Origin of the sequence: Kingella sp. SNUBH-2017 (assembly GCF_028680565.1) — a bacterium.
Taxonomy (GTDB): domain Bacteria; phylum Pseudomonadota; class Gammaproteobacteria; order Burkholderiales; family Neisseriaceae; genus Kingella_D; species Kingella_D pumchi.
Map to the genome: position 1 here is coordinate 115,344 of NZ_JAPHVK010000002.1, position 55,287 is coordinate 170,630.

56 protein-coding genes (2 of these 56 running past the window's edge) are annotated in these 55,287 nt (G+C 60.8%); 17 read left to right on the forward strand and 39 right to left on the reverse strand.

The features are described from left to right. Positions 1-380: the beginning of a chromosome segregation protein SMC gene (smc, locus tag OP500_RS02840; RefSeq protein WP_238747309.1), read on the reverse strand. 3,124 nt of this gene lie to the left of the window's left edge; 380 of the gene's 3,504 nt are visible here — the first part of the coding sequence; the start codon lies at positions 378-380; its stop codon lies off the left edge, out of view. A 188-nt stretch (positions 381-568) separates the two neighbouring features. Between smc and recO the strand changes: the two genes are divergently transcribed. After that, entirely contained in the window at positions 569-1,309 is a 741-nt protein-coding gene (gene recO / locus OP500_RS02845) for a DNA repair protein RecO (protein WP_238747280.1), read from the forward strand. 80 nt (positions 1,310-1,389) lie between these two features. Here the strand turns inward: recO and OP500_RS02850 are convergent, their stop codons facing one another. Beyond that, positions 1,390-1,962 (reverse strand): hypothetical protein, encoded by a 573-nt coding sequence (locus tag OP500_RS02850; RefSeq protein WP_274070118.1) that lies wholly within the window; start codon positions 1,960-1,962, stop codon positions 1,390-1,392. A gap of 81 nt (positions 1,963-2,043) precedes the next feature. Beyond that, the gene (gene gcvT / locus OP500_RS02855; RefSeq protein ID WP_238747241.1) at positions 2,044-3,141 is read right to left on the reverse strand and encodes a glycine cleavage system aminomethyltransferase GcvT; all 1,098 of its coding nucleotides are present in this window, start codon (positions 3,139-3,141) and stop codon (positions 2,044-2,046) included. 359 nt (positions 3,142-3,500) lie between these two features. On the opposite strand from gcvT, the gene pheA reads away from it, so the two are divergent. The 4 genes from pheA to ribBA all read left to right on the forward strand — a co-directional run bounded on the left by pheA (position 3,501) and on the right by ribBA (position 7,471). Further along, positions 3,501-4,574 (forward strand): prephenate dehydratase, encoded by a 1,074-nt coding sequence (gene pheA, locus OP500_RS02860; RefSeq protein WP_238747516.1) that lies wholly within the window; start codon positions 3,501-3,503, stop codon positions 4,572-4,574. Positions 4,575-4,710: 136 nt separating this feature from the next. Next, positions 4,711-5,418, forward strand: a complete 708-nt coding sequence (locus OP500_RS02865) for a TIGR00266 family protein (protein WP_238747239.1) — start codon at positions 4,711-4,713, stop codon at positions 5,416-5,418. A gap of 105 nt (positions 5,419-5,523) precedes the next feature. Then, complete coding sequence (lgt, locus tag OP500_RS02870; RefSeq protein ID WP_238747237.1) at positions 5,524-6,384, forward strand: prolipoprotein diacylglyceryl transferase; 861 nt, start codon at positions 5,524-5,526, stop codon at positions 6,382-6,384. Between the two features lie 4 nt (positions 6,385-6,388). Continuing rightward, positions 6,389-7,471: a bifunctional 3,4-dihydroxy-2-butanone-4-phosphate synthase/GTP cyclohydrolase II gene (gene ribBA, locus OP500_RS02875; protein ID WP_238747220.1), complete on the forward strand. Its 1,083-nt coding sequence runs from the start codon at positions 6,389-6,391 to the stop codon at positions 7,469-7,471. Positions 7,472-7,529: 58 nt separating this feature from the next. Here the strand turns inward: ribBA and OP500_RS02880 are convergent, their stop codons facing one another. Then, positions 7,530-8,324 carry a hypothetical protein gene (locus tag OP500_RS02880; protein ID WP_274070119.1) on the reverse strand — a complete coding sequence of 265 codons (795 nt, stop codon included), beginning with the start codon at positions 8,322-8,324 and terminating at the stop codon, positions 7,530-7,532. A 90-nt stretch (positions 8,325-8,414) separates the two neighbouring features. Next, on the reverse strand, positions 8,415-8,903 hold the full coding sequence (gene greB, locus OP500_RS02885; protein WP_238747197.1) for a transcription elongation factor GreB: 489 nt from the start codon (positions 8,901-8,903) through the stop codon (positions 8,415-8,417). 196 nt (positions 8,904-9,099) lie between these two features. Between greB and OP500_RS02890 the strand changes: the two genes are divergently transcribed. Continuing rightward, the gene (locus tag OP500_RS02890) at positions 9,100-9,558 is read left to right on the forward strand and encodes a hypothetical protein (RefSeq protein WP_238747195.1); all 459 of its coding nucleotides are present in this window, start codon (positions 9,100-9,102) and stop codon (positions 9,556-9,558) included. A 117-nt stretch (positions 9,559-9,675) separates the two neighbouring features. On the opposite strand, the gene OP500_RS02895 is transcribed toward OP500_RS02890, so the two are convergent. From OP500_RS02895 to pdxH, 3 genes are all read right to left on the reverse strand, one after another. Next, the gene (locus tag OP500_RS02895) at positions 9,676-10,113 is read right to left on the reverse strand and encodes an META domain-containing protein (protein ID WP_274070120.1); all 438 of its coding nucleotides are present in this window, start codon (positions 10,111-10,113) and stop codon (positions 9,676-9,678) included. 102 nt (positions 10,114-10,215) lie between these two features. Beyond that, positions 10,216-10,500, reverse strand: a complete 285-nt coding sequence (locus OP500_RS02900; RefSeq protein ID WP_274070121.1) for a DUF3079 domain-containing protein — start codon at positions 10,498-10,500, stop codon at positions 10,216-10,218. Between the two features lie 58 nt (positions 10,501-10,558). Next, complete coding sequence (gene pdxH / locus OP500_RS02905) at positions 10,559-11,191, reverse strand: pyridoxamine 5'-phosphate oxidase (RefSeq protein ID WP_274070122.1); 633 nt, start codon at positions 11,189-11,191, stop codon at positions 10,559-10,561. Between pdxH and OP500_RS02910 the strand changes: the two genes are divergently transcribed. Then, complete coding sequence (locus OP500_RS02910) at positions 11,190-11,366, forward strand: hypothetical protein (RefSeq protein ID WP_274070123.1); 177 nt, start codon at positions 11,190-11,192, stop codon at positions 11,364-11,366. The two genes, pdxH and OP500_RS02910, sit on opposite strands and share 2 nt — an antisense overlap. A gap of 82 nt (positions 11,367-11,448) precedes the next feature. Beyond that, a complete protein-coding gene (gene hemA, locus OP500_RS02915; protein ID WP_274070124.1) occupies positions 11,449-12,714 on the forward strand; it encodes a glutamyl-tRNA reductase in 1,266 nt (421 codons plus the stop codon). Between the two features lie 174 nt (positions 12,715-12,888). Here hemA and OP500_RS02920 read toward each other — a convergent pair whose 3' ends face one another. From OP500_RS02920 to OP500_RS02970, 11 genes are all read right to left on the reverse strand, one after another. Then, positions 12,889-13,434, reverse strand: coding sequence for an RNA pyrophosphohydrolase (locus OP500_RS02920; RefSeq protein WP_274070125.1), 546 nt, complete (start codon positions 13,432-13,434; stop codon positions 12,889-12,891). A 158-nt stretch (positions 13,435-13,592) separates the two neighbouring features. Next, on the reverse strand, positions 13,593-14,819 hold the full coding sequence (locus OP500_RS02925; protein ID WP_274070126.1) for a DUF711 family protein: 1,227 nt from the start codon (positions 14,817-14,819) through the stop codon (positions 13,593-13,595). Between the two features lie 324 nt (positions 14,820-15,143). Continuing rightward, complete coding sequence (locus tag OP500_RS02930) at positions 15,144-15,713, reverse strand: DJ-1/PfpI family protein (protein ID WP_274070127.1); 570 nt, start codon at positions 15,711-15,713, stop codon at positions 15,144-15,146. Between the two features lie 55 nt (positions 15,714-15,768). Further along, positions 15,769-17,199: an Asp-tRNA(Asn)/Glu-tRNA(Gln) amidotransferase subunit GatB gene (gene gatB, locus OP500_RS02935; RefSeq protein ID WP_274070128.1), complete on the reverse strand. Its 1,431-nt coding sequence runs from the start codon at positions 17,197-17,199 to the stop codon at positions 15,769-15,771. A 164-nt stretch (positions 17,200-17,363) separates the two neighbouring features. Next, complete coding sequence (locus OP500_RS02940) at positions 17,364-18,014, reverse strand: trimeric intracellular cation channel family protein (RefSeq protein WP_274070129.1); 651 nt, start codon at positions 18,012-18,014, stop codon at positions 17,364-17,366. A gap of 100 nt (positions 18,015-18,114) precedes the next feature. Continuing rightward, the gene (locus tag OP500_RS02945; RefSeq protein WP_443135138.1) at positions 18,115-18,663 is read right to left on the reverse strand and encodes a hypothetical protein; all 549 of its coding nucleotides are present in this window, start codon (positions 18,661-18,663) and stop codon (positions 18,115-18,117) included. A gap of 47 nt (positions 18,664-18,710) precedes the next feature. Next, positions 18,711-19,607, reverse strand: coding sequence for a VirK/YbjX family protein (locus OP500_RS02950; protein ID WP_274070130.1), 897 nt, complete (start codon positions 19,605-19,607; stop codon positions 18,711-18,713). A gap of 195 nt (positions 19,608-19,802) precedes the next feature. Then, positions 19,803-20,570, reverse strand: a complete 768-nt coding sequence (locus OP500_RS02955; protein WP_274070131.1) for a tetratricopeptide repeat protein — start codon at positions 20,568-20,570, stop codon at positions 19,803-19,805. Between the two features lie 96 nt (positions 20,571-20,666). Then, positions 20,667-21,335: a class I SAM-dependent methyltransferase gene (locus OP500_RS02960; protein ID WP_274070132.1), complete on the reverse strand. Its 669-nt coding sequence runs from the start codon at positions 21,333-21,335 to the stop codon at positions 20,667-20,669. A 22-nt stretch (positions 21,336-21,357) separates the two neighbouring features. Then, positions 21,358-21,546: a DUF3460 family protein gene (locus OP500_RS02965; RefSeq protein WP_238747113.1), complete on the reverse strand. Its 189-nt coding sequence runs from the start codon at positions 21,544-21,546 to the stop codon at positions 21,358-21,360. Between the two features lie 66 nt (positions 21,547-21,612). Beyond that, the gene (locus OP500_RS02970; protein ID WP_238747111.1) at positions 21,613-22,488 is read right to left on the reverse strand and encodes a lysophospholipid acyltransferase family protein; all 876 of its coding nucleotides are present in this window, start codon (positions 22,486-22,488) and stop codon (positions 21,613-21,615) included. Between the two features lie 156 nt (positions 22,489-22,644). Here OP500_RS02970 and OP500_RS02975 point away from each other — a divergent pair, with 156 nt between their 5' ends. After that, positions 22,645-25,962: a DUF2339 domain-containing protein gene (locus tag OP500_RS02975; RefSeq protein WP_274070133.1), complete on the forward strand. Its 3,318-nt coding sequence runs from the start codon at positions 22,645-22,647 to the stop codon at positions 25,960-25,962. Between the two features lie 300 nt (positions 25,963-26,262). Further along, positions 26,263-26,997 (forward strand): transferrin-binding protein-like solute binding protein, encoded by a 735-nt coding sequence (locus OP500_RS02980; RefSeq protein ID WP_238747102.1) that lies wholly within the window; start codon positions 26,263-26,265, stop codon positions 26,995-26,997. A gap of 223 nt (positions 26,998-27,220) precedes the next feature. Here the strand turns inward: OP500_RS02980 and OP500_RS02985 are convergent, their stop codons facing one another. Then, a complete protein-coding gene (locus OP500_RS02985; RefSeq protein WP_274070134.1) occupies positions 27,221-27,946 on the reverse strand; it encodes a CPBP family intramembrane glutamic endopeptidase in 726 nt (241 codons plus the stop codon). Further along, positions 27,939-28,892, reverse strand: coding sequence for a tRNA 2-thiocytidine(32) synthetase TtcA (gene ttcA / locus OP500_RS02990; RefSeq protein ID WP_238747093.1), 954 nt, complete (start codon positions 28,890-28,892; stop codon positions 27,939-27,941). Before ttcA ends, OP500_RS02985 begins: the two co-directional genes overlap by 8 nt. 133 nt (positions 28,893-29,025) lie before the next feature. Here ttcA and pseF point away from each other — a divergent pair, with 133 nt between their 5' ends. Both pseF and OP500_RS03000 read left to right on the forward strand, forming a co-directional pair. Then, positions 29,026-29,760, forward strand: coding sequence for a pseudaminic acid cytidylyltransferase (gene pseF, locus OP500_RS02995; protein WP_274070135.1), 735 nt, complete (start codon positions 29,026-29,028; stop codon positions 29,758-29,760). A gap of 185 nt (positions 29,761-29,945) precedes the next feature. Beyond that, complete coding sequence (locus tag OP500_RS03000; protein ID WP_255778448.1) at positions 29,946-30,080, forward strand: hypothetical protein; 135 nt, start codon at positions 29,946-29,948, stop codon at positions 30,078-30,080. 695 nt (positions 30,081-30,775) lie between these two features. On the opposite strand, the gene OP500_RS03005 is transcribed toward OP500_RS03000, so the two are convergent. From OP500_RS03005 to prfA, 13 genes are all read right to left on the reverse strand, one after another. Then, complete coding sequence (locus OP500_RS03005) at positions 30,776-31,537, reverse strand: amino acid ABC transporter ATP-binding protein (RefSeq protein WP_238747086.1); 762 nt, start codon at positions 31,535-31,537, stop codon at positions 30,776-30,778. Beyond that, positions 31,538-32,254 carry an amino acid ABC transporter permease gene (locus tag OP500_RS03010; RefSeq protein WP_238747084.1) on the reverse strand — a complete coding sequence of 239 codons (717 nt, stop codon included), beginning with the start codon at positions 32,252-32,254 and terminating at the stop codon, positions 31,538-31,540. A gap of 2 nt (positions 32,255-32,256) precedes the next feature. After that, the gene (locus OP500_RS03015; RefSeq protein WP_238747082.1) at positions 32,257-33,087 is read right to left on the reverse strand and encodes an amino acid ABC transporter substrate-binding protein; all 831 of its coding nucleotides are present in this window, start codon (positions 33,085-33,087) and stop codon (positions 32,257-32,259) included. Between the two features lie 169 nt (positions 33,088-33,256). After that, complete coding sequence (locus tag OP500_RS03020) at positions 33,257-33,448, reverse strand: hypothetical protein (protein ID WP_274070136.1); 192 nt, start codon at positions 33,446-33,448, stop codon at positions 33,257-33,259. A 108-nt stretch (positions 33,449-33,556) separates the two neighbouring features. Then, positions 33,557-34,117: a hypoxanthine-guanine phosphoribosyltransferase gene (locus OP500_RS03025; RefSeq protein ID WP_274070137.1), complete on the reverse strand. Its 561-nt coding sequence runs from the start codon at positions 34,115-34,117 to the stop codon at positions 33,557-33,559. A gap of 72 nt (positions 34,118-34,189) precedes the next feature. Beyond that, entirely contained in the window at positions 34,190-36,091 is a 1,902-nt protein-coding gene (gene speA / locus OP500_RS03030; protein ID WP_274070138.1) for an arginine decarboxylase, read from the reverse strand. Between the two features lie 190 nt (positions 36,092-36,281). Further along, on the reverse strand, positions 36,282-37,256 hold the full coding sequence (locus OP500_RS03035; protein WP_274070139.1) for a class 1 fructose-bisphosphatase: 975 nt from the start codon (positions 37,254-37,256) through the stop codon (positions 36,282-36,284). Positions 37,257-37,395: 139 nt separating this feature from the next. Then, positions 37,396-39,012: a glycosyltransferase family 39 protein gene (locus OP500_RS03040; protein ID WP_274070140.1), complete on the reverse strand. Its 1,617-nt coding sequence runs from the start codon at positions 39,010-39,012 to the stop codon at positions 37,396-37,398. A gap of 224 nt (positions 39,013-39,236) precedes the next feature. Continuing rightward, positions 39,237-40,013 carry a type I methionyl aminopeptidase gene (gene map, locus OP500_RS03045; RefSeq protein WP_274070141.1) on the reverse strand — a complete coding sequence of 259 codons (777 nt, stop codon included), beginning with the start codon at positions 40,011-40,013 and terminating at the stop codon, positions 39,237-39,239. Between the two features lie 51 nt (positions 40,014-40,064). Next, a complete protein-coding gene (locus OP500_RS03050; RefSeq protein WP_274070142.1) occupies positions 40,065-40,433 on the reverse strand; it encodes a hypothetical protein in 369 nt (122 codons plus the stop codon). Between the two features lie 55 nt (positions 40,434-40,488). Next, on the reverse strand, positions 40,489-40,992 hold the full coding sequence (locus OP500_RS03055; RefSeq protein WP_274070143.1) for a hypothetical protein: 504 nt from the start codon (positions 40,990-40,992) through the stop codon (positions 40,489-40,491). Between the two features lie 43 nt (positions 40,993-41,035). Then, entirely contained in the window at positions 41,036-41,992 is a 957-nt protein-coding gene (locus tag OP500_RS03060; protein WP_274070144.1) for a tetratricopeptide repeat protein, read from the reverse strand. A 68-nt stretch (positions 41,993-42,060) separates the two neighbouring features. Continuing rightward, entirely contained in the window at positions 42,061-43,137 is a 1,077-nt protein-coding gene (gene prfA, locus OP500_RS03065; RefSeq protein ID WP_274070145.1) for a peptide chain release factor 1, read from the reverse strand. 176 nt (positions 43,138-43,313) lie between these two features. Here prfA and yaaA point away from each other — a divergent pair, with 176 nt between their 5' ends. The 4 genes from yaaA to OP500_RS03085 all read left to right on the forward strand — a co-directional run bounded on the left by yaaA (position 43,314) and on the right by OP500_RS03085 (position 47,235). Further along, positions 43,314-44,087, forward strand: a complete 774-nt coding sequence (yaaA, locus tag OP500_RS03070) for a peroxide stress protein YaaA (RefSeq protein WP_274070189.1) — start codon at positions 43,314-43,316, stop codon at positions 44,085-44,087. A gap of 15 nt (positions 44,088-44,102) precedes the next feature. Further along, positions 44,103-44,786: a pseudouridine synthase gene (locus tag OP500_RS03075; RefSeq protein WP_274070146.1), complete on the forward strand. Its 684-nt coding sequence runs from the start codon at positions 44,103-44,105 to the stop codon at positions 44,784-44,786. Between the two features lie 141 nt (positions 44,787-44,927). Next, a complete protein-coding gene (locus OP500_RS03080; RefSeq protein WP_274070147.1) occupies positions 44,928-46,463 on the forward strand; it encodes a DUF4178 domain-containing protein in 1,536 nt (511 codons plus the stop codon). A 334-nt stretch (positions 46,464-46,797) separates the two neighbouring features. Next, positions 46,798-47,235 (forward strand): YiiD C-terminal domain-containing protein, encoded by a 438-nt coding sequence (locus tag OP500_RS03085; protein WP_274070148.1) that lies wholly within the window; start codon positions 46,798-46,800, stop codon positions 47,233-47,235. 134 nt (positions 47,236-47,369) lie between these two features. On the opposite strand, the gene fhuB is transcribed toward OP500_RS03085, so the two are convergent. From fhuB to OP500_RS03110, 5 genes are all read right to left on the reverse strand, one after another. Further along, the gene (gene fhuB, locus OP500_RS03090; RefSeq protein WP_274070149.1) at positions 47,370-49,340 is read right to left on the reverse strand and encodes a Fe(3+)-hydroxamate ABC transporter permease FhuB; all 1,971 of its coding nucleotides are present in this window, start codon (positions 49,338-49,340) and stop codon (positions 47,370-47,372) included. Continuing rightward, positions 49,334-50,245, reverse strand: coding sequence for an iron-siderophore ABC transporter substrate-binding protein (locus tag OP500_RS03095; protein WP_274070150.1), 912 nt, complete (start codon positions 50,243-50,245; stop codon positions 49,334-49,336). The genes fhuB and OP500_RS03095 overlap by 7 nt, the downstream gene beginning before the upstream one ends. A 9-nt stretch (positions 50,246-50,254) precedes the next feature. Beyond that, positions 50,255-51,019 carry an ABC transporter ATP-binding protein gene (locus OP500_RS03100; RefSeq protein WP_274070151.1) on the reverse strand — a complete coding sequence of 255 codons (765 nt, stop codon included), beginning with the start codon at positions 51,017-51,019 and terminating at the stop codon, positions 50,255-50,257. Positions 51,020-51,196: 177 nt separating this feature from the next. Further along, a complete protein-coding gene (locus OP500_RS03105) occupies positions 51,197-53,419 on the reverse strand; it encodes a TonB-dependent receptor (protein WP_274070152.1) in 2,223 nt (740 codons plus the stop codon). A 209-nt stretch (positions 53,420-53,628) separates the two neighbouring features. Next, a complete protein-coding gene (locus tag OP500_RS03110; RefSeq protein ID WP_274070153.1) occupies positions 53,629-54,201 on the reverse strand; it encodes a LemA family protein in 573 nt (190 codons plus the stop codon). A gap of 111 nt (positions 54,202-54,312) precedes the next feature. On the opposite strand from OP500_RS03110, the gene OP500_RS03115 reads away from it, so the two are divergent. Beyond that, positions 54,313-55,287, forward strand: partial view of an ATP-binding cassette domain-containing protein gene (locus OP500_RS03115; RefSeq protein ID WP_274070154.1) — the 5' portion only. The gene runs 966 nt beyond the window's last position; 975 of the gene's 1,941 nt are visible here — the first part of the coding sequence; its start codon is at positions 54,313-54,315; the stop codon falls past the right edge of the window.

The following is a 55,287-nucleotide window of genomic DNA, read 5'->3' on the forward strand; positions in this document are numbered from 1 at the left end:
ATGTCGCGGCGGCGCACCGGCTGGCCGTTGATGTAGTAGCTCGATTCGCCCTGGCGGGTGAGCTGGCGGCGGATGCTGACTTCGGCATACTGCCCCCACGCGCCCTGCAGGCTGTGGTCGCCGTTGTCGAATACCAGTTCCACCGACGCCCTGGGCGCCGGCCGGCGGGTGGCGGCACCGTTGAAAATCACGTCCTGCATGCTCTCGCCGCGCAGCTGCTTGGCCGAAGCCTCGCCCAGCACCCAGCGCACCGCGTCGATCACATTCGATTTGCCGCAGCCGTTGGGGCCGATCACCGCCACCAGCTGCCCGGGCACGTGGATGGTGGTGGGGTCGGTAAAGGATTTGAAACCGGCAAGTTTGATGTGGGTGAGACGCATAGGGGAAACGGGCAGGCAGCCTGAAAAAAAGGCGCGATTATAGCGCAAACGGCGCCGCTGTCCCGCGCGGCAAAACGGCTTTCAGGCTGCTTTGAATCATCCGTTTTCAGGCTGCCGCCGGGAAAACGGTGTCCGCCCGCGCCGCCGCATCCGCTATAATCCGCACTTTTTTCCAACAGGCATCAGCCATGGCGCAAACCCAGCGGGTCAATCATCAGCAAGTGTTTCTGCTCTCGTCCAAACCGTGGCGGGAAAACAGCCTGTGGCTGGAAGTGTTTTCGCGCGAACACGGCCGCCTTGCCCTGCTCGCCCGCAGCGCCCGCACCCGCGGTTCCGAGCTGCGCGGCATACTGGTGCCCTTCGTGCCGCTGTCGGCCTCGTGGTTCGGCCGCGAAGAGTTGAAAACCCTGCACCGCGCCGAATGGCTGGGCGGCTGGCCGCAGCCGCACGGCCGCGCCCTATTCAGCGCCCTGTACGCCAACGAGCTGCTGCTCAAACTCACCGCCCGCGAAGACCCGCATCCACTGCTGTTTGACGAGCTGGCCGCGCTGATGCGCCGCATCTGCCAAAACGAAAATCCCGTTGCCGCGCTGCGCCGCTTTGAATGGACGCTGCTGCGCGAAACGGGCTACGCCCCCGATCTGACGCGCGACGCCGCCGGCCGGCCGCTGGCAGACGACGCCCATTACCGCCTGCATCCCGAGCGCATGCTGGAAGAAACCGCCACCGACGCGCCCGAACAGGGCGGCATCATCGTGCCGGGCAGCCTGCTGCGCCAGCTGGTCGCGGGCGAATTTGCCGACGGCGACGCCCTGCAGCAGGCAGTCAGGCTCACAAGGCTGCTGATCGATTTCAGGCTGCCCGAAGGCGTTGCCAGCCGCCGCGTGCTGCAGCAGCTGCAGGATATGCGCCGCACCGTCGGCGCTTGAGCGGCACAAAGCAAACTCCGCCGCCCAAGCAAAAAGCAGCCTGAAAACTTTCAGGCTGCTTTTTTTCACGCACAAACGCGCTATTGGGACGTCTTGGCGCCGCAGGTGAACACCACGCGGTACTCGCGTTTCACATCGGCTTTCAGCTCCACCTTCTCGTCCATGGTATCGACGCCTTCGGGCAGGTAGGAAAACAGACATTCGCTGCCGCCTTCGACAAACGAACCGGCATCGCTGACATCGCCATCGCCAATCAGGCCGATATCGCGATCGCCAAACAGTTTTTTGACGATATCGCGGCCCGGATTGTCGGTTTCGATATGGCCGACCAGAATAAAATGGGTAGCCTGCGGATACTCTTCCGACGGCTCTTCGTCCAGCCCGTAGCGCAATTTGACATCGGCGCAGCTTCTGCCCACCTGCGGCAGATAGGGCTGCAAAATGCCGGCGATTTCAGCGGGCATTTCCGGCGGACAGCTTGCGGCGGCGGGCGCCGATGCCGCAACGGCGGGAACGGAAGCAGCAGGAGCGGAAGCTGCCGTCGGTGCGGAAACGGAAGCTGCGGGCGGGGTCGGTTTTTCCCCTTCGCCCGAGCAGGCGGCCAGCGCCAGTGCCAGCAGCAGTGATCCGGTTTTGGTCATGGTTTGGCTCATGGTTTTACTCTCTGTTTTTTTCTGTTGGCACGGCAAAAGGCAGCCTGAAAAACTTTTCAGGCTACCTTAGCGCGTATCGGTTTAGTCAAACTGCTTTTGGCCGTTGCGCACAAAGGGCAGTTTCAGCACGCGCACATCGACTTCCTTGCCGCGAATCAGCACTTTGGCGGCGTCGCCCTCAAACGCTTTGGGCACGCGGGCGATGGCGATGGACTGTTTCAGGCTGGGCGAGAACACGCCGCTGGTGGTGATGCCGCGGCCGGCATCGGTAACGACTTCCATATGATCGCGCAGCACGCCGCCTTTGGCGAGCAGCAGGCCGACTTGTTTCACCGCCACGCCTTGTTCTTTCAGCGCAACGAGCGGCGCTTTGCCGACGAAATCGCGCGCTTCGTCTTTCAGATCAACCGTCCAGCCCATACCGGCTTCGAGCGGGCTCACGTCGTCGTCCATATCGTTGCCGTAAAGGTTCATACCCGCTTCCATGCGCAGGGTATCACGTGCGCCCAGACCGCAGGGTTTGACGCCCGCTGCTTCCAGCGCTTTGAAAAAGGCAACCGCTTCGCTGCCGGGCAAAATCACTTCCACGCCGTCTTCGCCGGTGTAGCCGGTGCGGGCGACAAACCAGTCCTTGCCCAAATCCGCGCCTTGGAAAGGCTTGAGATTGTTGACCACGTCTGCCCATTCGGGTTTGACGGTCAAGAGTTTTTCAATCGCTTTGGGGCCCTGCACGGCGAGCATGCCCAAGTCGTAGCGCGGATTAAAGGCCACGCCGAACTCGGCGCCGACTTTTTGGAACTGGGCGCTGTCTTTTTCGCGGGTGGCGCCGTTGGACACGATGCGGTATTGGGTTTCGGCTTCGTTGGTGCGGTACACGATCAAATCGTCAATCACGCCGCCTTTGTCATTGAGCATCGCTGAGTACAGCGCTTTGCCGACAAAGGCCAGCTTGGCGACGTCGTTGGCAATCAGTTTGCGGAAAAAGGCTTTGGCGTTGGCGCCGGCTACGTCGGTAACCAGCATGTGCGATACGTCGAACATACCGGCATCGGTGCGCACGGCTTCGTGTTCGGCGATTTGCGAGCCGTAATGGATGGGTAGCTCCCAGCCGGCGAAGTCGATCAATTTCGCGCCCGCGTCTTTGTGGGCTTGGTTGAAGGGAGTGGTTTTCAGGGTCATCTCGATTCTCCGAAGTGGGGGTGGACATCTGGCCGCAACGGCCTGCAAAGCGGCGCAATATACCATTTTCCGCCGCGGCGATAAACGGGCGGCGCCGGAAAAAACGCCGCTTTACGCCTTTCAGGCTGCCATAGGGCTTACCGCAGACAGCGGCAGCCTGAAAGCACCTGCCGCCGGCATCTGCGCCCGCCGCTGCGTTTTGGCGTTTTCAGGCCGGCGCAAGCTGCGGGGCAAAGGCAGCCTGAAAACGGTTTTGCGGCGGCGTTGCGTTTTTTCAGGCTGCCTTGGACGCGGCGCGGCGGCGCAAATATAGTAGAATGCACGCTTTTGCATTTTCCGCCACAGGAGCCGCCATGTCCGTGTCCGACGACCAACTGCTGCCGCACCGCAACGCCATCGACGAAATCGACCGCCAGGTGCTGCAGCTGCTCAACCAACGCGCCGCCCACGCCCGCGCCATCGGCGAATTGAAAGGCACCGGCACCGTTTACCGGCCGGAGCGCGAAGCGCAGGTGCTGCACCGTATCAAAGGCCTTAACCCGGGCCCGCTGCCCGACGAAGCGGTGGCGCGGCTGTTTCGCGAAGTGATGAGCGAGTGTCTGGCGCTGGAGCGGCCGCTGACCGTGGCCTATCTCGGCCCGCAAGGCACTTTCACCCAGCTGGCGGCGATCAAGCATTTCGGTCATGCCGCCCATACCGTTGCCTGCGCCACGGTGGACGACAGCCTGCGCCAGGCCGAAGCACGGCAGGCGGATTTTGCCGTGGCGCCGGTGGAAAATTCCACCGAAGGTTCGGTCGGCCGCACGCTGGATCTGTTGGTTTCGACGCCGCTGCGCGCCTGCGGCGAAGTGGTGCTGCGCATCCACCACCATTTATTGAGCCGTGCCGACAGCCGCGACGATATCGAAGTGGTTTACGCCCACGCGCAGGCGCTGGCGCAATGCCACCACTGGCTGAACAACAACCTGCCCGCCCGAGTGCGCCGCGTGGCGGTGGCCAGCAATGCCGAAGCGGCGCGGCTGGCGCAGGAAGAGCCCAAGGCCGCCGCCATCGCCGGCCAGGCCGCCGCCGACATTTACCGTTTGAACAAGCTGGCCGACAGCATCGAAGACGAGCCGGACAACACCACCCGTTTTCTGGTGCTCGGCCATCAGGAAGTGGCCGCCGGCGGCCGCGACAAGACTTCGCTGGTGGTCAGCGCGCCCAATAAGGTCGGCGCGCTCAACCGCCTAATCGAGCCCTTTACCCGCGCCGGTGTGTCGATGAGCAAGTTCGAGAGCCGCCCCAGCCGCAGCGGCCTGTGGGAATATCTGTTTTTTATCGACATCGAAGGCCATGCCGGCGACGACAACGTTGCCGCCGCGCTGGCCGAGCTGCGTGAGCGCACCGGCTTTGTCAAAGTGATCGGCTCTTATCCGCAGGCCGTGCTGTAGTTTCAGGCAGCCTGAAACCTGCGTGGATTGCCGGTTTGCGCCGGCTGCGCTTTTCAGGCTGCTTTCAGGCTGCCTGAACCCGCCGGCAGCCTGAAAACCGTTTTTCCCGTTTTTCCGTTTGAATAAGGAACCCGCCATGCCCCGATTTACCATAACCGGCGACAACGACCCCTTTTTGCATGTTTCCCTTGCCCGCGGCGAAAGCATTTCCTGCGAAAGCGGCGCGATGGTGATGATGGAAGCCAATCTCGACCTTTCCGGCCGCATGCAGGGCGGCTTTTGGAGCGCGCTGACCCGCCGCCTGGCCAACGGCGAGAGCTTTTTCCAGCAGCACATCGAAGCGGTGCGCGGCGACGGCGACTGCCTGCTCGCGCCCACCATGCCCGGCTCGATCGAGATTCTCGAAGTGGGCGCCACCCAGTACAAAATCTCCGACGGCGCCTATCTGGCCGCCAGCAGCGGCGTGCAGGTAACCGCGCAGATGCAGAGCCTGGGCAGCGCGCTGTTTGCCCGCACCGGCGGCTTTTTCATCGGCCAGAGCAGCGGCAGCGGCCAGCTGGCGGTAAACGGCTTCGGCACTTTGTTTACGCTGGAAGTAACCGCCGACAAGCCGGTAACCATCGACAACGGCCACGTCGTCGCCTGGGACAGCCGGCTGAACTACGAGCCCTCGGTCACCACCTCGCGCAATAGCGGCGGCCTGCTGGGCAATCTGGTCAACAGCGTCACCAGCGGCGAAGGCGTGGTGCTGAAATTCTCCGGCAACGGCAAAGTCATCCTCTGCTCGCGCAACAGCGACAACTTCGGCTCGTGGATACGCAGCCTGGTCGGCCCCGGTTCCTGATACAGGGCAGCCTGAAAGCCTGAAGGCAGCCTGAAAACTTTTCAGGCTGCCCGTATTCGCTATAATCGCCGCCCTTTTCCCTTTTCTTAGCGCTTGATCCTTTCCATGATTATCCATCCCCAATTCGATCCCGCCGCCTTTCACATCGGCAGCCTGCCCATCCGCTGGTATGCCTTAAGCTATATCGCCGCCTTTATGCTGTTTCTGTGGCTGGGGCGGCTGCGCATCCGCCGCGGCGGCACCGTGTTTACCCGCGATATGCTCGACGATCTGCTCACCTGGGGCATTGTCGGCGTGATACTCGGCGGGCGCATCGGCTATGTGCTGTTTTACCAGCCGGGCAATTATCTGGCGCATCCGCTGGACATTTTCAAAGTGTGGGAAGGCGGTATGTCTTTTCACGGCGGCTTTATCGGCGTGCTGCTGGCGCTGTGGTTTTTCGCCCGCAAAAACCAGCTGACTTTCTGGCAGGTGGCCGACTTTGTGGCGCCGCTGGTGCCGCTGGGGCTGGCGTCCGGGCGCATCGGCAATTTTATCAACGGCGAATTGTGGGGCAGGATTACCGATCCTGCCGCCTTCTGGGCAATGGGTTTCCCGCAGGCGCAATATGCCGACCAGGAGCTGGCCGCCGCCAATCCGCAGTACGCCCAATGGCTGGCGCAATACGGCAGCCTGCCGCGCCACCCCTCGCAGCTTTACCAGTTTGCCCTGGAAGGCGTGTGCCTGTTTGCGCTCTTGTGGTGGTTTTCGCGCAAACCGCGCGCCAGCGGCCAGGTTTCGATGATGTTTCTCGCCGGCTACGGTATCTTCCGTTTTACCGCCGAATACGCCCGCCAGCCCGACGCCCAACTCGGCCTGCTGAGCCTTGGCCTGTCGATGGGGCAGTGGCTGAGCCTGCCGATGGTGCTTGTCGGCATTGCCGGTCTCTTTTACTTCGCCCGCAAAAATCCCGCACAGAAAGCCTGACACCATGAGCCAAATCTCTCCCGTACCCGAAATCCTGGCCGACATCAAAGCCGGCCGCATGGTCATCATCACCGATGCCGAAGACCGCGAAAACGAAGGCGATTTGGTGATGGCCGCCCAATTCGTTACCCCCGAAGCCATCAACTTTATGATCAAACACGCGCGCGGCCTGGTGTGCCTGCCGATGGAAAACGCATTGGTGGACAAACTCGGCCTGCCGCTGATGACCCAGAAAAACGGCGCCCAATACGGCACTAACTTCACCGTATCCATCGAAGCGGCCAGCGGCATCTCCACCGGCATCTCCGCCGCCGACCGCGCCCACACCATCCAAACCGCCGTCTCGCCTGGCGTGCGCCCTGAAGACATCGTCCAGCCCGGCCACATCTTCCCGCTGCGCGCGCAAAAAGGCGGCGTGCTGGTACGCGCCGGCCATACCGAAGCCGCCGTCGATCTCGCCCAAATGTGCGGCCTCTCCGGCGCCGGCGTCATCTGCGAAATCCTCAACGACGACGGCACCATGGCGCGCATGCCCGAATTAAAAAAATTCGCCGCCGAACACAACCTCAAAATCGGCACCATCGCCGATCTCATCGAATACCGCAGCCGCACCGAAAGCCTGCTCGAAGAAATGGGCGACACCCTGATCCACACCCCGTGGGGCGACTTCCGCCAACATGTTTACGTGGACAAACTCAACGGCGACACCCACCTTGCCCTGGTCAAGGGCAACCCCGCCGCCGCCGAAGAAACCCTGGTGCGCGTGCACGAGCCGTTTAGCGCCATGGACTTTCTGCAGGCCGACCCCAACCACACCTGGCCGCTGCCCAAAGCGCTCGAGCGCATCCAGCAGGCGGAAAACGGCGTCGCCATCCTGCTGCACCGCACCGAAGACGGCAGCGCCCTTTTGGAGCGCACCCTGCCCAAAAACAGCTTCCAAGTGAAAAAATGGGATAGAAAAACCTACGGCATCGGCGCCCAAATCCTTGCCGGCCTCAAAGTGAGAAAAATGCGCGTGATGGGCAAACCCTCGTCGATGAACGGTTTGACCGGATTTGGTTTGGAAATTACCGGATTTGAAGAATAAAAACGGCGGCTGCCCGCCGCCTAGCTTTTCAGGCTGCCTGAACACAGGCAGCCTGAAATCATTTCCCCATCAGTTTTTGCCAAAAGCTGCGTTTTTTCGCAGGATCAGGCGCGGATACGGACGAATCTGCCAGCCGCCCCGTCAGCCAATACTCGCCCTGTATCACGTTACCGGCCTGCGGCGTATCGTTAAAAGCCGCATCGGGATAAACCGCCGACCACACGCCGCCGTGGGTTGCGATTTCACAGTAGTAAAACACGCTGCCGGTAAGGGCGTTGCGCCGTTTTTCCGCCCGCCGCACCATGCCGGTAAACAAGGCGCGGGCGGCGGGGCGGGTGCGCTCGGGCGCGTTTTCGTCGATAAACATGCCGCTGGGAATAAAACTTTGCGCCGCCCATTTTATTTCCTGCCCTTCTTGGCCGGCATCGAATGCGTCTTCGTCGGCAAATAGCTCTGCCGATTCGGCAAAGGCACAAACCGCGATTTTCTGCGGCGTGTCCGCCGTGCTTGCGGGAAAGGATACGATATCGGGAATATCGAGCACAAAGGGATAATCGCCCTCGCCGTCGGCGCTGCCGTTTTGCCACACTTGGGCAAAACCCGTGCCGTCGTTGTATTCGTTGGCTTCGACATGGCTTACCCAAACCGACTGCAGGCAGCCTGAAAAATACGGCTCAAAGGCGAGCAGCTCGTTGTTTTGGTCGATGGCTGTCCACAACTCGGCACCGCTGGCATCGCGGTACACCGCGTAATCGCCGAAAGCCTGCGCAAGCGGCAACACTTGGTCGATGGCGGCGGATATGCTTTCGCCGTCGGTAATACCGGTAAAACCGACCGCATCGTAATGGTTCATTGTTATTTCCTTGATTTAAAGGGTTTTTACTTGAAACGATGTTTTCAGGCTGCCTTCCAAGCAGCCTGAAAACCTTTGCGGCGCGGCATTTCAGTCTATCCGCACATATTCCACCGCCAGAATCTCGATCTGCTCGCGCCCCTGCGGCGTGTGCAGCCAGACCGCGTCGCCCTCGCGGGCTTTGATCAGCGCGCGCGCCAGCGGCGATTTCCACGAGATTTTGTGTTTGGCGGCGTCGATTTCGTCTTCGCCGACAATCCTCACCTGCTGCTCGCTGCCGTCGCCGCGCTCGATGGTTACGGTGGCGGCGAAAAAAATCTGGTCGGTAGCCTCGCGGTTTTCGGGATCGACCACTTCGGCCGCTTCCAGCCGCTTGGTGAGAAAACGGATGCGGCGGTCGATTTCGCGCATCCGCCGCTTGCCGTAGAGATAGTCGCCGTTTTCGCTGCGATCGCCGTTGGAAGCTGCCCAGTTCACCACCTGCACGATTTCGGGGCGCTCTTTGTTCACCAGCTGGAACAATTCGTCTTTCAAAGCCTGCCAGCCGGCTGGCGTCATATAGTTTTTGTGTGCGGACATCTTGCCTTTTCCTGTTTGCAAAGCGCTTTCAGGCTGCCTGAAAACGGATGCGGCGTATTGTAAGGTGCGGCTGCCGCGCGGTAAACTGCGCGCCGCGGCTGCCGCAGCACAACCACAAAAGGCAGCCTGAAAACATGCACATCCTGTTTTGGCGCCGCGCGCCGTTGTTTGATCCTTCCCCCGTCAGGAGTCTGCCATGAAAAAAAGCCTTCCCCTTATCCTTAGTGCCGCCGCGCTGCTGGCCGTTTCAGGCTGCCGCAGCGGTGCTTCGCCGCAGCTCAAGCGCGATATGGCGTCGATGACTGCCGCCCAGCGCGATGCGGTCGGCCGCGACGTCGCCCGCCGTTTCCGCCATGAAAAAGCAAGCATCGAAAACCGCGATATCCGCGTTAAAGACATCAGCTACCGCGCCGCGGACGATACTTTCGTTTATTCGATGGTGCTGAAAAACTACCACGACGTGCGCAAGGTCGATCCGGCGCGCCGCCGCCAGCTGGAAGCGGTGTACCGCCGCGACATCCGCAAGGAAACCTGTCACAACCGCGAATTGCGCGATCTGATGGTGCACGGCCGCTACGCCATCGAATACCGCATCTTCACCACCAACGGCAAAATGCTGACCGCACCCGCCCGCGTTACCGCCCGCGACTGCTGAACCGTCTGCATAAAAACGCCCGCTCCGGAAATTCGGGGCGGGCGTTTTGTTGTTTGGCGGAGACTGCCATTTTTCAGGCTGCTTTGCTTTTAGGCAGCCTGAAAAGGGCAAACGGGCTTACTGCGCGGCTTTATCGGCCGGCTCGAACACCATTTCCTGACCGGGCTTGCCGAGAAACAGGCGGCCGTTTTCGATGCGGTAGCGGCCGTCGGCGCCAATCTCTTCGATCAGGCGGTTGAAACGCTGCTCAAGATCCATGCGGCCGTCGCAATACATCAGGGTGCTGACGCCGGGACTGGGGCGGAAGGTGCCGCTGATATCGGTCTGGACATCAAAGCTGATGCCGTTGCAGCCCATTTTGGCATGCGCCTGCGGCAGCTTGCGCAAATCCAAAGTGCCGCCGACTTCGGCCACACGGGCATCGGTAATACCGGGCAGATGGCGCAGCTGCCAAACCTGCTTGAGCGACGGCTGGCCGCCACCGGACCAATCACCGGTGGTACAGGCGGCCAGCAGCAGCGCAGCGGTGATAGCGGATAAGGTTTTTACAGGCATGGTGTTACCTCCGTTTCGGTTGCAGAAAAAATCTTGATTGCCCCAAGCAGTCTGAAAGGGAAAAACGCTGTTTCAGGCTGCCCTAGGCGGCAGGCGAACCGTTTAAACGGTTTCTTTCTTTTTACCCGGCAGGGGCAGCTTGATATGCGGTTTGGCGCTTGGCGCGGCAGCGGGTGCCGGTTTCAGACCCAGCTCGATTTGCTGCTTCTCGCTCAGCAGATTGCTCCAGTCGCCGTTTTTATACCACTCGGGGCCGTCGGTTTCGATGGGGTGCTGGATGCGCTCGCAGCCGTTGCCGCACTGCAGATCGGCGGCGGTGCAGTATTTTTCGCAGCCCCAGCAGATACGTTCAGGATTTTTCGGATGGATGGGGAATTTTTTGGCCATAGCGGTAGTTTGCTTCGGATGCAGGCAGCCTGAAAACGGCCGCCGGCGGATATATGCGTCAGGGTGCCAGCCGCTCTTTAATCCATGCGCCGTTTTCGCTGCGGTAGCGGATGCGGTCGTGCAGGCGGCTGGGGCGGCCCTGCCAGAATTCGATGCTGTCGGGCAGGATGATGTAGCCGCCCCAATGCGGCGGGCGCGGTACTTTCAGCGGATGTTTGGCGCCGATGGCGGCGGCACGCGCCAAGAGTACCGCCTTGCCGGAAATCACCGTGCTCTGCTCGCTCGCCCACGCGCCGACGCGGCTGGCGTAGGGGCGGCTGTCGAAATAGGCGTCGGACTCGTGCGCCGGCAGCTGTTCCACCCGCCCTTCCACGCGCACCTGCCGCTCGAGTTCCGGCCAGAAAAAAGTGAGCGCGGCAAAGGGGTGCGCCGCCAGCGCCTGCCCTTTGCGGCTGGAATAATTGCTGAAAAACACAAAGCCGTTGCGGTTCACTTCCTTGAGCAGCACCATGCGCGCGCTGGGACGGCCGTCGGCGCCGACGGTGGCGACGTTCATCGCTGTCGGCTCGTTCGCTTCGGCCTTAACCGCCTCATCCAACCAGCGTTCAAACTGCTCAAACGGGCTGTCGCTGCATTGGCTTTCCGATAATTCCTGTTTGCTGTAATCCTCGCGGATATGGTGCAGATCCATGCTCGAACTCCTTTTTCAGGCTGCCTTGCGGCTGCGGATGCGGCAGCCTGAAAGACAAAATGGGATGGCGGCGCGCATTATAGTCCTGCCGCCGCTGCATTGCATCTGCCGCGGCAAAGCGCATGAATGCAGGGTTTTGAAAATTAAGTTAAATAATAACGATTCCTATTTATAGTTAAAAACTAAATTTTTTTGTATGTCAGTAATTTTTTGCTATAATCGCGCCCAAGTTTTACCCAAAATTACAGACCACCGCCATGAAACTCACCGTTATCGGCCTCAACCACCAGACCGCCCCGCTGCACATTCGGGAAAAACTGGCTTTCCCCGCGGGGATACTGCCGGATGCCGTCCGCGACTTGAACGGCCGTGCCGCCGCCGAAGCGGTGATTCTTTCCACCTGCAACCGCACCGAGCTTTACTGCGTGGGCGATGCTGAGATGGTTATCGGCTGGCTGGCCGAGCACCGCGGCGTTTCCGTTGAAGCGCTGCGCCCCTATCTTTACGTTTACGGCTGCAGCGAAACCATCCGCCACGCTTTTCGCGTCGCTTCCGGTTTGGACAGCATGGTGTTGGGCGAGCCGCAGATTCTCGGCCAGATGAAAGAAGCGGTGCGCACCGCTGAAGCGCAGGGCAGCTTGGGAACCTGGCTCAATTCGCTGTTTCAGAAAACTTTTTCCGCCGCCAAAGAAGTGCGCAGCCGCAGCGGCGTCGGCGACAACGTAGTCTCAATGGCTTCGGCCAGCGTGCGCATGGTGGAAAACACCGTCGGCGACATTAGCGGCCTGAACGTGCTGTTTGTCGGCGCCGGCGAAATGGTCGAATCGGTTGCCGCCTACTTCTCCGCCGCCCGCCCGCGTCTTCTGACCATTGCCAACCGCACACTGGCGCGCACCGAAGCGCTGTGTGCCAAGCTCGAAGGCAATCTCGAAGCCACCACGCTGGAAAGCCTGCCACAGATACTCCACCGCTACGATGCCGTAATCGCCTGCACCGGCTCGCAGTACGCGCTGATTACCCGCGAAATGGCCGAAAGCGCTATGACTGAGCGCAGCGGCCGCCGCCAGTTTATGCTCGATTTGGCGGTGCCGCGCAATATCGAAGCCGAAACCGCGCAGGTCGAAGGTATCAGCCTGTTTACCGTCGATGATATGACCGCCGCCGTCGAGCAGGGTCGCGAAGCCCGCCGCAGCGCCGCCGAAACCGCCGAAGCGCTGGTTGCGCAAAAAGTGGCCGACTTTATTTCATGGCAGCAAAGCCGCCAGCGCGTACCGCTGATCTGCGCCCTGCGCCAAGAAGGCGAACGCGCCCGCCGTCAGGTTTTGGAAAACGCCATGCGCCAGCTGGCCAAAGGCACCGCCCCCGAAGAAGTGCTCGAGCGCCTGTCGGTCCAGCTCACCAACAAACTGCTGCACTCACCCACCCGCGCCCTAAACAAGGCCGAAGCGCAAGACAAACACCTGATCAGCGCGCTAACCCACGTTTACCGCTTGAACGAGGGCGCCAACACACACACCGAATAACAAAAGAGAACGCAAACCACGCGTCAAAGCAGCCTGAAAGTTTTTCAGGCTGCTTTTTTTGCCGCCGAGCGGCAAGACCCTGCGCCGCTCCCAACAAATCGCACAGCCGTCAGATAAAAAGCAGCCTGAAAACCCGCTTTACCGGTTTTCAGGCTGCTTTGCCCGCCAACACCATTACTGCTGCTGCTCGGCCTGGCGGCGTTTTTTTTCGTCCCACATCCTGCCGTAGTACTCGCCAAAGCTCTCCAGCCCGACCAAAAAGCGCGACAGCTCGGTTAGCGCGCCCTGATATACGCGGCGTTTGAACTCGATCACTTCGTCTATCGGCGCCCAGTATTCGTGCCAGCGCCAGTCGTCGAACTCGGGATGGCTGGTGGCGTGCAGGTGGACGTCGCTCTCGCGGCCGGTCAGCCGCAGCAAAAACCAGATTTGCTTCTGGCCGCGGTAGGCGCCGCGCCATTCGCGCCGCACCCAGTTTCCCGGCACGTCGTAGCGCAGCCAGTCGCGCGTGCGGCCGAGAATCTGCACATGGTGCGGCAGCAGGCCGACTTCTTCGAGCAGCTCGCGGTACATCGCCGTTTCCGGACTTTCGCCGGGCTTAATGCCGCCTTGGGGGAACTGCCACGACTGCTCGCGCAGGCGCTTGCCCCAGAACACTTTATTGTCCTGGTTGGTCAGAATGATGCCGACGTTCGGCCGGTAACCTTCTCTGTCCAGCATGGCTGCCTTTCGCGTGATGGCATTAAAAAAGGGGGCGATTTTCCCATAAATCGGGCGCGGGATAAAGCGGCCGGCGCCAGTATCCAAGCCAAACCGGCAGCATCAGACAGCGCCATCGGCAAGGCAGCCTGAAAACGGCAAACGGCTTTTCAGGCTGCCTAATCCACCGCCAGCACCGCGCAGTTGCACAAATCGCTGCTTTCAAACTGCGTGATGTCGCCGGCTTTCAGGTTGGGCACGGGGAACAGGCGCACGGTGAGCGGTTTGTTCAGGCGGAACGCCAGGGCGGCGGTGTCGCGCATCAGGGCGTGGATTTTGTGCGCTAGGGTGTCGCCGGGGATGGGCACGGTGTCCAGCCCGATGCCGCAGACGCTGCTGTATGTGAGCAGGGCGCGCAGGTCAAAGCTGGGGATTCGGCTGGCTTGGGCGAGGCCGCTGTCTTCGGTTACGGCGAGCATCAGCCCTGAAAAGCCGACGGCGCGGACGTTTTCCAGCGTTTTGAACACGCGGGTGAGCAGGGCGGAGGCTTCTATGCTGCCTGCCGCGCCGAAATGCGGCACGCGCAGCAGGCGGTAGATTTCTGCCATGGAGGTGCAGTTTTTGGCGGGGGCGGCGGAGGTGTCCATGCCGGCGTAACGCCAGTTTCCGTCCAAGGTGGTGGCGGCGATAACCGCTTGCACGGCGTCGGCGTGGTATTGCAGGGCTTGGCGCATGGCGGTGTAGGCAGCCTGAAGAAAGGCGGACTGGTCGGCGGGCGGCGCGGCGATGCTGCGGATGGCGGCGGCGAGCAGGTCGGGTGTTTCCAAGCCGACAACGATGCAGTCGCCGTCTGCGCCGCGGTGGTAACCTGCGGGGAAGTAGGGAATCAGCGGCGCGCAGTTGAAATTGACGGTGAAGTTGAAATTGCCTTCGCCGCGCGGGGTGATGCGGGCGATTTGCTGCACGGCGGCGGTGCAATGCTCTATTTGTGCGCTGTCGGGCAGCCCGTTTTCGTCGGCGGCGACGTTGACGCAGGCGTTGGCAAGGTCACCGTAGTCGCGGATAAGCTCGGGCAGCAGGGCGATTTCGGCGGCGCTGCGGGCTTCGCCGATGGCAAAGCGGATGCGCAGCCCGTTTTGGTTGAGACTGCCGAGAATGTCGCGGATGCGTGCCAAGCCTTGTTTGGCAGATTCGGGGCTGGCGGTGTCCAAATATTCGCCGAACGGGTTGGCGACAATGCGCACGGATTGGACGGTGTAGCCTGCCTGTGCAAAGGCGTCGGCCAGGCGGTCGCATTGGCGTTTGGCATCCGCCAGCACGCGCTGCCAGCTTTGCGCGTCGGGCGTGAGCGTGGTAAAGGTAGTAATGGCGCGGACGCGGCACAGATCGGGGGATTGCAGGTTCATGGAGATAGTTCGCTTTCTGGGTTTGATGGAGTGGATAAACAGTTGAGATTAAGGCAGCCTGAAAATGGTTTTACGGTTTTCAGGCTGCTTTTGGTGTGGGATAAAACGGTGCTTACTGCGCCCTGCTCCGTATCGGCAAAGGCAGCCTGAAACGCATTTTCCCGTTTTGGTTACGCCGAAGCTGCGCTTTCAGGCTGCCTTTAAGTCTGTCGGCATTCGGCATTGCGGCGGCGTTTTGCTGGGAAACGGCTGCGTAAGCTCTAATGTTGGTTTTCAGGCTGCCTGAAATAAATGCGTGGGCAGCAAGTGCCCACGCTACTTTGACTACTGCCACATTTCCCTACATTGGGCGATGAGGTCTTCAGAAACATCACCCAAGGCAGACAAAATTTGGATAGCAAAATCGGCAAAAGCCATGGCGTTGGCAGTGATGACGCTGCCGTCTCGCACAGCTTCGCGCTTGGTTTCCACATAGGCTTGCCGGTTGGTGTATCCGGGTAAATCGGCAATCTCGGACAAACTATTGGCAGTATGGCGGCAGTCGTTCAGCAGGCCGTTGTCAGCAAGAAAATAGGCACCGTCGCAAATTCCGCCCACAATCCTGCCCTGCTGCTTAAACGCATGAGCCAATTTGGCGATTTTCAGACGGTTTTCATCGGACAAGTCCCGCCACGATTGAGTTGCGCCGATTAGAATCAGAGCGGCGGCATCAGGCAGTGGTTCGTCTAAGGTTAAATCGGGCTGCACGCGAAGGTTGCCCATGGATGTTTTCGGATTTCGGTCGGTGGAAACGTAGCAGACAGTATAGCCGGCAAATTGTTGTAAAGCGGGAGCCAGCAAAGCGGCTTCCCAGTCGGCAAACTGTTCCAAGAGAATAATAGCGACAGTTTTCATAGAATTTTCCTTGTATGTAGTTAAAAAAACGGTTTCAGGCAGCCTGCACTTTAATTTACCCCAACTTCGCTCTAACCAATTCCTGCACCTGCGCGGGATTCGCTTTGCCTTTGCTGGCCTTCATCACTTGTCCCACAATCGCATTCAGGGCTTTTTCGTTGCCGGATTTAAATTGTTCCACGGCTTTGGCGTTGTTTGCCAGCACTTCGTCCACCATGGCTTCAATCGCGCCGGTATCGGTCATTTGTTGCAAACCGTGTTTTTCAATGATTTCGGCAATGGAGGCTTCGGGTTCCGCCCACATCGCTTCAAAGGCTTTTTTCGCCAGCTTGCTGCTCAATGTGCCGTCGGCGATTTTGCCCACCAGCGCAGCCAGCCGCGCCGCGGTAATCGGGCTTTGCGCCAGCTCCAAGCCTTCGCGGTTCAGCGTCGCCGCCAATTCGCCATTCATCCAGTTGGCAACCAGCTTGCCCTGGCCGCTGGCGTTGGCGGCTTCGGTGAAATAGGCAGCCTGAACGCGGCTGGCGGTAAGCAGGCGCGCATCGTATTCGCTTACGCCCAATTCGTTGACAAAACGCGCCGCCATTTCTTTGGGCAGCTCGGGCATCTGCTCGCGGGCTTTTTGCAGTTGTTCGTCGGAAATGATGACGGGCAACAGGTCGGGATCGGGGAAATAGCGGTAGTCGTGCGCGTCTTCTTTCAGGCGCATCACGCGGGTTTCGCCCTTGTCGGGGTCAAACAGCATGGTTGCCTGCTGCACCTTGCCGCCGTCTTCCAAAATCTCGATTTGCGCTTCCACTTCGTAGTTAATCGCCTGCTCCAAAAAGCGAAACGAATTCAGATTCTTAATCTCGCGGCGCGTGCCAAACTCCGCCTGCCCTTTGAGGCGCACCGACACATTGGCATCGACGCGGAACGAGCCTTCCGCCATATTGCCGTCGCAAATGTCCAGCCAAGTAACCAAACCGTGCAGCGCTTTGGCATAGGCAACTGCTTCGGCGGCGGAACGCATTTCTGGTTCGGAAACGACTTCCAACAGCGGCGTACCCGCGCGGTTCAGGTCGATGCCGGTGGCGCCGTTCAAGCCTTCGTGCACCGATTTGCCCGCGTCTTCTTCCATGTGGGCGCGGGTTACGTTGATGGTTTTCACTTCGTCGCCCACGACAATTTCCAGCTTGCCGTGCTCGACAATCGGCAAGTCCAACTGGCTGATTTGGTAGCCTTTGGGCAGGTCGGGATAGAAATAGTTTTTGCGGTCGAACACGTTTTTCTGGTTGATTTTGGCATTCAGCGCCAAGCCGAGCTTAATCGCTTTTTCCACCACTTCGCGGTTCATCACCGGCAGCGTGCCCGGCAGCGCGCATTCCACCACGCTGGCATGCGCGTTGGGCTCGGCGCCAAAGGCGGTACTCGCGCCGCTGAAAATTTTGGATTTGGTGTTGAGTTGGACGTGGATTTCCAATCCGATTACGGTTTCCCAGGTCATAGGTGGTCTTTCTGCATGAAAATTTTGGAGTGGGCGCAGTCTGCCGGCAAAGCGGCAGGCAGCCTGAAAAATAGGGGCAATATCGGCGCGCATTTTATCAGCCTTTTGCCCGTTTTTTCGATTTGCCCTAGCCGCAGGCAGCCTGAAAAAGCTTGTCCGTCCGCTTAAGCAGCGCCCTTATCCTGCCGGCTTTGCTCACGGTGGCGGTTTTGAAAACCCGGCAGCTGCCAGTGGAAACGGTAGGCGGTTAAGCGCAGCAGGCAGCCGCCGATAAAGAGCGCGTTGAGCGTCAGCGCGTTGCTCCAGCCGGCTTTGGCCAGCAGATACATCAGGATGCCGATTAGGATGGCGATGCTGGCGTACAGATCCGAGCGCAGAATCATCGGCACTTTGTTGACCAGAATATCGCGGGCAATGCCGCCGCCGACGGCGGTAACAAACGCCAACACCACCACGCCGAACAGGTTTAAATGCAGCGCCACGCCGACCTGCGCGCCGGTAATGCTGAACGCGGCCAGGCCGATGGCATCGGCAACGATAAACGCGGCGGTCAGCGCGGCACGGCGGCGGCGCTCAAGCCGGAACAGCCAGGCCGCCGCCAGCGTGGCAAACACCACAATCAGCGCGTCGGTGCGCAAAAACACCTGCGGAATATGGCCGACCAGCGCGTCGCGCATCATGCCGCCGCCGATGGCGGTCAGCAGAGCGGTAATCACAACGCCGAGTACGTCCAGCCGCTTGCCGTAGCCCACCAGATAGCCGGAAATGGCAAAAGCGATGGTACCGATAATGTTGATAAGGTCGGTAGTGGTCATGGTTTTTTGTATGGTTTGGTGTAAGCCGGATAGCGGTATCCGGCGGTTTTCAGGCTGCCTGAAAGTATTTGATCTTAGATAAAAAGCAAGGCTGAATCAGCTAAATTTTATCTTTGTGTGAAATGGAGATAACAAAAGTTCCTGCGCGACATAATTTATTTAATTCATAAATCTCATGCCATGCCTTTGACAATAGATAATTTCGTATCAATGGCATCTTTTTTATCCATTGATAAGTCCGATAATAAAACCCTTTTCTTAGCAGCCAATGTCTCAATAACTCATTTTCATCATCTATCACTATTGATTTTAAAATCAAACCACTTGAACCCACAGGCAGCAAATAACGGGGATCGGGATTGTCAAAATGATTACCCGAACCATTGAAATCATAGAGAACATTAGGTTTTAAGTCCTTGTAATCATCCTTTGCTTTGGGTTCGGAAACCGCACCTTTCCATTCAAAACAAAGTGTCGCAGTACGATTTTCTATCTCATGGACTTTAACTTGTCCCAACACACCTAAAAAATTTAATCCCCCATCGTAATTACCAACATCAAATGGCGTATCAAATCTTTGGTTGGTAATAAACATTGAGAATAAACGCTGGATATGTTCGCGTCTGTGTAACAACATGGTGCTGTTCAAAATCAATATATTTTTAGAAGGATGTCGGATTCAAGAATCCGACCTACTTAACTATCGCTTGGTTCGGTTTCCGTTTCAGGCTGCCTGAAAAACGCCCGCATCTCGGCTTCGGCCTGATCGAGCATTTGGTAGCGCTTGCGGTACATCGAGCGTTTTTTGCTGTCGATTTCGTCCATTTCCTTGCGCTGCGGCGCGGCGGGCAGATGCCAGTAGCCGTCGTCGCCCAATACGGCGGCGGATTCCTGCCAGTATTGGTCGTAATTCATTTTCACGCGTTTTTTCAGCTTCCAGCGCAGCTTGGCCTGATGGTCGTGGGCGATGCCCAGCGCGCTCAGGCCGAGTGCGGCGGCGAGATACTGGAAAGCGGCGGCCATCAGCTGCTGCGGGCGCAGACCGTGGAGCTGCTTGGTCAGGCGGCGCACGGTGTCTTTGGCTTCTTCGCCCGCCGGCCCCTGCACCGAAGCGGCCAGCAAGCCCTGCGGCACAAAGGCGAAGGTGGCCATATACAGGCGGTTTTGCTGCCCGTCGCGCAGCGACAGCGACCACATGCCTTCATCAACGCAGTTGTCGTTGCGGTTGAGACAAAGCGTCAAGTCATCCGTAAGTCTGGCGATCACATGCAGCGGGCGTGCTTCGCCCATTTGCGCCAGCAGCTTGCGGCCAAAATGGCGCTCGGCGGCGATCAGATCGTACTGCATGGCGGCCAGGCGCTTATCGGTGTTAAAACGCTTGTCGATAAAGGCGTGCAGCAGCGGATAAGCGTCTTGTACTCGGGTGGCGAAAAAATCCTGATACACGGGCGACGAATTGACAAAGGCTTCAAACGCGCGCACCTGCCGCCGTGCCAGCAGTTTGCGCAGGGCAAATTTCAGGTGCTGGTCGCGGTATTTGGGCGCGAAGTTGTACACGGCGCGGTAGTCGGGAAAAACAAAGGGCTTGGACATGACGGGTGGGAAATCGGGTGGTTGTGGCAGCCGTCTGCGGCGGGCAGGCGGCTTGGTGTGTTTTCAGGCTGCTTTCGGGTTTATTGGTGTATGGCCGCAATGCAAAACAGCGGGATGCCAAACGGCTTTCAGGCAGCCTGAAAACGTTTTGCCGTGGCGGATTCGTTTTCAGGCTGCCTTATCGTGCGGGCGGCGTTAGCGGCGCACTTTTTCCGCCGCGCGGCGGGCGGCGGCGCTGTCGGGGTAAGTGCGGATCAGGCGGCGCCAGGTGTCGCGGGCGATGTCCTGCTGCTGGATGTTCCACTGGCATTGGCCGACGGCGTACAGCGCTTCGCCGGCCTGCGGGCTGGCGGCAAACAGGCCGGCGTAGCGCTGGCCGATGTGGATAACGGACTGGCAGTTGTTCAGCCGCTGGTGGCTTTGCAGCAGCAGATACATGCGGCGGGCGGCCTGCGGGCTGCCGTCGCCGCCGTTGTCGGCGCCGCGCAGGGTGGCGAGCACGCTTTGGTACTGGCCTTGGCGGAACTGCTGCTGGGCGCGCTCCCAGCTGTTGTCGCGGGCGGGGGCAGCCTGAACGGCGGCTTGGCGGGCAGCAGACGGCGCATTGCGGTGCGTTTTGCGTGGCGGCGGAGCGGCGGTTTCTTTGTCTTTGCCGTCTTTTTCTTTATCTTTTTCCTTGTCTTTCTGATCTTTATCTTTTTGCTCCCACTGCTTGATCTGGCGGCGCAGCTCTTCCAGCTGCTGCTGTTGCATTTCCACCTGCCGCTCGAGCGCGGCAATCCGCTCGCCGGCATCGGCTTCCGGATAGGGCAGCGGCTCGGGGCGCGGGGCGGTGGCAACAGTTTCGGTGCTCTCTGCGGCAGTCTGTGCAGACGGCTGCGCCTGCGGCACAACGGCGGCAGGCAGCGCGCAGGCGCCGAGCACGGCAGGAATCAGTAAGGAAAAACGGGTAAGGATATTCATGGTATCTGGACACAAGTTTAGGCAGCCTGAACATTCAGGCTGCCATGTTCGGATGCGGATGGCGCGGTGCCGGCAGGCGGCTGCCGCGCGGTCTGTCTACAGTTTTTGCAGCAGGGTCAGACCGTCGCCCAGCGGCAGGGTGAGCGGCAGCACGCGCGCGTCTTGGGCAAGATCGGCGTTGAACTGCTGCAGCACGGCAACGGCCGGCGGGCTATCACTTTGCAGCGGACGGGCAACGCGGCCGCCGAGTAGGATGTTGTCGATGGCGATAATGCCGCCGCGGCGTACCAGCTGCAGGCAGCGCTCGTAATATTGCGGGGTGGGTTCTTTGTCGGCGTCGATAAAGGCGAGATCGTAGCTTTCGCCGGCGCCGGCGGCGAGCAGCTGCTCAAGCGTGATCAGCGCCGGCTGCAGATGCAGGCGGATTTTGTGTTCGATGCCGGCGGCCTGCCAGTAGCGGCGGGCGTGTTCGGTAAAGCTGACATTGATGTCGCAGCAGTCCAGCTGCGCGTCTTCGGGCAGCGCCAGCGCAACGGCGGTGCTGCTGTAGCCGGTAAAAACGCCGATTTCCAAGTAGCGGCGGGCGCCGATCAAACGCGCCAGCCACACCAGCATCTCGGCCTGCTCGGGCGCGATCGCCATTTTGCCCATGCGGTGGCCGGCGGTTTCGCGGCGGATTTGCGCCAGCAGCGGATGCTCGGCGCGGCTGTGGCGGCGCAGATAGGCCAAAAGTTCGGCATCAAACGGCGGGGTGTGGACGGACATTTTTCAGGCTGCCTGCGCGCGTTTAGTCCATCTGATAATAGGTATAGGGCTTTTTCGCCAGCTTGGCGGCGGCGTAGTCGGCTTCATCTTCGGGATTGAGTTCGACATCCCACAGCAGGTTGCGGTTGACCAGGCGCTGCTGCGCTTCTTCGGGATGCTCTTCGATGTAGTTGTTGAGAAACTTGGTGGCTTCGGATTGGTAGTCGTACATAATTTTTTCCTTTGGATATGGCGGTTTGGCTGCGGGCGCGATTATAGTGGAATGCGCCGGCGGCGGCTACTGCGGCGGGCGCTCGGGGGCGCCGGCGGGGTGTTTGTAGCGGTTGTAGGCAAACAGGTATTGGGCGGGGAAACGGCGCACCCAGGCTTCGACGTTTTCATTAACCAGCCGTGCATCGTGTACCTTATCGCCGTTCAGGCAGCCTGAAAGCGGGGCGATGTGCAGCGCGAAGCCGCGACCTTTGGGCAGGCGCTCGCCGCAGAAAAACAGGGTTTCCACATTATCGAGCCGCGCCAGCTTGCCCGCCAGCGTCATGGTGTAGGCCGGTTTGCCGAAAAACGGCACCCATACGCCGCCGCCTTCCTGCGGGTCGGGCACATGGTCGGGCAGTACGATGGTCGCTTCGCCGGCCTTGAGCGCCTGCATCACCTGCTTGACGCCCTGCAGGCTGGCCGGCGCGGTGCGCCCCTTGCCGCGCACGCGCCCGGCCTGCATCACACTGTCGAGCAGCGCGCTTTTGGGCGGCTTGTACATCGCCGTCAGCGCAAAGGGCAGGCGCTCGCTGATGTAGCGGCCGGCCAGATCGTAGCTGCCCAGATGCGGGGTGAGCAGCAGCAGTCCGCGCCCCTGCGCCAGTGCGCTTTCGATATGCTCCCAGCCGTGGGTTTGCACAAACAGCGTGGCAATGCTTTCAGGCTGCCTGAAAAACGCCACCGGCAATTCGATGCCGCCTTTCATGGTTTCGCGCAGCACGCTTTTCACCATCGCATCGCCGCTGTCCAAGCCGGCAACCGCCAGATTTTCGCGCACCCGCTCGCGGTTTTCGCGCGAACAATAAAACAGCAGCGTGCCCAGCAAAGCACCCAGCAGGTGCAAAAGGCGCAGCGGCAGCGCGGCCAGCAGGCGGAACAGGAAAAAAACAAGGGTCTGCATTATCGGCGGCGAACAATAGCGGATAAAAAAGCGCGGATTGTAGCACGCGGCCGCAGCAGGCAGCCTGAAAGATACAGGCAGCACCGCGCCGGCTTGCCGCCTGCGGCGAATCTCCGTAGCATAGCCGCCATCGACAACTGCCTTGCCGAGACTGAGATGATTGCGCGTACATTGTTGCTGGTATTGCTGCCGCTACTGGTATTTTCCGCCGTCGGCCTGTTCCAACTGGGCTTTGCCGCGGCGCTGGTCACTGCGGTGTTTCTGGCGCTGCGCCGCCAAGAAACGCAGGATGAAGAAAACTCGCTGCGCGAGCGCGTCGAATGGCTGGAGCTGACGGTCGGCCGTCTGCAGCGGCAGCTGAAAGAGCTGCAGCAGTCGCAGCGGTACAGCGGTTTTGCCGCGCCGCCGCCAGCGGCAGACTTCAGGCAGCCTGAAAACCCGCTGCCCGAGCAAACACCCGCCGCCGCGCCGCGCCCGCTGCAGACGCCGCCGCCCGTCCGTCCCGAAGTGCCGGCGGATGCCGCCCCCGCAGCGGCGTTTCAGGCTGCCCCTACCGAAGCCGAAATCGAAACCGATGCCGGCAGGGCGCAAAACACTTTCAGGCAGCCTGAAAGCCCTGTCCGCCCTGCCCCTTCCGGCACGGCGCCGGTACGCGGCGGCAATGGGAAAATTATCGTGCGCCGGCGCAAAACGGCCACGGATACGGCAGCGGATGCGGACGCGCCCAACCCGATACTCGCCTGGTTTCTTAAAGGCAATCCGCTGCTCAAAGCCGGCGTGGTGGTGCTGTTTCTCGGACTGGCTTTCCTGCTGCGCTTTGCTTCCGAACACATCCACCTGCCGGTGCGCGTGCGCTATCTGGCGGTGGCAGCGGCCGGGCTGGCGGCAGCGCTCACCGGCTGGAAGCTGCAGCGCCAACGCCGCGAATACGGGCTGGTGCTGCAGGGCTTCGGCATCGCGGTGATGTATCTGACCGCACTGGCGGCGGTCAAACTGCATCCGCTGCTGCCGGCGGATGCGGCGCTGGTGCTGATGGTGGCGCTGGTATTGGCGATGGCGATGCTGGCGCTGCTGCAGGACGCCGAAATTCTGGCGCTGGTGGCGCTGGCCGGCGGCATGGCGGCGCCGCTGCTGCTCGCCGACGGCCGCGGCAGCCACGTTTTCCTGTTTTCCTATCTGGCGCTGCTCAATGCCGGCGTGGCGTTGATGGCGTGGTTCAAATCGTGGCGCAGCCTGAATTTGGCCGGCTTTTGCGGCAGCTTTCTGATTGCCGTTTCGTGGGGCATCCACGATTACCGCCCGCAGCTGTTTGCTTCGGCTGAAGCCTTTTTGCTCTACCACTGGCTGCTTTACACCCTGATTGCCTGCCTGTTTGCCCGCCGCGTGTTGCTGGATCAGGAAAACGCCTTACAGAACGATGACGATGACGGTACCCCGCCCGACGATGCCACACTGGCCCAGCTGTGGCAGGCGCTGCTGCGCGGCCTGTGGCGGGTGGGCATGCTCGACAGCGCCCTGCTCTTTGGCAGCGCCTTTGCCGCTTTCCAGCTGCAGTATGCGATGCTGGCTGCGGGCGCGCCGCTCAAGCCGGCGGCAGCGGCGCTGCTGTTTGCCGCGGTTTACGCCCTGTTTGCGCTGGTGCTGTGGCGCGGCAGCCGCGCGTTTGCCGTGCTGGCGCAGGCTTTTGCCGCGCTGGCCGCGCTGTTTGCCACTTTGGCGGTGCCGCTGGCTTTCGGGCGCGCGCAAACCGTGTCGTTGTGGGCATTGGAAGCGGCGCTGGCCTACTTTTTCGCGCGCAAGCAGCGGCTGGCGCATGTGCGGCTGGCCGCGCTGCTGCTGTATCTGGCCGTCGCCCTGAAGGCGCTGGACAGCGTGTTTGCCGCAGACAGCGCTTCGCCGGCGGTGGCGCTGGCCGCCGCAGCCGGAGGCGGCATGCTGGTATGCGGTGCTTTTTATGGTTTCAGGCTGCCTGCGGCGCGCTGGGAGCGCAATTTGCAAACCGCGGCAATGGCGGCGGTGGTTCTGCTGCTGCCGCTGTTGGCGCGCGAGCTGTTTGCCCCGCGCGGCTTTATGCTGGCGGTCGCATTGCTGGCGCTGGCCGCCGCATGGCTGCGCCGTCGGTTCGATGCCAAAATGCTGCCGGCGGCGGCCGTGTTTTACGGTGGGCTGGTTTTAGTCGAAGCCATTGCCGGCACTGTCCCGTCCGAGTCCGTTGGCCAACCGTCCTGGCCGGCGCTGCTGTGGCAGACTTCTTCTTCGCTGCTGCCGCCCGTCTTTGCCGCCGCCGTGCTGGCCGCCGCGTCCTATCTGCTGTTTGCCAGCGCCGATGAAGGGCAGTCTGAAAACCATAATCGGCACCGCAGCGGTCGTGAAATTACCCATTCAAAGCAGCCTGAAAACCTTTGCGCCGCGCTCTTGCTGGCGTGCGCGCTGCCGACTGCCTTTGCCGCCATCGCCCGCTTTGGCGACGCCTGGGGCAGTCCGGATACCGCGCTGCTGCTGCAGATGCTGCCCTTTTTGCTGCTGGCTGCCGCCGGCCGGCAGTCGGACTGGCGCCATGCCCGCCAAGCCGCGCTGGTGCTGCTGCCGCTTTTGGGCGCCGTGCTGTGGCCGCGCATTCCCGTCTGGGCGCAGCATGGTCTGCTGCCGGGTCTGATCGTGCTGTCTGCCTTCAGCGCCGCTGCCGTCTGGATTACCGCGCCGCAGCGTTTTGAGCGCCGTGAAAACGGTCTGCTTTGGCACGGTCTGATGCTCGCCGTGCCGCTGGCGCTGTGGACACGCTTTAGCGGTCTTGCCGCCGCAGAACACCTGCCCGCCGCCTGGCAGCCTGCAGGCTGGCTGGCCGCACCGTTTGCCGGCGCCCTGCTGCTTTACGCGCTGCGCCGGCACACGCCGCCGCGCTATGACGCGCTCTACCGTCCGGCTGCCGGCGCCGCGCTGGCGTCTTTCGCGCTGCTGTGGCTGCTGTGGGCCAACTGGCGCCAGCCCGCCGAATCCGCTTCCTACCTGCCGTTGCTGAACCTGCTGGAGCTGCCGCAACTGGCGCTGTTTGCTTTTGCTTGGCAGAGCCGCGATCATTGGTTGGACGATGCCGAAAACCGCCGCCCCGTCTATGCCGTTTTCGCCGCCGCCGCGCTTTACGCCCTAAGCGCCGCAGTGATGCGTCTGTGGCATTTTTACGGCGGCGTTGTCTGGCAGCTCGACACCCTGCTCGCTTCCTTCGGCCTGCAGGCCAGCCTGTCGATTGTATGGGCGCTCTCGGCCATCGCCCTGATGACTTCTGGCCACCGCCGCGGCATCCGTCCGCTCTGGTTTTGCGGCGCCGCCCTAATGGCGGTGGTGGTGGCCAAGCTGTTTTTGGTCGAACTGGGCAACAGCGGCGGCATCGCCCGCATCGTTTCCTTTATCGTTGTCGGCCTGCTGTTGCTGCTGGTAGGCTGGTTCGCACCGGTGCCGCCCAAAGATGAAACCTGAACACGCACCAACCGCACTTTCAGGCTGCCCGATATTTTCAGGCAGCCTGAAAGCGTTTTGCCCCGCTTAAATCTTTCAGGCTGCCCCGCCAAGGCAGCCTGAAAAATGCGCGCAAGCACCGCCCCTGCCGCTGCTTGTGGCATTTGGGCGCAGGGCACAGGCGGTAAACAAAAATGCAAGGGGTTATCGCAGCGTAAAAAATTTGCCGGATTTAGAGTCTTCACTTATAATTTGCGCCCCTTGACCGGCAAACGCCGGAAAACGTTTCAAAACATCCGATAAAGATTAAGGAAGAAAACTATGAAAAAAACCACTCTTGCCGCCCTGATCGGCGCCACTGCCCTTGTACTTTCTGCCTGTGGCGGCGGCGGTGGCAGCAGCAGCCCCAACACTTCGGCCAACAATACCGTGCCGAATAACAATAATAACAATGCAAACAACAACGGCAATGCCAACAACAATAACGGCGGCAATGCCAATATCGGCAAAAACACCGCTACCGATTTCAAATCTGTCCAAGCCAGTCAGCTGGATAAACTGACCGTTGGCGGCGTAACCATCAGCCTGACAGGTCTCCGTGCCGGAACCTGGTTCAATAATAACAACAGCAACGGCAATTATGCCGTCGGCGGCACCACATACAGCAGCGTACGTTTTGGTTTTGCCGGAAAATCAGTCAATAATCGGACACCTTTTGTCCACGGTGTCGAAACCACCAATATGCCCACCAGCGGCCAATTCAAATACAGCGGCCTGCATATGAACTCCGACGGCAAAGGTGCCGGCTTCCAAGGCGGAAAAAATTCGGCTGAACTGACTGCCGATTTCGGTGCCCGCAAGCTGACCGGCACACTGACCGGCGCAGCCAACGAAACCTACCAAATCAACGCCGATATCAAAGGCAACCGCTTCAGCGGTACTGCCGCCGATAAAACCTACAGCGAAGGCGGTTTCTACGGCAACAACGCTGCCGAAGTGGCCGGCTCCTATAAAAAAGGCGATATAACCGGTGTATTCGGCGCGCAAAAGCAATAAGCGCCCGTCTTAGATTTTCAGGCTGCCTGTCTCTGTGTCAGGCAGCCTGAAATATTTTGCGCTTGCGTTCGTTTATACTTTTTGGTTTTTCCGTTTTCATTGCGTCCGCACAGGCAAAAATCCTGCTTTGTATCGAACAATAGCGCGCGCCCGTCCTGCAAAACAGTACAAAAACTTTCAGGCTGCCCTTGTTTCCCAAAGGCAGCCTGAAAACCATTCCGGCCTACGCGCCGGCGTACAGCATCAGCAGCGCAATCAGATTGTTCGCCACATGCACCGCTATGCTGCAGCGCAAATCGCGGCTGCAAAGGTACACGCCGCCGAGCACCAGCCCCATGGCGAAATACGGTGCGAACTCCATGCTCACCGGCAGCGCATGCAGGCAGGCGAAGGCAAAGGCGGAAACCGGCAGCAGCGCCAGCCGCTTGGCGCGCGTTTGCGGGCTGCCGAAGCTGTGGAAAAACAGGCCGCGAAACAGCAATTCTTCCAGCAGCGGCGCCGCCAACACGATATAAACCGGCATCAGCAGCGGCAGCTGGGCGAGCAGCTGGGTAAGCATCTGCTGGTTTTGCAGGCTGTCGGTGGTGGCCTGCTGCCCCAGCCAGCCGCTGAACACTTCGTAAAGCGGATTGATCGCCAGCATCAGCACCAGCCCCGCCGCCATGATGGCGGCCTTGCGTTTGCGCCCAACGGTGTCTGCCTTCGGCAACACACCGTGCGCATCCAAAAGACGCCGGTAGCAGCGGCGGCAGAGAACGGTCAGCCAGACAACGGCGGCGAGAAACAGCAGCGTTTCGCACCCTTCGAGCGTGTAGCGCGACAGCATCTGCCATTGTGCCACGCCCAGCGCCTGGTTGAAGCCGACAAACAGCCCGATCACAAACGCCAGGCCGACAAAATAAGCCGCTGCCAGTAGCAGCAGCTCCATCACGGGTCTGAATTTATTCATGCGCGGCGGCTTTCGGTCGGTTGTCCAAGATATTGATTACCCGTTTTGCTTGCGGTTTGGACTGCTCCGCTTCATCAGCGGCACCGGCCACTTCAAACGAAGTCGGCAGGGTTTCGCTGTCAAAGGCCAGATCGCCGCCGTGTTTCAAGTTTTGGCCGCGCTGCAGCCCGACAAAATCAAACAGCTCGGTATCGGCCAGATGGGAAGGCACCACGTTTTGCAGCGCCGAAAACATAGACTCAATGCGGCCGGGGAAACGCTTGTCCCAGTCTTTGAGCATCTCGCCGATTACCTGGCGCTGCAGATTCGGCTGCGAGCCGCACAGATTGCACGGAATAATCGGAAACTGCTTGATTTCGGCGTAGCGGATCAGGTCTTTTTCCTTCACATACGCCAGCGGGCGTATAACGATATGCTCGCCGTTGTCGGAAACGAGTTTCGGCGGCATGGCTTTGAGTTTGCCGCCGTAAAACATATTCAGAAACATGGTGGCGATAATGTCGTCGCGGTGATGCCCCAGCGCGATCTTGCTGCAGCCGAGCTCTTTGGCGGTGCGGTAGAGAATACCGCGGCGCAGGCGGCTGCACAGCGAGCAGGTGGTTTTGCCTTCGTCGAGCACGCGCTTAACGGTGGAATAAGTGTCTTCCTCAACGATTTTATAAGGCATGCCGATGCTCTCCAGATAAGTCGGCAGCACTTCTTCGGGAAAACCCGGCTGTTTTTGGTCGAGATTAACCGCCACCAGCTCGAAATCAATCGGCGCGGACGCCTGCAGGTGGCGCAGGATGTCCAAGAGCGCGTAGCTGTCTTTGCCGCCGGAGAGGCAGACCATAATCTTGTCGCCCGGCTCGATCATATTGAAATCGTTAATCGCATCGCCCACCGCGTGGCGCAGGCGTTTGTGCAGTTTATTGTGTTCCAGTTCGGTTTTGCTTTTGTTGGACATGGCAGGGTTCTTTGCGCAAAAAGCCGCAATTATATCGCGACGGCCGCCGCAAAACACAGCCATCGGCTACAATCCGCCCTTTGCCGCTTTCAGGCAGCCTGAAACCGCGGCGCCACACTAAAAAAGCCCACTTATGAACTTCTGCATCATTCCCGCACGCGGCGGCAGCAAACGCATCGCCCGCAAAAACATCAAAGACTTCTGCGGCCGGCCGATGATCGCCCGCTCCATCGAAGCGGCGCAGCTTTCAGGCTGCTTTGCGCGCATTATCGTTTCCACCGACGACGCCGAAATCGCCGAAACCGCACGCCGCTGCGGCGCCGAAACGCCCTTTGTGCGCCCCGCCGAACTGGCCGACGATTTCGCCACCACCGGCGCAGTGATGCGCCACGCCGTCGCCGCCCTACTGGATGAAAAGCAGCCTGAAAGCCTTTCAGACTGCCCTGAAAACGCACCGGTACCGGACGCCCTGGTCTGCTGCCTGTATGCCACCGCCCCCTTCGTGTGCGCCGACGATCTGCGCCGCGGACTCGACATCCTGCACGAAAGCGGCGGCGACTACGCCTTTGCCGCCACCACCTACGCCTTCCCCATCCAACGCGCCCTGCGCCGCGCCGCCGACGGTTCGGTATCGATGTTCCAACCGGAAAACTTCGCCGTGCGCTCGCAGGATTTAGAAGAAGCCTGGCACGACGCCGGCCAGTTCTACTGGGGACGCGCCGCCGCCTGGCTGGCGGAAAAACCAATATTCAACAGCCGCGCCTACGCCGTCGGACTGCCCCGCTACCGCGTGCAGGACATCGACACCCCCGAAGACTGGCAGCGCGCCGAAATGCTGTACCGCCTGCTGCAGGAAAGCGGTGGCTAAAACGCAGCGGCAATACAAAAGGCAGCCTGAAAGCCAAAGCTGCCTGAAACCGCGTAGGTCAGATTCTCGAATCCGACAAACAGCCGGCTGCAAAGGCGGCATTCGAGCAGAAACGGAAAATGTCGGATACAAGTATTCGACCTTGTATCTCCCCACCAGGGTAAACTCGCGATTTACCCACCGGTATGGCGGCATACATCCGTTCGGACAATCTGCACAAAACCGACAAAACCGACGCCCGCGCGCTGGCCGATATGGGCATTGACCGTTTGGCCAAAGGCAGTGCCGACAAAAGCCTGTGGCAGCCCGCACCGCCCTAAGTCAAACATCTTAAAGCCCTGCTCGCCCGATTAGACGCGCTCGAAGCCGATTTGCAGCGCGAAGACAAGCGCATGGAAAAAGCCCGTGCCGCATCACCGTCAGCCGTCCGGGCAAAGAGCCGCTGGTTTCAGGGTGTGTTGGCAATTAACATTTTGACGGCTTTTTCGCCATAAAACGGCATCTGCCGCTTAAAAATACTCGCCTATGGGCGGGAACGGCTTGAACTGGCGCGGATGCAGGGGGTGTTGTTTTGAAGTCAAGTGTTTAGTGTGTTGATTTGTATGGGTTATTTATTCCGGACAGTAGTGCGCCTACGCGGGAATGACGGCGTCTGGGACGGTGGCTTTGGTGGCTTTGACAGCGGGGAGGCACAGCGTTTCTGCGAAACGCCACCCCCACCCCAGCCCTCCCCCGCGCTGGGGCGCAGGGGAGGGAGTCTCGGCGTTTCAGGCTGCTTTTAAGATCGCTTGGAAAGGCAGCCTGAAAGCAAGCGGCGTAAGTTTCGGCAAGGCTGAAGCACATGAAGGCAGCCTGAAAGCCGTGTTGAACGGTTTTCAGAAGGCAGCCTGCGTCGCGCAGCAAAGTTGCGAAGCTAAAAACGTGAGCTAAGTTTCAGTAAAGCTGAAGCAGCAAAAAGCAGCCTGAAAGCCGCGTTAAACGGTTTTCAGGCTGCTTTTTATGGTTTGGACGGGATTTATTCCGCCGTTGCGCCGCCGCCGATGCGGCTGAGAAAGCGGCGGGTACGTTCGTGCTGCGGGTTGGCAAACAGCTCTTGCGGGGCGCCCTGCTCGACGATTACGCCTTCGTCCATTACCACCACGGTATCGGCCACGTCGAGGGCGAATTTGATTTCGTGGGTAACGACGACCATGGTGCGGCCTTCGGCGGCGAGTTCTTTCATGGTGGCGAGAATACCCTGCACCAGCTCGGGATCGAGCGCGGAGGTCGGCTCGTCAAACAGCATCAGCCGCGGGCGGATGGCGAGGGCGCGGGCGATGCCGACGCGCTGCTGCTGGCCGCCGGACAATTGGTGCGGATACAGCGTTTCTTTGCCGGAAAGCCCGACTTTTTCCAGCAGCACCAGCGCCTGCTGATGGGCTTCGGCCACACTTACGCCCTGCACCTGCACCGGCCCTTCCATAACGTTTTCCAACGCGGTTTTGTGCGGAAACAGGTTGTATTGCTGGAACACCATGCCGGATTTGCGGCGCAGGGCGAGAATGTCTTTTTTACCGGGCTTGCGGGCGAAGTCTATGCTGAGCGCGTCGGGTTCGGAGAAGCGGATTTCGCCGGCTTCGGGCAGCTCGAGCGCGTTCAGGCAGCGCAAAAAGGTGGTTTTGCCCGAGCCGGATGGGCCGAGAATGACCACCACCTGCCCTTTATCTATGCTCAGGTCGATGCCGCGCAGGATGTCGTTTTTACCGAAGGACTTGCGGATGTTTTTTATTTCTATCATTTACTTGGCCACAAAGCGGTTGTTGTAGCGCTCCATATGCGCCTGCATGACAAACAGCACGAAGCAGAAGCACCAGTAAATCAGTCCGGCTTCCAGATACACCGGCAGAAAGTCGTAGGAGGAATTGGCGTACTGCTGGGCAACGCGGAACAGCTCGGTTACGGTTACCGTGGAGGCCAGCGAAGTGTCTTTAACCAGGCTGATAAAGCTGTTGCTCAGCGGCGGTACCGCCACGCGGAAGGCCTGCGGCGCGATGATGCGGCGGAAGGTTTGCAGATAGCCCATGCCGATGGAGGCGCCGGCTTCCCACTGGCCTTTGGGCACCGACAAAATCGCCGCGCGCACAGTTTCCGAGCCGTAGGCGCCGACGTTCAGCGAAAAGCCGATGATGCCGGCCGGCAGCGGGTCGATAAAAATCCCCATCGCCGGCAGGCCGTAAAACACCACGCACAGCTGGATCAGGAGCGGCGTGCCGCGGATGGCGGAGATATAGACTTTGCACAGCGCCAGCAGCAGGCGGTGAAACACGCCGCCTGCGGGCATAATCCGTATCAGCGCCACCGCCACCGCAATCAGCATGCCGATGGCAAAAGACACCAGCGCCAGCGGCGCGGACACCGTCAGGCCGGCTTTGACCATCGGCCAGAAAGCGTCCATCACCAGCGTGGCGCGGGTGCCGTTCATAAACGGCAGCGAAGTCAGAAATTCGTGCACCATCGTTATTTCACGCTGACGTCTTCACCAAAAAACTCTTCGCCGAGTTTCTTCAGCGTGCCGTCTTGCTGCAGCTCTTCGATGGCGGTGTTGATTTTCGCCAGCGCTTCGGTATTGCCCTTGTTCAAAATCAGGCCGGAACCGAGTTTGTCGTCCGCGCCCGCTTTCCAAGCGGTTTTCAGGCCGGAATCGGGATTTTTCTTCAGATAGTCCAACAGCGCCAGCGAATCGTTGAGCGTGAGATCGGCGCGGTTTTGCTGCACCAGCGTCAGCGCCTGCGCCATGCCGTCCACCGGCACCACTTCGGCCTTGGCGGCCACCGCCATCTCGCCGTAGTTGCTGCTCAAAGTCTGCGCCGCTTTCAAGCCTTTGATGTCATCGAGCGACTTGATGGTTTTATTGTCTGCGCGCACCAGCATCATCGGCCCGCTCCAGCTGTAGTTTTCCGATTTGTCGAAAGTGGCGCGGCGCTCGGGCGTGGTCAGGCTTACCTGGTTGGCCACCATATCGAAGCGGCCGGCTTTCAGGCCGGCGAGCATGGCGTCCCACTGGGTTTCTTTAAATTCGATTTCCACGCCGAGCTTTTGGGCGACGGCGCGTGCCACTTCAACGTCGTAGCCGGTGAGTTTGCCGCTTTGGTCGTGGTAGGTGAAGGGGGCGTAAGTACCTTCGGTGCCGACCACAATCTTGCCTTTGTTGTTGATGCGCTCGATCAGGCTGCCGGAGATTTTGGTTTCAGGCTGCGCTTCGGAAGCCGCGGCACCGCCGGCAGAACCGCCGCCGCAGGCGGCCAGCACCAGCGAACATACAAGCGGCAGGGCAAATTTTTTCAACATGGATAACGCTCCGTATTCAATATGCGAAAAGCGCGGGATTGTACGGGAAAAGCCGCCGCGCACAAAGCCTGTCGCTATCTAAGCCTTATAAAAAGCGGGTATAAGCAGTTTGGGCGGGGCGGCTGTGCTTTGCTTTCAGGCTGCTTTGGGTGCGGCAGCGCGGGCGTGTTTACTGCAGCAGCCCGATGGTCAGCAATATCGCCAGCAACACGATTGCGCCGATAAGCGTTTGCTTGCGCGTGGGCTTGGGCGCGGTTTGTTTGATCCAGCCCAGTTTGCGCCCCAGCCAGAAAATCAGGCGCAAAGTCCATTCAAGCAATAAGGCGACAAGGTCAATCGCCAAGAGAAACAAATCCGTCATGTCCTGCCATCCTTTAAGCTGTGCGTTTGAATCCGGCGGCTTCGTTTTTCAGGCTGCCTTTCCCATCAGAAAAGGCAGCCTGAAAAGTAAAACGGCGGCGGATTGGAATTAGGGCTGTTCGCCCAGGGCGTAGATGGCGTCGAGATTGCGCCACATACCGCGGGCGTCCATGCCGTAGCCGAAAACGTAGCGGTCGGGCACGCTCAGGCCGGTGTAGTCGGCGCGGATGGGTTTGCTTTTGGTGATGGCTTTGTCGGCGAATACGGCGCTGCGGCAGCTTTTGGCGCCTTTGGCCAGCAGTTTTTCGCGCACGGCGTGCATGGTGTGGCCTTCGTCGAGGATGTCGTCGAGCACCAGTATGTCGCGGCTGGCGACGTTTTCAGGCTGGTAGAGCCAGTGCAGGTCGCTGCCTTGCAGCTGGTCGCCGTAGCGGCTGACGTGGATGTAGTCGAAATCGAGCGGGAAGCGCAGCAGCGGAAGCAGGCGGCCGGCAAACACAACGGCGCCGCCCATCACCGCCAGCACCAGCGGGTGGCTTTCGCTCAAATCGGCGGTGATGGCGCGCGCCATTTCTTCCAGCGCTTTTTGGCAGTCGGCGGGCGAGTGGATTTCTTCGGCGGATTCGAGCATGGCCATCGCCTGCCAGTAGCGTTCTTTATCGGCACTCATTGCGTTTCCTTTCTGTGGGATTTGGGGAAAAACAGGCAGCCTGAAAGCTTTTCAGGCTGCCTTTTGCGTGAATCAGTCTTCTTCCAGACTCAGATAGCTGCTTTGTTTGAGCGTGTGGAAAAATTCGGCGGTGTAGATGCGCTGCTCGTTGCGTTCGAGCTTGGCCCAGCGCAGTTTTTCTTCGAATTTGTTGATGACTTCCTGCGGCTGGAGATGGACGTAGCGCAGCATGTCTTCGATGGTGTCGTGCTCTTCCATGCCGGAGTATTCGACGCTGCCGTCGCTGCGCACATACACATTCACCGAATCGGTGTCGCCGAATAGGTTGTGCATGTCGCCGAGAATTTCCTGATAGGCGCCGACCATAAACACGCCGATCAGATAGGGCTGGCCTTTATTGGGGGCGTGCAGCGGCATATTCGATTCGATGCTCTGCTGATCGACGTAGCGGCTGAGTTTGCCGTCGGAATCGCAGGTCAGATCCTGCAGGATGGCGCGGCGGTTGGGTTTTTCGCCCAGCCGGTGGATGGGCATAATCGGCAGCACCTGGCCGATGGCCCAGGTATCGGGAAGGCTTTGGAACACGCTGAAGTTGCAGAAATATTTGTCGGCGAGTTTGTCGATCAAGTCGTCGAACACCTGGCGCTGGGCGCGGTGGCTGGTCTGCAGGCCTTTTTTCAGGCGGCGGCACAACACCGCGTACACCTGCTCGGCCAGCGCTTTTTCCGGCAGGCCGATTTTGCCGTCGATGTAGTTTTCGGTTACTTCCGCCAGATAGTGGCCGATGCGGTAGTAGGTTTCGGTAACCATCTCGCTGTCGATGCCTTTTTCCATCAGGTGGATCAGCTTTTGGGTGGCGAAGGAATAGTTTTCGCGCTCGTCGCCGATGCCCGCCACGCTTTCGGGCAGGCTTTCGACGTCGGTTACATTGGTAACCAGCACCGCGTGGTGGGCGGTGAGCGCGCGGCCGGATTCGCTGAAGACGTTGGGATGCGGGATGCCGTATTCGTCGCAATACTCGCGCAGCATCGAGATAATGGTGTAGGAATATTCGCCGATGTCGTAATTGACCGAGCTGGCGTTGCGCGAGTGGGTGCCGTCGTAATCGACGCCCAGCCCGCCGCCGACATCGACATAATCAATCGGCAGCCCCAAGCCGCGCAGTTCGGCAAAATAGCGCACGGCTTCTTTAAAGCCCAAGCGGTAGTCGGCGATATTGGAAATCTGCGAGCCCATATGAAAGTGCATCAGGCGCACGCACTCGCCCAAACCGGCGGCTTTCAGGCGCTCGGCGGCGGAAATAATCTGCGCGGCAGACAGGCCGAACTTGCCTTTTTCGCCGCCGGTGTCCGCCCATTTGCTTGAAGCGAGCGACGATAAGCGCACGCGGATGCCGAGATTGGGGCGCACATTGAGCTTGGCGGACTCTTCGATGACGATATCCACTTCGCTCTCTTTTTCGATGACGATAAACACCTGGTGGCCGAGCCGCTGCCCCATCAGCGCCAGACGGATGAAATTGCGATCTTTATAGCCGTTGCAGACGATGGTGCCGCCTTTGGGGGCAAAGGCCAGCACAATCATCAGCTCGGGTTTGGAGCCGGCTTCCAAGCCGATGGAAACTTCATCGTTTTTCGGCACGATCAGGTTTTTGACCACGCTCTCCTGCTGGTTGACTTTAATCGGGTAGATGGCGGTGTAGCTGCCCTGATAGTCGTTTTTGCGGATGGAGCGGTTGAAAGCGCGGCACAGGCGCAGCGCCCTATCCTGCAGGATATCGGGAAAGCGGAACAGCATCGGCAGATCCTGGCCGCGCTCGTTAAGCTGGTGCACCAAATCGTACAGGCTGACAGCGGCCTGGCTGTCGGGATTGGGACGCACCATCACTTCGCCGTTGTCGGCAATGAAAAAATAGCCGTCGCCCCAGTGTTTGATGCCGTAGGTGGATGCCGAAGCATCGATACTCCATGTCATGTGCGGATTCCTTGTGTCTGGCGGTTTGCCGGCGCCCCTGCCGCCTGAGCGGGTGGGGGCGCGGTTTGTTGTTGTCGGTAATGGTGCCTGAAGTTTTCAGGCTGCTTTCGGGGTTTTCAGGCTGCTTGGGTGCTGGTTTGATGCGCCTGCAGGCAGCCTGAAAGCGTGTAAGCCGCTTTCAGGCTGCTGGTTAATCGTGCAGACGGCGCAGGTATTCGACTTCCTCGCGGCTGCCGAGCACCACCGCCACGCGCTGGTGCAGCGCCTGCGGCCGGATGTCGAGCATATCCTGGCGGGCGTCGCAGCAGGCGCCGCCGGCCTCGCGCAGCACCAGCGCCAGCGGGTTGGCTTCGTACATCAGTCGCAGCTTGCCGGGCTTGGCGGGGTCGCGATTGTCTTTGGGATACATAAACACGCCGCCGCGCATCAGGATGCGGTGCACTTCCGCCACCATGCTGGCGACCCAGCGCATATTGTAGTTTTTGCCGCGCACACCCTCGCTGCCGGCCAGTAATTCGTCGATATAGCGGCGTACCGGTTCTTCCCAGTGGCGGCGGTTGGACATATTGATGGCAAATTCGGCGGTAGTTTCGGGTACGCGCAAATCGGCGGCGGTTTGGACGAACTCGCCTTTGTCATCGAGCGTAAACACCGCCACGCCCTTGCTAAAGGTGAGCACCAGCAGGGTTTGCGGGCCGTAAAGCACATAGCCGGCGGCCAGCTGGCGGCTGCCCTCCTGCAGGAAACTTTCGGTTTTCAGGCTGCCTTCGGGCTTGGCGAGTACCGAAAAAATGGTGCCGATGGAAATATTGACATCAATATTCGACGAGCCGTCCAAAGGGTCGAACAGCACCAGATAGCGGCCGCCCTCGTTGCAGGAAACGAAACTGTCTTCTTCCTCGCTGGCCAGCCCCGCTACCGCCGGCTCGGCTTTGAGCGCGGCCACCAGAATATCGTTGGCGATCACGTCGAGTTTTTTCTGCGCCTCGCCCTGCACATTGCCGCTGCCGGCCTCACCCAGCACACCGGCGAGCGCGCCCAGCCGCACTTTGGCCTGGATCGCGCCGCAGGCGCCGACCACGGCGGCAACGGTATCGATCAGCGCCGGATCAAGGCCGTGCGCGGCATGTTGTTGTTCAAGAAAGCGGGCGAAAGTCGCGGCCATGGCAAAGTCCTTATGCGGTAGGGAAAACAGGCGCGGATTGTACGGGAAAGCGCGGCGCTTACCAATCGGCGCCGCGCTTTTTTTGGCGCAAAATGTTTTCAGGCTGCCCCGGCGCAGGCAGCCTGAAAACGCGAAAAGTTTAGCGGCGCAGCAGCACAAAAAGCTGGTTTTTGCTGCGCGGGCGCCGTCCCTGCCACAGGGCGTTTTCCGGCACGGCTTCGGTGCGCGGATCGGTTTCCAGCAGCTCGTAGCGGCAGTTGTCGGCAGCGGTGCCGAGTTTCAGGCTGCCGTACTGCTGCCAGGCCAGATAGCCGTCGCTGTTCGGGCGGCGGATCAGCAGGCAGGCGCCGGCGGCAAAATCGGCGCGCGCGGCAGCATCGAGCGACTGTTCCATCTGCAAGACCACCGGCCGGTAGCTTTTGGCGGCATCGAGCCAGGGCAGAAACAGGGTAAACAACAGCGCCCACACCAGCGTGATGCCCGCCGCCCAGTTGGTTACCGCCTGCCGGCCGCGGATGCGGCGCCGGCGCACCGCCACCAGCCACATCAGACCGAACAACAGGGCAAACAGAATCGGCAGCGGCCGGATATGCGGCGTGTAATACGGGCTGAAATAAGCGGCGCGGGCAGCCAGACGCGCCGGATAGCCGTAGTTCATCGCCATAAAGCCCAGCCACAGAAACACCGCCGCCAGCCCGAAAGTCATCATGCCGAACCAGTTGAAAAACGCCGCCACCCCGCGCTTGAGACTATCAAGCTGCGCCGAAGCGGCCAGCGCCAAGGGCGGCAGCAGCAGCACCAGATAATCGCGGTTGTGCTGCGGCATCAGCGCCAGCAGCAGGCCGAACACCGCCAGCCAGCACAGCGCCGGCAGGAAAACCGCACGCTGCGCGGCCGGCGTTTTCACCGCCGTCCACAGCGCCAGCGGCCAGGCCGGCAGGGCAAACCAGGCCAGATGCAGCAGATAGTAAGGCAGGCTGAAAGCAGCCTGAAAACCGTCCAGCCCGCCAAACACGCCAAACAGCTGCCGGCGCAGATAAATATCAAACGCCGCCGGATGGTTGTTTGCCAGCAGCAAAAAATGGCTGGCCAACAGCGGCAGCACCACCGCCAGCGTGTACAGCAGCCACAGCAGATGGCGCCGCCGCCAGCCGGCAAACACATGGGGCAGCACCCCCGCCAGCAGCGCGGCGGCCGCTACCAGCGCCCCGCCGGCCTGAAACAGCAGCAGCAGCGCCAGCGCCGAGAGCACGCCGGAAAACACCACCTGCCGCTGCGCCGCCGCCATCCCCCACCAATACAGTCCGGCACCGGCAAACAGCACCGGCACCGGTCCGAGAAAATGGCCGGCCGCCGTCAGCCCCGCCGAAGCAATCAGCACCAGCAGCATGCTGCGGGCGGCGTGGCGGTCGAGCATGCGGGCACAGGCCATGCCGCAGCCGGCCAGCCCCAGTGCGGTAAACACCACGCTGGCAACGCGCGCCGCCGAATAGGCATCGAGCGCCCACGGCGAGAGCAGGCGCACAAACAGCGCCGCCAGCCACACATAAGGCGGCGGCAGCGTGGAAGCCCCTGCCACCGAGCCGTGGCGCAGGAAATGCTCGACGGCGGCAAAAGTTTCCGGCTCGTGCGGCCGCCACAAATCATGCGAAAACACGCCCGGCCACAGCCAGGCAAACACCAAAAGCAGCAGCATCCACGGATATTCGCGGCTGCCGGCGGGGCGGCCGGATTCGGGCGGAGTGTAGGTCAGCATGGCGGATTTCCGTTGCAATGCCGGCGGCAGGGCGGGATGGCGTTTGCGCTTGGCAACTGCGTGTTCAGGCAGCCTGAAACGCGGCGCCCCGCACCCTGCCGGCGGCGGATAAACCAAAGGCGGCACGGATCTGCCGCCGCATCTGTTGGGCAAAAGGCAGCCTGAAAATGCAAAAACCGGCTTGGGCTTCGCAATCCCGCTGCGCTTTCAGGCAGCCTGAAAGTTTACGGCCGGCCCGTTTTCGGGCTGACGGTCAGGATTTCGTAGCCGGTATCGGTAACCAGCACTTCGTGCTCCCACTGGGCGGACAGGCTGCGGTCTTTGGTGACCACCGTCCAGCCGTCGGCCAGGATTTTCAGGTGGCGTTTACCCTGGTTGATCATCGGCTCGACGGTGAAAATCATCCCCGGCTGCAGCTTCAGGCCGCTGCCTTTGCGCCCGTAGTGCAGCACCTGCGGCTCTTCGTGAAAGCCGCGGCCGATGCCGTGGCCGCAAAATTCCTGCACCACCGAATAGCCGGCGTTTTCGGCCACCTGCTGGCAGGCGTGGCCGACGTCGCCCAGCGTGGCGCCGGGGCGCACCGCTTCGATACCGGCCATCATCGCGGCGTGGGTGGTGTCGATCAGGCGCTTGGCAACCGGGCTGATCTGGCCGACGGCATACATGCGGCTGGAATCGCCGTGAAAGCCGTCTTTTTTGATGGTAACGTCGATATTGATGATGTCGCCGTTTTTCAGCGGCTTGTCGTCGGGAATGCCGTGGCAGATAACGTGGTTCACCGAAGTGCAGCAGGATTTGGGGAAAGGCGGGTTGCCGTAATGCAGCGGCGCGGGATAGCCGCCCTGCACATTGATGTGGTAATCGTGGATCAGCTGGTTGATCTCGTTGGTAGTTACGCCGGGTTTGACGAAATCGCCGATATAGTCCAGCGCTTCGGCGGCCAGCCGGCCCAGCTCGCGCATTTTTTCAATTTCGGCGGGGGTTTTGATAATCACGGGCATAAAATGTCCTTTAAATGTGGGTGTTGCGGGGTTTCAGGCTGTCTGAAAATTCTAGGCGGCAGATTTGGATTTGCGCAGCAGCGCCAGCACCAATAAAACAATCGAAGCCAGCGAAACAACGGCACAGATGATCGGAAAGACAAAACTATCGATACTGTATGCGGCATACATGCAGGCAACTTCAACCGCCAGCAGGACGACCCCTGCACGGCACAGCTTGTCTTGCCGAAAACGCATCGACAGCGGCGGCTGGCAAATCGTGATCAGGGCAATAACGCACCAAACACACATCGCCTGACTCTGCCACCCGACGAAGTTGTTCTTAGCAGCCAAGAAAAGATTTACCAAAATTTCCAGCAACAGACCGAAAGAGACGATGCCCCAGAAAAACAGCCAGCCGGTTTTCTTACGATGATTCATACTTCTCTCCTTATGTGTATTACCGCCCAACTCCGTTTTCAGGCAGCCTGAAAAACTATTTTTTCAACTCGACAAACGGCAGGCCGGTTTTGCGGGCGATGGTTTGGGCATAAATCTTGGCGCGGGAAGCATCGCCGCTGGCGCCGATCAGGATATCTTCGCCGTTTGCCAGCAGCAGCCGGATCGGCGATTCGCCGCTAAATGCGAATTGGTAGGCAAGGGCATGGATTTGGCTGCGGGCGATGCGGTGCACAGGCTGCCACGACAGCTTTTTCCACGCAAAGTCTTCCAGCAGCAGCATTTGTGCCTGCGGATCAAAGCGCACGCGGCGGATGTGGCGGAAGCGGAAAAAGGTATAGCTGGCCCAAGAAACGGTAAACGCGGTCAGCAGCCCCACTTGGCGCACGCTTTCCCAATTCAGCGACACTTCCCCCTTGGAAACCGCCTGCGCCCACAGCAACCATACTCCCGCCGTGCAGAACAGCACCAGCAGGTAAAACGCCATTTTGCTGCGGTGGAGCGAGCCGAAATCTATCATCTTGTTACGCTTGCGGATCATGTTTGGAAACTTTCGCTAAAACTTTCAGGCAGCCTGAATCGGTTTATTCGCTGCTTCCGATCCACCAGACCCTGCCGTCCTGCCGCGCGGGCAGCGGGTAGTCCTGCCGGCAGATGTCGGAAACTTCGCGGCCGGGGGCGGCGGCTGCCCAGTTTTGCAAGGCAGTTTCCAGTTCGGCAGATTGGGCGGCGGGGGCGGCGATGCCGATGCTGCGCTCGGTCTGCCAAGTGTCGGCCTGCTCTACGCTTGGGGCGGCGTCCGTGTGTTCGTGCGGGATGCCGTAGCTGCAACGCAGGCAGATATAACGCAGGCTTTGCGTCCAGTCTTCGCTGTGCCAGCCGTGTTCGTTTAGCAGGGCGGCGAGTGCCTGCGCGTCTGCGGCGACGGGGCTGCGGACGAAGGCGGTATGGGTCGGGGTTTCAGACGGCCGCCAGCGCTCGAAGGCGTTGAATACGTGGACTTCACCTTGCCCGTCGGGACTGGGGCGGGTGCCGGTTGGTGCGCCGTCGTGCAGGGCGATGTCGCCGAAACGCCAGCCGCTTTCGGGCAGCGGCACGTTGATGATTTGGGCGCGGACGGGGTCGATGCGGCGGGCGTACACGGTTTCGCCGTTTGCCCACGGGTTGAGGCGTATCACGGCGATGCCGAAGTCGGCACAGATTTCGCCTTCGCCTTCGGGGACACTGATGCCGCAGGCCGCCCACATTCGGCGGGCGGTGTGCCAGTCGTGCAGGGCGGTGGCGGCAATGGCAGCGTTCCAGTGCGCGGCTTCATCGAATGCTTCGGCGCATTCGATGGCGCGCAGGTTGGCGGCGAGGGCGGTATGCCAGTCAAGGCGGTTTTTGGCGGTTAAGCCCTGCATGTAGTGGTAGCTGCTGTCGTCGGGAAATTGTTTGACGAGTTTGGCGAAGTATCCGGCGGCTTGGGCGAGTTCGCCTGCGTCGAAGGCGGCGTAGGCCTGTTTGTGCAGTTTTTTGTGGCGGCGGAAGGTGAAGGACATAGGTTGGTTTCCTGTTGGGATTCAGGCAGCCTGAAAGCCTGTTTGGCGTTTTCAGGCTGCCTTCGGCTTTAATCCCCCATCGCCGCCAATAATTCCGCCTGATGCTCGGCAATCAGCGCGGCGGTAATCTCTTCCATATCGCCGTCCATCACAAAATCGAGCTTATGCAGGGTGAGATTGATGCGGTGGTCGGTAACGCGGCCTTGCGGGTAGTTGTAGGTGCGGATGCGCTCGCTGCGGTCGCCGCTGCCGATAAGGGATTTGCGCTCGGCGGCTTCTTTGGCTTGGGCTTCGCGTTTTTGCGCGTCGTTGAGCCGCGCGGCCAAGACTTTCATCGCTTGGGCTTTGTTGGCGTGCTGGCTGCGGCCGTCTTGGCATTCCACCACCATGCCGGTGGGCAGGTGGGTGATGCGTACGGCGGAATCGGTTTTGTTGATGTGCTGGCCGCCCGCGCCCGATGCGCGGAAGGTGTCGATGCGCAAATCGGCGGGGTTGAGCTGGATTTCTTCCAACTCGTCCGCTTCGGGCATCACGGCGACGGTGCAGGCGGATGTGTGGATACGCCCTTGGCTCTCGGTGGCAGGCACGCGTTGCACGCGGTGGCCGCCGCTTTCAAATTTGAGTTTGCTGTATGCGCCCAGCCCGATCAGCCGCACGATCACTTCTTTATAGCCGCCCAAGTCGCTTTCGTTGGCGGAAACGATTTCGGTTTGCCAGCGGTTGCGCTCGGCGTAGCGGCTGTACATACGCAGCAAATCGCCTGCGAACAGCGCGGCTTCGTCGCCGCCGGTACCGGCGCGGATTTCTATGAAGATGTTTTTGTCGTCGTCGGCATCTTTGGGCAGCAACAGTTTTTGCAATTCAAAATCCAGCCGTTCAATGGCTTCTTTGGCAGCCTGAATTTCTTCGGCGGCAAAGTCTTTCATTTCGGGGTCGGACAGCATTTCTTGCGCGTCTGCCAAATCGTTTTGCGCTTGGGTGTAGGCGTGGTAGGTTTCCACGATGGGCGTAAGCTCGGCGTGCTCTTGGTTGAGACGGCGGTAGTTGTCCATGTTTGCGGTGGCTTCGGGCGAGCCGAGCAAGGCGGTTACTTCTTCCAGGCGCTCGGACAGGGTTTGCAGTTTGCTTAAAACGGAAGGCTTCATAAGGATAAAACGGCCTTTCAGGCAGTCTGAAAGGACTCAAAAAGGGGAAAGAAAAGGCGGCGATTATAAGCCAAAGCGCGGCTTTCAGGCTGCCTGCGCGCACAGGGGCGGGCAAAACGGGCGGCGATTCGCTATATAATGGCGGCGCTTTGAATTTTCCACGACGCCGCACCATGATTTATTTCCTGCTCTCCCCCGCCAAAAACCTTAATGAAAACCGCGATATTGCCCTTGATGCTACCGCCCAGCCGCCGCTGTTGGATCAGGCGCGGCTGCTGATGGACGAATTGAAAAAACTCGCGCCGCAGGACTTGGCGGCGCTGATGAAGGTTTCCGACAAAATCGCCCTGCGCAACGCCGAGCGCAACGCCGCCTGGGCGCCGCCCTTTACCACCGACAACGCCAAAGCGGCGCTGTATCTGTTTAACGGCGACGTTTACGAAGGCATCGACGCCTACCGCCGCGCACCCGCCGAAATCGGCTATATCCAGCGCTGCGTGCGCCTGCTCTCCGGCCTGTACGGCGTTGTCCGCCCGCTCGATCTGATCCAGCCCTACCGCCTGGAAATGGGCACGCCCTTTGCCAACGCGCGCGGCGCCAACCTTTACCGCTTCTGGGGCACGCGCATTGCCGACTGGCTCAACGGCGACATGCAGACCGCCGGCGCCACCACGCTGGTCAATCTCGCGTCGCAAGAGTATTACAAAGCCGTTTCAGGCAGCCTGAAAGCCGAAATCATCACCCCCGTATTCAAAGACTGGAAAAACGACGGCTACAAAACCATCAGTTTCTACGCCAAACGCGCGCGCGGGCTGATGGTGCGCTACGCCGCCGAGCGCCAAATCCAAAACGCCGAAGAACTGAAAAACTTCGATTTGGAAGGCTATGCCTACAACGAAGCGGCCAGCAGCGCCGGCGAATGGGTCTTCCTGCGCCAAACGGCAGCCTGAAAACGGAAAAACACCATGCAACTGGCCAAATACCTGCAGGCACAGCGCTACGGTAGCCGCAAACAATGCCGCCATCTGGTGCAGGATGAGCGGGTGGCAGTCAACGGCGAAATCCTGAGCGACCCCGCCGCCGAAATCGACCCCGCCGCCGTATCGCAGCTGGAAATCGACGGCGAAGCCCAGCTGCTGATCCCGCTGCCCCACTACTACATCGTGCTGCACAAACCCGCCGGCTACGAAACCTCGCACAAACCGCGCGACTGGCCGAGCGTATTTTCGCTGTTGCCCGACCGCATACGCGATGCCGAACCACAGGCGCTGGGGCGGCTCGATGCCGACACCACCGGCGTTTTGCTGATCAGCAACGACGGCGCCTTCAACCACCGCCTGACCTCGCCCAAGTACCACGTCGCCAAGCGCTACCGCGCCACGCTCAAGCATGCCGCCGATAACAATCTGTGCCGCCAGCTGCTATCCGGCGTGCTGCTGCATGACGACAACGAAACCGTTGCCGCCGATGCCGCCGAACTGGCCGACCCGCACACCCTGCTGCTGACCATCAGCGCCGGCCGCTACCATCAGGTCAAGCGCATGGTCGCCGCCGCCGGCAACCGCGTCGAAAGCCTGCACCGCCTGCGCTTTGGCGCGTGGGACTGCGAAGACCTTGCGCCCGGCCAATGGCGTTTTGTTTTGCCCTGATTTTCCGCTTTCAGGCTGCCTGAAACCCCGCAAAAACGTTTTTCAGGCAGCCTGAAAACCCCCAAACCCGCTGCAGGCAGCCTGAAAGCATCCGCCGGCCTTTTCAGGCTGCCTGCCCCATCCGCCCGATTGCGAGCCGCCATGAGCGAAGCCCTGTTTGCCACCGACTGCCCCAGCTGCGGCGCCCCCGTCCGCAGCCACTCCGCCACCTCGGTTACCCTGGTCTGCGGCTACTGCCGCAGCCTGCTGGTGCGCCGCGACGACAGCCTGACCGACAGCGGCCGCGATTCGGCGCTGCTCGAAGACTTCAGCCCGCTGCAAATCGGCACCACCGGCATCTTCGCCACCCGCAGCTTCCGCATCGCCGGCCGCCTGCAGGTGCGCTACGACGCCGGCATGTGGAACGAATGGTATCTGCTGTTTGACGACGGCGGCAGCGGCTGGCTTTCCGAATCGGGCGACCTGTACTCGCTCACCCGCCCCGCCGACGCTCCCGCCGCCCTGCCCGCTTTCGACGACATCCGCGCCGGCTTCAGCCTCCTGGACTACGGCGGCCGCCGCTTCACCGCTGCCGACGTGCGCGAAATCACCCTTTCCGAAACCGCCGCCGAAGGCGAGCTGCCCTTTGAAGTGCCGGCACGCTTTGACAACCGCGCCGCCGACTGGCGCTGCGAAAACCTGTTTCTCACCGTCGATTACAGCGGCGGCAGGCAGCCTGAAAGCGCCGAAGTCTTTTTCGGCCGCATGGTAGGACTGGACGAATTGGCGCTGCAGCACACCCGCAGCAGCGACGCCATCCGCGCCGGCGCCGGCCGGCTCAAAGGCGAGCGCGCCGGCGAAAGCTGCCCCAACTGCGGCTCGCCGCTGGAGTGGCCGGCCGGCGTCAGCACCACCCTGCTCTGCCCCTCCTGCGGCAGCGATTTGGACGTTTCCGCCGGCCGCGCCGAACTGATCGCCGTCAACGCCATGCGCCGCGCCCAAGAAGAGTCCTTCACTATCCCCCTGGGCAGCGTCGGCCGCTTCCAAAACGGCCGCTACACCCTGATCGGCGTGGTGCGCTGGGAAGAAATCGACGCCCAAGCTGCCATCGACACCCTAAACGGGCGCAAAGCGCGTGCCGTGCGCGAAGGCGGCTGGACGGAATACCTGCTCTACTCGCCGCAAAACGGCTTTTACTGGCTGGTCGAAGCCGAAGACGGCTGGAGCGTGTCGCAAACCCTGCGCCAATGGCCGAATTTGTCTGCCGACGGCCGCCCGCAGGGCCTGCAGCCGCTCTACGAATACGGCGGCCGCGTCGCCTACGCCGCCGGCGCCTTCTATTGGCACATCCGCAGCGGCGACACCAATTTCTACCGCGACTACCGCCAGGGCAAGGGCAAACTCAGCGCCGAATTATCGTCCGGCGAATTGGCCTGGAGCCGCAGCAGCCCCATCAGCCACCGGGAAGTCGCCGCCGCCTTCAACCTTGATGCCGAGCGCTTTGCCGGCTCCGGCACCGGCTACGACGACAGCGAAACAAGCTTCTCCTACCGCATCAAATTCGTTATCGCCTTTCTGATTATCAACCTGCCCGCCTTTGCCAGCATGGACGACGACGCCTTTGACAACGTACTCGTCGTCAATCTGATCGTATTCGCCTTTTTGCTGATCGGCCACCTCGGCAGAGACGACGATTAAGGCTTTCAGGCAGCCTGAAAGCCCAAGCAGCCTGAAAGTGCGCCCCAACCGGATTCCCGAATCCGGCAAAACCCGCCACCCCGTAGGGTGCCGCACCGCGCACCAAAAGCAGCCTGAAACTGCCATCCCGCCGTGCACCTTACTCCCTCCTCTGCGCCCCAAGCGCGGGGGAGGGTTGGGGTGGGGGTGGCAGTTCGCAGAACTGCTTTAGCTGCCGCAGCCGATCGGTAAAGTTTCCCCAGCGGCTACCGCCCCCACCCTAACCCTCCCCTGCAAGCGGGAGAGGGGGCGCGGTAGTCTGAAAACCCAAAGCAGCCTGAAACCCCCAAACACCATGACCCCGCACCAACTGCAAGACTTTCTCCACCGCCACATTCCCGCCTGCGCCGCCCTCGGCATCCGCGTCGTATCCTGCAGCCGCAGCCGCGTCGAACTGCTGCTGCCGCACGCACCCAACCGCAACCACAAAAACACCGTTTTCGGCGGCAGCACCGCGCTGGGCGCCACCGTGTGCGGCTGGGCGCTGGTGCATCTGAACTGCCCGCAGGCCGGCGGCAACATCGTGATCCAAAGCGGCGAAACCCGCTATCCCGCCCCTGCCCGCGGTGACCTGCTGCTCTGCGCCGACAGCCCCACAGAGAGCGACTGGCAGCGCTGCCGCACCATGCTTGAGCAGCGGGGCAAAGGTAAAATTACGATCGAAGTGCGCGCCTATTCGCAAAACGTTCTCGCCGCCGAATTCAGCGGCCGCTATGTGGTGCTCGCCGCATAGCACCACCGCACCGCCCAAACTTTCAGGCTGCCTTTTCCATACGGGAAAGGCAGCCTGAAAGTTTGCAGGCATTGAAAGACAAAAGCTGCCCGAAATGCTTGCGGAAATGCCGTGCTTCCTTCTTCGATACTGTTTTACATCCTGCGCATCATCCACATAAAGTAGGCGCCGCCGAGCAGGGTGGCCATCATGCCGGCGGGGACTTCGTAAGGGAACATGATCTGCCTGCCCAGCCAGTCGGCGGCGGGCATGACGGCGGCGCCGATGAGGGCGGCGGAGACGAGCTGGTGTCCCGCGCGGCGCGCGCCGAGCATGGCGGCCAGGTGGGGGGCGAGCAGGCCGACGAAGCTGAGCGGGCCGATGAGCAGGGTGGCCAGCGCGGTGAGGACGGCGGAGAGCAGCACCAGCACCAGCCGTGCGGCGGGTACGTTGACACCGGCGGAGGCGGCAACAACGGCATCGAGGCTGAGCAGGGCGAGCCAGCGCTGCAGCGGCAGCACGGCGGCCAGCAGCGCAAGGGCGGCAAGGGCGACGGTTACCGCGCTTTCGGGGGTGGCGTGGTAGGTGGAGCCGCTCATCCAAATCAAGAGCTGCTGCACGCGGAAGTCGCCGCCTGCCGTCCAGATGCGGATGGCGGCATCGCTGAGGGCGGCCAGTGCCATGCCGGTGAGCAGGACTTTTTCGGGGGCGAGGCCGTTTTTGCGGTTGAACAGCAGCAAAAGGCCGAGAGTGGCGAGGGCGGAGGCGAGGCCGGCGAGCCAGAACCAGAGGCTGCCGGAGGTGATGCCGAACAGCATGACGGAGGCCATCGCGCCGAAGGCGGTGCCTGCGCTGACGCCTAGCAGTTCGGGGCCGGCCATGGGGTTTTTGGTTACGCGTTGCAGGATGACGCCGGTGATGGCGAGCATGGTGCCGGTGGCGGCGGCCAGCAGGATGCGCGGGTAGCGGAAGGCGAAGTAGGCGGGGTCGACGGTCAGCCGCCAGCTTTCGTCATAGCGTCCGGCCAAGAGGGAGAAGGCGAGGACGGCGGCGGTGATGGCGGGCAGCAGGCGCAGTACGGGCGAGGGTTTGAGAGGGGCGGCGAGGGCATCGGAGGCAGCCTGAAAGGCGGGGCGCGGCGGGGATTTCATCAGCAGCCACAGCAGCAGCGGCGCGCCGGCCAGTGCGCTGACCGCGCCGGCGGGCAGGTCGGTGCCGTGGTAGTGTTTGAGCAGCATCAGGCTGTTGTCGGTGAGCATCAGCAGCATCGCGCCGACGGCGAAGGAGGCGGCCAGCCGTGCGGCGAGGGTGCGCACGCCGCTCTGGCGCACCAGTGTGGCGGCGGCCAGTCCGACAAAGCCCATCATGCCGACGTAGCCGACCACGCTCGCGCTGAGGAAGGCGGCGGCCAGGAGTGCAATCAGGCGGATTTTTTTGACGGGAATGCCGAGCGACTGCGCCTGGGTGTCGCTCAAACCCATGATGGTGAGGGGTTTGATGAGGACGGCGCACACCAGCGCGAAGGCGACGGTGCGCCACAGCAGTTGCAGGCTGTCGTGCCAGCTATCCTGCACCAGCGAGCCGCTGCCCCACTGCATCACGCCGCGCGTTTCTTCGCTGAAAAACAGCATGATGATGCCGGTGAACGAGCCGAGGTAGAGGCTGACCACCAGTCCGGCCAACACGACGGTGAGCGGTTGCAGCTCGCGCCGCGCCGAGAGGGCGAGCACGCCGCCCAGCGCGGCGGCGGCACCGGCAAAGGCTACGGCCGAGCCGCCGTAATCCAAGAGCGCGGGGGCGGCCACGGTGGCGGCCACCAGCGCGGTTTGCGCGCCGCTACTCACCGCCAGCGTGCTGTCGGAGGCCAGCGGGTTGCGCATCAGCTGCTGCATCAGCATGGTGGCCGCCGCCGTCGCGCCGCCGGCCAGCAGCGCCATCGCCATGCGCGGCAGGGTGTTGTTCTGCACGGTGAGCGCGGCTATCGGCAGGCTGTCGGGCGCGTCGAACAGACGGGCAATCGGCAGTGTCCATTCCAGCCGCAGCACCTGCGCGGCGGTGAGGGCGCATAGCGCGGCCAAAGCGAGGCAGAGCCATACGGCAGGCGGCCTGAAAAAACGGTTTACCACGGGATTTCCTTTTCAGAGGGCAGTTTTTCGCCGAGCTGGTTGGCAAACTGCTGCATGGCGGGCAGGCCGCCGTAGCTCCACGAGGGGGCGAAGATGCGGCGGTTGGCGGCGCGGGAAAACGGCAGCCGCCGCCACAGGGTGCTGTTTTCCAGAATGCGGCGGGTGTTCGGCGGGTGCGGTTTGACCACAATCAGCAGCGTGTCCGGCGGCAGCTTGGCCAGATCCGGCAGGGTAATGTTGGCAAAGCCCCATTCGTTGCTCGCGCCCGTCCACGCGTTTTTCAGGCCGAGCTTGTCGAACACCGCCTGAAACAGCGAAGTTTTGCCGTAAATGCGCAGGTGGCGGCCGTCGGCAAACTGCACCACCGCCAGTGGGCGGCTGCGGTAGGCGGCCAGCGCGGCGCGGTGTCTGGCGAACAGGGTTTCGGTGTCGGCCACCAGCTTTTCGGCGGCGGGCGCGTCGCCGATGATTTTGCCCAGCTTGCGCGTCGTTGCCACTGTGTGCGCGTAGTCTATGCCTTTGTCCGTGCCGAAGGCGACTTCGTACACCGGCGCGATTTTTTCAAACTGCGGCTTGGCCGAGGCGTACCACGGCGACTGCACGAAAAAATCGGGCTTGATCTGATAGAGCCGCTCCAAATTGGGCTGGAAGCGCAAACCGGCTTCCAGCGTGCTTTTGGGCAGCGGCGGGTAGTTTACCCAGGTGTCGTACACGCGGCGGTCGGCCACGCCGACGGGCGGATGCCCCATCGCGGTAAGGGTTTCGGCCACCGTCCAGTCGGAAGTGGCCACGCGCGGCGCGGCGGCGGCGGTGGCGGCGCACAGGCAAAGCAGCAGGGCGGTGAGGCCGTCTGAAAAGCGCAGGCAGCCTGAAACACGCAGGCCGTCTGAAAAGCGGGAAAGCATGGGAAAATCCTATGGCAGGGCGATGGGGCGGCCGTTTTCGGGGTGGGCGATGATGTTCATGTCCACGCTGTAAATGTCTTTGAGCACCGGCGCGGTCATAATTTCAGCCGGCTTGCCGGTTTTCAGCAGTCGCCCGCCCTTGAGCGCCACCAGTTCGTCACAGTATTGGGCGGCAAGGTTGATGTCGTGGATGACGATGACCACGCCCAGACCGAGGGTTTGCGACAGGTTTTTCACCAGAGCCATCACTTCGATCTGGTGGGCGATGTCCAGCGCGGCCAGCGGCTCGTCCAGCAGCAGATAGCGGCTTTGCTGCGCCAGACACATGGCCAGCCAGATGCGCGAGCGTTCGCCGCCGGAAAGAGTATCGACGATTTGGCCGGTAAAGCGTTCGGTGTGGGTGAGACGAAAGGCTTCGGCCACGGCCTGGCAGTCTGCTTCGCTGCTGCGCCCCAGAAGGCCGCTCCATGCGTAGCGCCCCATCGCCACCAGCTCTTCGGCTTTGAGAGCGGTGGCAGCGGGCAGATACTGCGGCAGGTAGGCGGTTTGGCGGGCATAGCTGCGGGCGGAGTAGTCTGCAATGTCTCTGCCGTCGAGCAGGATGCGGCCGGAGACGGGGCGGTGCTGGCGGGTAAGCAGTTTGAGCAGGGTGGACTTGCCGGAGCCGTTGTGGCCGATCAGTCCGTAGACTTTGTTGGTGTCAAAAGAGACGGTAATGCCATGCAGCAGCGTGCGTTCGGGCACGGCGAAGGTGGCGTTTTCGATTTGGAACACGGGGCGGGTCTTTCGCAACGGATGAAAAGCAGCCTGAAAGCAGGTTTGGGGTTTTCAGGCTGCTTTGGGCGGAAAAAGAAGCAGCCTGAAAACAAGATGCACGATTTTCAGGCTGCCTGTACAGATCAGACAAAGAGCCGTCTGAAAACCCGGTTTTCAGACGGCCTGCGCCTTATTTTAGAAATCCACGCTGGCCGACAGGCTGAAGCTGCGCGGGGCACCGGCATTCAAGTAGCCGCTGCCGGGATAGCCGCCGACGGACGCCCAGTATTTTTTGTTGGTTACATTGTCGAGACGGGCGCGGAAGGTGGTTTCATGGCCGCCGATTTGGGTACGGTAGCGTGCGCCGAGGTCAAAGCGTGCCCAACCTTTTACCTTAAGGGTGTTGGCGGCATCGGCATAGGAAGAGCCGGTATAGGTCATGCGGCCGTCAAAGGCCAGACCCTGCACCTGCGGCACTTCCCATTCCACGCCGATATTGGCCTGCGCTTTGGGCACGCCGATGGTGCGTTTGCCCTCGGTGGCCGCGTCACCGGTGGTTTTTTGCTTGGCGTCAAGGAAGGTTACGCCGCCCAAGACTTTCACGCCCTTGACCGCTTCGCCGTACACGCTGATTTCCGCACCGCGGTGGCGGTCTTTGCCGCTTGAAGTCAGCTCGGCCTGGCCGCCGGCTACGCGGTAGAGCGAGCGCGGTTTGGCGGTATCAAACAGTGCCAAACCCGCACCAAAGCCGTCATGCTCGAATTTCACGCCGATTTCTTTTTGTTTGGAAACATAGGGCTTGAGCGATTCGTTGGCATTGCGCACGCTGTAAACCGTGCCGCCGACGGTAGCAGTGGCATTGGCGGTGTCGCCTTTGGCGAGACTTTCCATATAGTTGCCGTACACCGATACGCTAGGCGTGATGCGGTACAGTACGCCGAGAGCAGGACTGACCCGCGATTTTTTGTATTCGGAAGTTTTCGCACCGGTGTTGTAGGCGAAGTCTTCGCTGCGCATCTGCTGCCAGCGGGCGCCGAGAGTAACCTGCAAGCGTTTGTCGAGCAGGCTCAGGGTGTCGCCCAAAGCAAAGCTGGTGAGCTTCAGACGGCCAGTAACGGCGGGGCTGTCCATATCGTTGCCGCGAAACGGGGCACCAAATGCCGGTTTGCCGTAATAAGACGGGTGGTAAAGATTGGTGGCAAACTGGTTGCCCCAGTCCATGACGTAGGCGTTTTTGCGCGAGGACTGGAAGCGGTTGAGTGCCGCCGCCCATTCGTGCTGCACCGCGCCGGTGGCGAATTTGCCGCGCAGGCCGACTTCGCCGGTGTCGATTTTGTCGCGGCGCTCGTTGTCGAAGCGGTAGAACGTGCCGTTGCCGTTAATATTGTTGACCGTGAGGTTGGCCAGCGAGTTGCCCTCTTTGCTGCGGCGCAAACCGTAAGCGGCATAAGCGGTAAGGCTGTCATTAAAATCGTATTCGCCGCGCAAGGTACCAAACCAGTCGCGCTCGTTGGAATAGCTCCACGGTTGAGCCCAGTTTGAAGAGGCTCTGGGTGCAGAGGGCACTTCGGTAAGGCCGGCCAGGGTAACGTTGGTGCGCGTGGCTTTGAGTTTGTTGTCCTGCCAGCCCAGATCGGCCGACACGCGAGCTTGTTCACTACGCCAGTCGAAACCCGCGTTAATCAGGCTAAGGCGGCTTTTTTCATCATCAACCGCCGTTTTGCCGTTGTGGTGCGCCGCATTGATACGCACGCCGAATGCATCGTTTGCACCGAAACGGCGGGCAATATCGGCCGACAGACCGCCGCGCGTGCCCGCGCCGTAGTTGGCAGAAACGCGGGTCAGGCTTTCATTGGGCGCACGTTTGGGCAGTACCGAAACCGTGCCGCCCGCATTGTTGCCGCCCGGCGCCATGCCGTTGAGGAAGGCCGACGCGCCTTTTTGCACTTCCACGCGCTCAAACAGCTCGGTGGCGATGTACTGGCGCGGCAGGATGCCGTAGAGGCCGTTGTACATGGTGTCGTCGGATTCGCTGGCGAAACCGCGTATGAAATAGGATTCCTGGAAATTGCCGAACCCGCGCGCGATGCGCACAGTGGGGTCGTTTTGCAGCACGTCGCCCACGCTGCGGGCGTGTTTGTCCTGAATCAGTCGGTTGGTGTAGGCGGTGTTGGAAAACGGCGATTCGAGGTTGTTTTTGTTGCCGAGAATGCCGACGCGGCTGCCCCGCGCCACCTGCCCGCCGCGAAACGCGGGCACAAGGCCGCCTTTGGACGCGTCCGCGCTGGCAGTTACCGTTACGGTTTGCAATTCGCCGCTGTCTGCACTGTCCTCGGTTTCTGGCGTATCGGCAAAAGCCGGCATGGCAGCCAGTAGCGACAGGCTGATGACGCTGAGTTTTGATGCGTGTTTGAACATAATATTTTCCGAAGCTGGTTGTAAAAAGACAGGCATTATAACGAAAATCTTTATTATCTTAAATTTTTTAAAAAATTATTGTTTTTAGTTAACTAAACAACTGAAACCTAGCGTATTTCACGGTTCAAACAAACCAAGCCCCACCCAAAAGCAAACCGCACTACCCGATAACATTTCGGGCGGTGCGGTTTTTTATTGCTGCCGGCAGCTTAAAACGACACCTGCGGCGCCTGCGCCAAATCAGCGGCGTCCTCAAACTCCAGCGTCTGCACCGGACGGCCGTGGCCGGTTTGGGCGGCGATCAGATTGTGCGGGAACATCTGGATCAGCGTGTTGTACTCCATCACCGCGTCGTTATACGCCTGCCGCGCGAAGGCGATGCGGTTTTCGGTGCTGGCGATTTCCTCGGCAAGCTGGCGCATATTGGCGGCAGCCTGAAGCTCGGGATACGCCTCCAGCTGCACCTGCACCGCGCGCAGCGCCTGCATCAGCAGGTTTTCCGCCTGCGCCAGCGCGGCGGTATTTTCCGGCGTGGCCGCCGCCAGCAGCGCCGCCGCCTGGTTGCGCGCCTCGCTTACCTGCGTAAAGGTGTCGTTCTCGTGCTTCAAATAGGCTTTGGCGGTTTCGGCCAGATTCGGAATCAAATCGTGGCGGCGCTTGAGCTGCACGCCGATTTGGGCAAAAGCATTCTGATAGCCGTTTCGCGCGCCGACCAAACGGTTGTAAATCAGCACTACCACCACAGCGGCGGCAATAATCAAGAGTAGAAGCAACCAAGCCATAATGTTCTCCCAAGTGTTAGAATCGCGCGTTTTACGCGGGGCGGACCAACATCCGCCCGCAGCAATCTTAACATTATTCAGGTAGCCTGAAAGCCTTAAACCGCCAAGATTATGAACATCCTCCAAGCCGAAAACCTGTCTTTTGCCGTCGGCCATGTCGCCCTGCTCGACAAAGCCGCTTTCCAACTCGATGCCGGCGAGCGCGTCGGCCTGATCGGGCGCAACGGCGCGGGCAAGTCTTCGCTGTTGAAAATCCTTGCCGGCGTGCAGAAGCCCGACGACGGCCAGCTTGTTTTCCAAAACGGCCTGAAAACGGTGTATGTGCCGCAGGAAAGTTTTTTCGACCCGCAAGCCACGGTGTTCGACGCCGTATCCGAAGGCTTGGGCAGCCTGCGCGACGTGCTGCGCCGCTATCATGCGCTGCTCTCGGAACTGGAAAGACAGCCTGCGACCGAAGGAAGTCCCTTTGGGAAAAATGCCGAGCTCGCCGCCGAAATGAACGCGCTGCAAAACCAAATCGAAGCGCAAAACGGCTGGCAGTTCGACGCCGCCGTGCGCCAGGCCATCGGCGAACTCGGTCTGCCGGAAAACGAAACCATCGCCAACCTGTCCGGCGGCCAGAAAAAGCGCGTCGCCCTTGCCCAAGCCTGGGTGCAGAAGCCCGACATTCTGCTTTTGGACGAGCCGACCAACCATCTCGATATCGACGCCATCATCTGGCTGGAAAACCTGTTGCGCGGCTTTTCAGGCAGCCTGATTGTGATTACCCACGACCGCCGTTTTCTCGACAACATTGCCACCCGCATTGTCGAACTCGATCGCGGCATCCTGCGCTCCTACCCCGGCTCGTTTGCGCGTTACAGCGAGAAAAAAGCCGAAGAGTTGGCGGTGGAAGCCGAGCACAACCGCCTGTTCGACAAATTCCACGCGCAGGAAGAAGCGTGGATACGCAAGGGCATCGAAGCGCGGCGCACCCGCAACGAAGGCCGCGTGCGCCGTTTGGAAGAGCTGCGCCGCCAACGCGCCGCGCGCCGCGAGCGGCAGGGGCAGGTGTCGTTCAAACTCGATACCGGCGAAAAAAGCGGC

Excerpts from the sequence above, each read along its gene's own strand:
- OP500_RS02980 (WP_238747102.1), top strand. The coding sequence starts at position 26,263 with ATGAAAAAAACCACTCTTGCCGCCCTGATCGGCGCCACTGCCCTTGTA.
- OP500_RS03110 (WP_274070153.1), bottom strand. The coding sequence starts at position 54,201 with ATGGCTTGGTTGCTTCTACTCTTGATTATTGCCGCCGCTGTGGTGGTA.
- pdxH (WP_274070122.1), bottom strand. The coding sequence starts at position 11,191 with ATGGATCTGCACCATATCCGCGAGGATTACAGCAAACAGGAATTATCG.
- OP500_RS02910 (WP_274070123.1), top strand. The coding sequence starts at position 11,190 with ATGCTCGAACTCCTTTTTCAGGCTGCCTTGCGGCTGCGGATGCGGCAG.
- OP500_RS03040 (WP_274070140.1), bottom strand. The coding sequence starts at position 39,012 with ATGCTGACCTACACTCCGCCCGAATCCGGCCGCCCCGCCGGCAGCCGC.
- OP500_RS02960 (WP_274070132.1), bottom strand. The coding sequence starts at position 21,335 with ATGTCCGTCCACACCCCGCCGTTTGATGCCGAACTTTTGGCCTATCTG.
- OP500_RS02890 (WP_238747195.1), top strand. The coding sequence starts at position 9,100 with ATGAAAAAAAGCCTTCCCCTTATCCTTAGTGCCGCCGCGCTGCTGGCC.
- OP500_RS03000 (WP_255778448.1), top strand. The coding sequence starts at position 29,946 with ATGGCGGCATACATCCGTTCGGACAATCTGCACAAAACCGACAAAACC.
- OP500_RS02955 (WP_274070131.1), bottom strand. The coding sequence starts at position 20,570 with ATGAATATCCTTACCCGTTTTTCCTTACTGATTCCTGCCGTGCTCGGC.
- OP500_RS03080 (WP_274070147.1), top strand. The coding sequence starts at position 44,928 with ATGAGCGAAGCCCTGTTTGCCACCGACTGCCCCAGCTGCGGCGCCCCC.
- OP500_RS02940 (WP_274070129.1), bottom strand. The coding sequence starts at position 18,014 with ATGACCACTACCGACCTTATCAACATTATCGGTACCATCGCTTTTGCC.
- OP500_RS03010 (WP_238747084.1), bottom strand. The coding sequence starts at position 32,254 with ATGGTGCACGAATTTCTGACTTCGCTGCCGTTTATGAACGGCACCCGC.
- OP500_RS03085 (WP_274070148.1), top strand. The coding sequence starts at position 46,798 with ATGACCCCGCACCAACTGCAAGACTTTCTCCACCGCCACATTCCCGCC.
- OP500_RS02965 (WP_238747113.1), bottom strand. The coding sequence starts at position 21,546 with ATGTACGACTACCAATCCGAAGCCACCAAGTTTCTCAACAACTACATC.
- ttcA (WP_238747093.1), bottom strand. The coding sequence starts at position 28,892 with ATGTCCAACAAAAGCAAAACCGAACTGGAACACAATAAACTGCACAAA.
- OP500_RS02985 (WP_274070134.1), bottom strand. The coding sequence starts at position 27,946 with ATGAATAAATTCAGACCCGTGATGGAGCTGCTGCTACTGGCAGCGGCT.
- ribBA (WP_238747220.1), top strand. The coding sequence starts at position 6,389 with ATGAGCCAAATCTCTCCCGTACCCGAAATCCTGGCCGACATCAAAGCC.
- OP500_RS03005 (WP_238747086.1), bottom strand. The coding sequence starts at position 31,537 with ATGATAGAAATAAAAAACATCCGCAAGTCCTTCGGTAAAAACGACATC.
- gatB (WP_274070128.1), bottom strand. The coding sequence starts at position 17,199 with ATGACCTGGGAAACCGTAATCGGATTGGAAATCCACGTCCAACTCAAC.
- lgt (WP_238747237.1), top strand. The coding sequence starts at position 5,524 with ATGATTATCCATCCCCAATTCGATCCCGCCGCCTTTCACATCGGCAGC.
- hemA (WP_274070124.1), top strand. The coding sequence starts at position 11,449 with ATGAAACTCACCGTTATCGGCCTCAACCACCAGACCGCCCCGCTGCAC.
- OP500_RS03055 (WP_274070143.1), bottom strand. The coding sequence starts at position 40,992 with ATGATCCGCAAGCGTAACAAGATGATAGATTTCGGCTCGCTCCACCGC.
- recO (WP_238747280.1), top strand. The coding sequence starts at position 569 with ATGGCGCAAACCCAGCGGGTCAATCATCAGCAAGTGTTTCTGCTCTCG.
- OP500_RS03095 (WP_274070150.1), bottom strand. The coding sequence starts at position 50,245 with ATGCTTTCCCGCTTTTCAGACGGCCTGCGTGTTTCAGGCTGCCTGCGC.
- OP500_RS03075 (WP_274070146.1), top strand. The coding sequence starts at position 44,103 with ATGCAACTGGCCAAATACCTGCAGGCACAGCGCTACGGTAGCCGCAAA.
- OP500_RS02850 (WP_274070118.1), bottom strand. The coding sequence starts at position 1,962 with ATGAGCCAAACCATGACCAAAACCGGATCACTGCTGCTGGCACTGGCG.
- OP500_RS02880 (WP_274070119.1), bottom strand. The coding sequence starts at position 8,324 with ATGAACCATTACGATGCGGTCGGTTTTACCGGTATTACCGACGGCGAA.
- OP500_RS02950 (WP_274070130.1), bottom strand. The coding sequence starts at position 19,607 with ATGTCCAAGCCCTTTGTTTTTCCCGACTACCGCGCCGTGTACAACTTC.
- pseF (WP_274070135.1), top strand. The coding sequence starts at position 29,026 with ATGAACTTCTGCATCATTCCCGCACGCGGCGGCAGCAAACGCATCGCC.
- OP500_RS02970 (WP_238747111.1), bottom strand. The coding sequence starts at position 22,488 with ATGCAGACCCTTGTTTTTTTCCTGTTCCGCCTGCTGGCCGCGCTGCCG.
- OP500_RS03035 (WP_274070139.1), bottom strand. The coding sequence starts at position 37,256 with ATGGCCGCGACTTTCGCCCGCTTTCTTGAACAACAACATGCCGCGCAC.
- speA (WP_274070138.1), bottom strand. The coding sequence starts at position 36,091 with ATGACATGGAGTATCGATGCTTCGGCATCCACCTACGGCATCAAACAC.
- OP500_RS02900 (WP_274070121.1), bottom strand. The coding sequence starts at position 10,500 with ATGGCCAAAAAATTCCCCATCCATCCGAAAAATCCTGAACGTATCTGC.
- OP500_RS02920 (WP_274070125.1), bottom strand. The coding sequence starts at position 13,434 with ATGCTGGACAGAGAAGGTTACCGGCCGAACGTCGGCATCATTCTGACC.
- OP500_RS03105 (WP_274070152.1), bottom strand. The coding sequence starts at position 53,419 with ATGTTCAAACACGCATCAAAACTCAGCGTCATCAGCCTGTCGCTACTG.
- prfA (WP_274070145.1), bottom strand. The coding sequence starts at position 43,137 with ATGAAGCCTTCCGTTTTAAGCAAACTGCAAACCCTGTCCGAGCGCCTG.
- OP500_RS03060 (WP_274070144.1), bottom strand. The coding sequence starts at position 41,992 with ATGTCCTTCACCTTCCGCCGCCACAAAAAACTGCACAAACAGGCCTAC.
- OP500_RS03025 (WP_274070137.1), bottom strand. The coding sequence starts at position 34,117 with ATGAGTGCCGATAAAGAACGCTACTGGCAGGCGATGGCCATGCTCGAA.
- OP500_RS02930 (WP_274070127.1), bottom strand. The coding sequence starts at position 15,713 with ATGAAAACTGTCGCTATTATTCTCTTGGAACAGTTTGCCGACTGGGAA.
- OP500_RS03050 (WP_274070142.1), bottom strand. The coding sequence starts at position 40,433 with ATGAATCATCGTAAGAAAACCGGCTGGCTGTTTTTCTGGGGCATCGTC.
- OP500_RS02975 (WP_274070133.1), top strand. The coding sequence starts at position 22,645 with ATGATTGCGCGTACATTGTTGCTGGTATTGCTGCCGCTACTGGTATTT.
- OP500_RS03015 (WP_238747082.1), bottom strand. The coding sequence starts at position 33,087 with ATGTTGAAAAAATTTGCCCTGCCGCTTGTATGTTCGCTGGTGCTGGCC.
- OP500_RS02865 (WP_238747239.1), top strand. The coding sequence starts at position 4,711 with ATGCCCCGATTTACCATAACCGGCGACAACGACCCCTTTTTGCATGTT.
- greB (WP_238747197.1), bottom strand. The coding sequence starts at position 8,903 with ATGTCCGCACACAAAAACTATATGACGCCAGCCGGCTGGCAGGCTTTG.
- map (WP_274070141.1), bottom strand. The coding sequence starts at position 40,013 with ATGCCCGTGATTATCAAAACCCCCGCCGAAATTGAAAAAATGCGCGAG.
- OP500_RS02895 (WP_274070120.1), bottom strand. The coding sequence starts at position 10,113 with ATGCCTGTAAAAACCTTATCCGCTATCACCGCTGCGCTGCTGCTGGCC.
- OP500_RS02925 (WP_274070126.1), bottom strand. The coding sequence starts at position 14,819 with ATGAACCTGCAATCCCCCGATCTGTGCCGCGTCCGCGCCATTACTACC.
- OP500_RS03020 (WP_274070136.1), bottom strand. The coding sequence starts at position 33,448 with ATGACGGATTTGTTTCTCTTGGCGATTGACCTTGTCGCCTTATTGCTT.
- gcvT (WP_238747241.1), bottom strand. The coding sequence starts at position 3,141 with ATGACCCTGAAAACCACTCCCTTCAACCAAGCCCACAAAGACGCGGGC.